A 56801-nucleotide genomic window follows, 5' to 3' on the forward strand; every position below is an offset into this window, starting at 1 on the left:
AGGTTGTATAGGCCGGTTGCAAGCTGCTCGTTTGGCTCCAGACTCAGGTAGATTGTACCGTCAGGCTGGGCCGTAACCTTCTGTTGCAGCACGGTTCTGCCAGTGATGTCTACCAACGTAAGAGTTGTCTCCTCCACCGGCTCAAGTCCAACTACCACAATGTTTAGCTGGAGGCCAACGTTCGGGTTCGGGTAAACATCAAATTTGCCGGCAAAGGTCTGGTTATCGGTGATGCCTAGTGGCGCTTGGCCACAAAGTGTGCCGCTGCCTCCGTTATAGCTGTCTTTTACCTCATCGCTGCTGACTGCACGGCTATAGACCTTCACTTCATCCAGGGCGCCGGTATAATGGAAGCCTCCTGAGCGGTTTAGGTAACCAATGTTAACAGCTGCCTCATCTGCAAAGTCATTGTCATAGTGCACTTGGGCCTCTTCAATCATCACACCGTCAACAAAGAGCCTGTTCATGTTCGTCTCGCTATCGCGCACAGCCATGATATAGTGCCAATTGCCGTCGTTCAGCTCCGGGCCGGTGCCGCCAATCTCAACACCTGCGTGGGTGGCATCTTTTAAGGCAAACCTGGCATGCCCTTCCGGGTTTACGCCAATCCACCAATGCACCCCTGAGTCTGTGGAAGTGGCATCGCGTCCGATCAGCACCATATTACCGCTAATGTCTGCATCTGTTTTCATCCAAAGGCCTATGCTGAAGCTGGCGTCTGAAGCCCAGTTGAAAGTGGACACATTCGCATAATCCATGCCTGTATCTGTTCCGTTGAACTGCTGCGCTCCTCCAAACAGCCCCTCCGCCAGTGTCTGCGGGCAGGTAGTGCACGCGGCCTTGGCAGAAGTAGCAATGTCCATAAATCCGCCGTCCTCCGGCTCATCCATGTCGAAGTAGTGCGCCAGCCCTGGCAAGCAGTCTGACAGGTCTGCAGCAGGTCCGCTGCCTGTGCCGCCATCGCCTACCACGACCTTCACCGCCTCCGACTCCGCGCTATGTCCGTCTACGTCCGTAGCCTTGGCTTTGATGTTGTAGGTGCCTGCAGGTGCGTTTTCCCAAGTATAACTGAACGGGCTCTCCTCCACGGTAGCGATCAGGCTGGAGCCGTTATAGTAATCCACCGATGCCCAGTTACGGGTTTCATCCGCGAAAGAGACAGTGAGTTCAATGGGCTCTCCCTCTTCAAAAGTAGCGTTGTTGGCTGGTGAGGCCACAGACACAGCCGCCACAATGCCATCGCTGCAGTCAGGATAAACATCCACGTAATCAGTGGCAGAAAGTCCTCCCGGGTCTGTTACGGTTAAGGTAAAGCGATAGAAATAGGTATCGCCGTCGCAACCCACCGCGGCAATGGTCGCCGATGCTTCATGGTCTGTAATAGCCGGCTCAGGGTGCGAGTGCGTGTTGTGGTGCAGTGCCACGACCCATTCATACGATAGGTTTTCGTCTGCATCTTCCTTGTCGGTCACTTCGGCTTTCAAGTTATAGGTGCTCTGCTGGTTCATCGGGTATTGCGCTCCTTCTTCGGGGCTTACAATGTTTACCACTGGCGGAGTGTTGTTCAGGTTGATCTCCAGCTTTGCCTTTGAGCTCAGCCCCTCAGGATCAGTTACGGTCAGCACCACCTCAAAGGTCTGCAGTCCTTCAGCGGTATACGTATGGCTAGGGTTAGCTTCAGTGGACTTCTCAGAGCCATCGCCGAAATCCCAAGAGTAGGTAAGCTTGGCTTCTTCCGGATCGGTGGAGCCACTGCCCGTGAAGTTGACAATCAGCGGGCTAGTGCCATACTCTTTGTCAGCTTCAGCCACTGCCTTGGGCGGCATGTTACCCTCGTAGTAATTCACCTTCATGATCTGAGAGCCGTAGTTGATGTAATACAGCTCCCCGGTGGATGGATCCTGGGCAAAAGCCGTTACGGTGGCTCCCTCGTCTATAAAGTTTCGGATGGCAGTGGGTTTGTTGTTCTCATCGAACTCCAGTACTTTAATCCAGCCGGCGCCATAGTCACCAAAGAAGTATACATTTTGATATTCTGCCGGCAGGTTGCCTCCGGAGTACCAGATACCACCCGTAGAGGAGCTGCCGTAAAATGGCTCTCCCGTTACCGGTGAGCCTGGCTCTCCTACTTTTACAACGGCCGCCTCTTCACCGTTAAAGGTCCCGGTTCTGGTTAACGGCATTGGTGGCGTAGGGTCGGTTACGGCAGCATTGGCCCAATCAATGGCTGGCCTGGAGTGCACAAAAGTATGTACATCATCAGGTATAGGCACGTTCCAGTTGCAGAAATTACCAAAGTATGGCGCCTCAGTTGCTTTCGGCTGCTGTATCAGTTCGTTAAAGTAAAATGTCTTGCGGTCGCAGTTGCCTTCGCCGTAAAGCGGGTTCGGGATATCCGGAGTCGGTACGCTGGTGCCATCATAGTACCAGGACTGTTTCTCAAAACCTTCGTAAAGAGGCCAGCCAAAGTTCATACCTCCCTGGGTAGCCACGTTGATCTCCTCCCAGTCCTGCCAGCCTACATCACCAATATATAAATCACCGGGATGGTCGCCGCCACCCGTACCGGGACGAATTGTGAAGCGGAAAGGATTACGAAGACCCAATTCCCATACCCTGGACTCAGCGGCGCGTGGATCGGCGCTATTATAGAACGGGTTAGACGGTAGGCCATCTCCCGTATTCGGGTCGATGCGCAGGATCTTGCCGTTTAGCGAGTTGACCTGCTGTGCCCGGAAAGCGCCTACATTGTTCACCTCCGCCAGTATGCCATCCTGCAGGGCCTGCTCTACAAAGTTGTCTGTTTTTTGGTTGGGCACCCAGCCCGTGTCCTGCCCGTTGGCTGTCGCACCGTCGCCTATTGAAACCAGCAGCGACCCGTCTTCCCCGAACATCAGGGTACCGATGCCGTGCGACACGTAAAGAATGGGGATACCCGTCGACACAGATTCCCCGATCAGCACTTTGCGGCTCGACATATCGGTACTCAACCCATCTTCACGCACTTTATAACGCGCTACACGGGCAATGGTGGCCTCGTTATACTCGTTTTTAGCAGCGCTGTAGCCTCCTTTGCCAAAGTTCATCAGGTGGTGGCGGTCCACCACGTACAGAAGGTAGATGTACCGGTTGCTCTCGAAGTTCGGGTCCAGCGTGAAGCCCAGTAAGCCATGGTCGCCCCAGTTGCCTACTTCTTCGCTGATATCCAGAAGCGGTTCCGACAGCTTTTCGCCATCCTCCACAATCCATACTTTACCGCCTTTTTCCCAGACGTACATGCGGTCGCCGTCTTTAGAGAACGTAAGGCCAACGGCAGCGTCCCATTCACCGCCTACGGGCTCTTCCACAAAGCCATCTGGCTGCGCCTGCAACTGCTGCGGCAGCATTAAAACCGCAGTCATCAGCAACAGCACGAGCATGCCGCGGCACGACCGGGTATGCTCACGCCAATACATCAAGAGTGAAGCGTTACTTCTCCACGCTTTGTAAAGTTCTTTCATAAGAAATAAAAGTTTTAAACATGGTTCGATAGATGGAGATACTCCCACAGGGAGCAATCCTACCATTCAGGAAAAGAAAAAATACGTGCAGCTGCCCCCTGCTTAGGGCTACTGCGGTGGTAGACCTAGATACGTGGTTATAGTGCTATAGTTCTATATTTTGCACTAAAAAATAAGCGAGGGCGTGAGCTCTCTCAGAAGACTTAGCGGTTTACCACCAACTTCCGGCTGACAATGCGCTTACTCGATACAATCGTCAGGACGTAAATGCCTGGCCTATACGCTGTGGTTATTGGAAGCTGCAACTGCAGTTGCCCAAACTCATCCACCTTTTCCTGCCGATCCACAAGCCTGAGCCCGCGCAAATCAGCCACATAAAATTGCACCTCCTCCCCCGGGGGCAGGCCACGCAGTTCCGCAGTCACGTCACCGGTGTTGATAGGGTTTGGATAAACCCTGAAGTAGGTGGATGTAAGGCTTTTGTTTTCTACTTTGATGATGTTGGAGTAGGTATACTTGCCGTCTTCCTTCACTATCTTCAAACGGTAGTACCCGGCTTCCGGCAGGGGATCTATATCGGTAAAGTTATAGACCAGCGGCGTGTTGCTGTTACCCGCTGCCGCCACATCGCCCAGCTTTTCGAACTGCTCTGTATCAGGAGCGCGCTCCACCTCAAAGTGCGAGAGCCCGGCTTCGGCCATGGTTTCCCAGGTGAGCAAAACCCCGCCGTTTGCAAATTCTCCCTCAAAACGCACCAACTCTGTGATGGCCTCATACACATTTTCGTACCGCTCCTTTATTTCTTCCGCAGAAAGCACTCTTCCAAACAGCTTCACCTCATCCAGGATGCCCTGGTAGTGATAACCTTCGCCATCGTTCAGGTAGCCTATGTTAACCGCAGACCTGCTGGCAAAGCCATACGTGTACGTATGATTTCCAGAGGCTACCTTTTGCCCATCCACATACAGTTCGGTAAGCCCGGACCCGCCATTTCTGACAGCCACCACCTGGTGCCACTGATCATCATTCAGACGGGCGCCGCTGCCGCCAACGTAAATGCCATCCCATTCAATATCTAACAGCTGAAAACCGGCACGCCCTTCGGCATCCAGGCCCACCCACCAGTGCGCCTCCGAGTCTTTGGCGTCGCGGCCAATGAGCACACGGTTACCGGCTGTGCCGGCCCCGCTGCGCAGCCATAGCTCTATGCTAAAACTCTCGTCAGCGTTCCAGTCAAAGTTATAGCTCTCTTCTACATTCAGGCCGTCGTCCTCGCCGTCAAACTGCTGCCCCCCCGACACTACGCCGGTAGTGGCCATGGGCAAGGTGTTATCGCTGCCGGTGGCATGGTAGGGCGTATAATAATCGTGGTATACAGGCCCCCGGATCTCGTGCAGCATCCAGTGGTGCAGCATACCGGCGGGCTCGCCTATTTCCTGCTTCACAACTATTGTAAATTCCTGCTGATCAGACCCTGCGCTGTTGGTGACGGTAACGGTTACAGGGTAGCTTCCGGTGGCCGTGGGCGTCCAGGTGATATTGCCCGAAGAAGCATCAATTGACATGCCCGCAGGCGCCTCGGTGAGTGCGAAGGTGGGCGCCGGCTGCCCCACGGCCTGCACCTCATACCTATACTGCTGGCCTACCACGCCGTGGGTAACCGCTTCCGACATTATCTGGGGCAGCACCGTTTGCGGGCCGCAGTAGCTACCGGAGCCGTTGTTATACCTTGCCCGCACTTCTGTCTCGCTCAAGTCGCGGTTGTATACCATCAGTTCGTCCAACAGGCCGTTGTAGGCATAGCCTTTGTTCAGGTCCATGAAGCCGATGTTCACCGGCGATGTGCTCTCGAAGTTATCCTGGTAGTTAAACTCAAAGCGGGCCACGGCATAGCCATCCACGTACAGTTTGTTCAGGCGCAGGCGGCCGTCGCGCACTATTGCGATGTGGTGCCAGTTGCCGTCGTCTATCTTCACGCCCTCTCCCACGGTGCTAAAGCCGGTACGGGTCCTGTCGTAGAGGTCGAACACAGCATGCCCATCGTCGTTCATGCCAAGCCACCACATCATATTTGAGTCTTTCGCATCGCGGCCAATAAACACCTGGTTGCCAGAGGCGGAGCCGGAGGATTTCATCCACAGCTCAATGGTGAAGCTACTGTTGGGGCCCCACTCGAAGTTTTCTATGCTTGATAAGGAGATTGCGGGGTTTTTACCTTTGAAGGCCTGCGCTCCGGCAAAGAGGCCTTCAGCGGGGGATGGGCATGTGGCACAGGTGGCCGTAGCCGCAGAGGCGTAATCAGCATAGGTGCCGCCGGTCGTTTCGTCCAGGCCGAAGTAATGCACCAGGCCGCTGGGGCAGCTGGCCGTTGCACCTGCCTGGGCAAAAGCACTTCCTGCTCCGATGAAGAGCCATAGCGAAAGGATCAGAAGCCAAAAGTATAACCGCCTCCAGCACAGGAGCCGGCTTGTATTTGGGTATATAGGATATGCCATGTAAGTAACGCTAATTGGGCGCCTGCCACCAGGAAAACGGCTCAGGCAAGTACAAATTTGCCGCAGCACCCACAAGTATAACCAATTCAACTATAAGCTTTTACACACACTTGCACCTATACTGCCACATCATCTTATAAGTATAGTACGCCAATTATATAGCTTGGTTTAAGCAATAAATGCCATACTGCTCCGGGTACTTATTTGGCGGCGAGAGCGGCACAATTCTTTTAGCCAAGCTCTTTGGCAACAGCGTAGATCCCGATGCTTTACCAGATGAGTACCCTTTGCCTGCCTCTTTTACTGTTGCTGCTTGCAAAAGGCATAAGGCGGTAGCTAAGCGTGATTTCGTTGGTTGATTTGTCGATGGCTTTAGCATCCTGCGTGGGTGATTCATAAGTATAGCCAACAGAAAGCTGCTTCAGGCGCACGCCTGCCCCTAAAGTATAGGCCAGGTTGTTGCGGTAGCCACCTGCCACCCAGAACGCATTGTTGTACACGGCTTTCAGCTGACCCTCTACTGTGGATTTGTTGTAGCTGTCGTACTGGTAAATGCCGTTCAGGATGATGCCGGCCATATCCGTTACGCCCACGCGGTAACCTGCCTGCCCCACATGGCGGCGCGCGTAGAAGTCGCTCAAGTAATCGCTGCCGGTGGCGAGGAGGCTGCCCTCGGTTACATCTATCAGGGCATAGCCTACATAAAGGTTCTGCGATGTAAGCGAGATACCCAGGTTAAGATCACCTCTGCCGCTGTTGTTTTTTTGCCCCAGCAAGCCGCTGTACCGCGGGTCGCTCTCCTGGTCCACCGTCAGGCTGTTCCCGTCCAGGCGGTGCGAAGTATAGGTCAGGGCAGCGCCCCAGCGAAGGCTCACCCGCTCCGACAGCCTTACCGCCGAGCCGTACCCCAGGTTCACCTGCATCTCGCGGGCTGGCCCGAACTGGTCATGGAAAAGCGTCAGTCCCAGGCCGTGGCGTGCGCTTATATCTTCGGTCCGGTCACGGCTATCCTGGCCATTGGCAAAAGGCCTGTTGCTATCCCTGCCTACCCGCTGCAAGTCCAGCTCAGCAGAGAGCAGCACCGTTTTAGGCGCGTCTTCAAAGCCGGTCCATTGGTTGCGGTAGGCGCTGCGAAGCAGCGGCCCCTCATACCCGGTAAGGGATGGGTTGTAATAATGTTTGAACTGCGAAAAGTTGGCCAGCTGTTTTCTGTTCTGCGCCTGTACGGCGCCCGCTAACAGGGTCATGCAGAAGCCAAGTATAAAAATTCTCATCTGTTGCTATTTAAGTACGGTTATCACCCCTTTCTCCACCAGTTTTATATCTTTAATCTGGATGATGTAGAAGTATGAGCCTGCCTGCACGCGGCCATCTTTTCCACGTCCGTCCCACCCTTCTTCCGGGTTTGTTGTCTGGAACAGCAGTTTGCCGGCCCGGTCAAAGACCTGCACCGTAGTATTGTTATAGTAGCGCAGTTCCGGCACTACCCAGGTGTCGTTGATGCCGTCGCCGTCAGGCGAGAAGGCGTTCACCAGCTTTATTCCCCCGTCCGGCTCGTACAGCGACTTTGTGAGGCGGAAGCTTCTGGAAAAGGAATTGTTATAGGGGTCGGTGGTGCGTACGCGCACCGTAAACACCGATTTGCCGGAGAGTCCTTTGTTCGAGATCAGGTGCAGTTCATTGCCGTACAGCTCAAACAACTGGTTGTCCTGGTCCCCTTCGCCCTGCTCAAACTCATAGGTAAAGGTATCGTCATCCGGATCGGTGGTGGCAAAGGTGCCGATCACCTCCTCAGGCTCAATATCAGGTTGGAACTTATCGTCGCTTAGGGTGAGGGCTGACGGCGGCTGGTTTGGCTCTACCGTTACCGTTACGCTGGCTCGCATGTTCTGGGTGTTGCTGGTGTTTTCCTTCAGCTCCAGTTGCCCGATAACCAGGTAGTCGCCCGGCACTTCCCCCTTATAGTCGCCTGGCTGCCACACCACGTTTATCGTCTCCTTTTCTCCGTTAGAGTAACTCACTTCTACCTGGTCTGGCAGCTCCAGCGCATCAAAAGTAGTTCTGAACTTCACGCTGAAATCAGAAGGGTTTGCCACGGCCACGATATCTTTGGTGATCTTCTCCACCTGCGCCGTCACTTCCTCTCCTTTGTTGCCCGCTTCGTCTACCAAGTATAGCCTTACCGTCAGCAGACCGTCCGACAAGCCAGTCAGGTCTAAATCCTGCACGGCAAAGGTTTTTGCGGGCACCGTTGCCGACCCCTCTACAGCCTCTCCCCCATTGCTACTGCTGATGCTGTAGAAGTAAGTGGCACCTACTTCTGCCTCACGCACGCCCAGATCCACTTCGTGCTGGTTGTTCACGTCTACGCGCTCCGTGTCGAAGGCAACCATGTAGCCCGCAGGCGCTGTGGCATCGTAGGTCAGCTGGAGCAGGTTAGACGCCTCGTTCGGGTTGCCCGCCAGGTCGGTTACCTTTCCTTTGGCCAGGCTGATGCGCACCTCCCCGTCAGCACTTGGTACCACGTTGGCAGTATAGGTGGCCTTGTCTGTTGCCGAGAAATTCTCCAGACTGGCGTTTTGCAGGCTCAGGTCATTCTCCACTAACGTATACACATCCTCTGAGAAGGTGATCGTGATCGGGAAACTGCCGTTGGCGGTGGCGCCGGCAGTGGTGGCGATTTCCGCTTCCGGGGCCGTCAGTTCTACCGTTACGGTAAAGGCTTTGCTCGCTGCACTCTCGTTTCCGGCAGCATCTGTGGCTGTGGCCGTAAAAGTATAGGTTCCTGCGGCCAAGGCTGTCTGCTCGTGGCTATAGGCCCAGTTGCCGCTAGCGTTGGCTTGTACTTCCCCCAGCGGCTCTCCCTGCAGCAAGACGGCTACCATAGTCCCGGCTTCGGCCTGCCCGCTTAGCTTGATGGTGTTGTCTGCTGTAATCTGGTCATCGCTTGCAGGGCCCCGGTCTTCGGAAACGCTGGCCACCACAGGAGCCTCCGGCGCCTTGGTATCAAGCGTCCAGGTAAAGGCGGCAGGGCTTGCGTCAGTGTTTCCGCCGGCGTCCGTGGCGCGGACTTCCAGGGTATGCTCTCCGTCCGACAAGCTATTTGCGGTATACTTGTTCCCAGCAATTGCTGCGTATGCTCCTCCGTCCAGGCTCACCTCATAGCTGACGTTATCTTCGTTGCTGCTAAAGGTAAATTCCGGCTCCGCTGTGTTGCTGATAGCGTCAGGCCCCGCGGCAATGGTGGTTTCCGGTGCTTTGGTGTCAACTGTGAAGGTTCTGACGGCGCTGGCAGCGCTCACGTTTCCTACTTCATCGGCGGCTTTTGCCGTTATTCGCTGTTCCCCCTCGGCCAGGGCGCTTGCGGGTGTAAGGCGCCAGGTGCCATCGCTGCCGGCGGTGGCGGTGCCGATGCGGGTGTTTCCAGCAAAAACGCTCACCGTAGTGGCTGCTTCTGCCGTGCCGGAAATAGCTGGTTTATTTTCGTTAAGTATGGCTCCGCCTGCAGGTGCTTGCACGACAGGTGCGCCGGGAGCTTTGGTGTCTTGCACCCAAGTATAGCTGGCAGGCGTTGCATCCATGTTGCCGGCCTGGTCAATGGCACGCACCTGCAAGGTATGCTCCCCATCGTTGAGCCCGTTTATACTATAGGGGTTAGCCGCGGTGGCAAAAGCGCCGCCGTCCATACTTACCTGGTATGTTACGCCAGCCTCATTGCTGCTAAAGCTAAACTTAGCCGGCACCTCGTTAGACAGCTTGTCAGGTTGGCTGGCAATAGTGGTTTCGGGAGCCTGCGTGTCTATTGGCGTCAGTTGCCTGTTTAAGTACCTGTTCAGCACTTTAAACCAAACAGGCGCCATCTTGCCATAGCCTTCGTGGGTTGGGTGTAAGCGATCTGCCATGTCGCCTCCGTTGGAGGCAAACTCATAAATGATGTTGGCGTCCGCCATGTCCACCAGTTCCAGCGCATCGCCCTGGCTGATTCTATTCTTCACCAGCGCCTCTACCTGGGCATTATACTTGTCGATGATGTCGTTTTTGGTGTAAACCGGCCCACGGTAGCAATCGGTTGCCGTACACACAGTTTTGATGATCTTGGCTACAATGACCAGTACTTCTTTCCCGGAGCGCTGCTCATACTTTTCGATTTCATCCAGGATCTCCTCCATCTCATCGGTTGTGCTCTGGGAATTGTCCACGCCATCGTTGCTGATCTCGTTGGTACCGGTGTGTAGGAGGATGATATCGGGCTTAAAGTAGTCAAGATAGTTCACCTGTTGGTCCAGGCCAAAGCGCTCGTTGTCGTACCAGCGGTAATAGTAGCCGTTTTGAAGGATTTCCACGAGGTCTCGGTTTCGGGCACCGCCAAAGCCGGCATGGTTTACATCCTGCACATAGTTACTGCCTGAGGACTCGCTTCCGATATAATCAAACTCAATGTTGCTTGCCTGCAGCTCCTGCTCCAGTTTGTCGCGGTAAGCGGCTTTATCATTTATTGGAATGTCTGAGGAGCCACCTTCAGTGTTGGAGTCGCCCAGGGGCATTATCCTGAACACGTGGTTTTCGGGATAGGTGGTGGCGCTGGCCACATTGCTGTAGGGCGTGTCGCCGCTGCCGGTGGCTTTTACCCGGTAGTAGGCTTTTTGATTATAGTATAGCTCTGTGTCGCGGTAAGTGGTTGTGCCGGCGCCGAGGCTCTTCAGCACCACAAAAGTGCCGGCAGTACCTGTCACAGATTTTTCTACAACATAACCGGTGGCACCGCTCACGGCCGTCCATTTAAGGGAGATGGCACCTACCAGAGAAGTTTTCGCTGAAAGTGAGGGAGCCGCAAGGGCGGCTGTCGCCGGGGGAGCTGCCGCAGAGGCTGTCGGGCTGGTGCAAACGCCAGTAACACAGAGCCATATCAACACAAAAACTGTAAAGCGCCGTGCGTAAATGTATAAGGGCATATATAGTAAGAATAGTAATGTCTGCAAAAACAACTCCCTATATAACGGTAAACCTATGCCTGGGTTACCAATATGCGTTACCTCCTATTCCGGCCCGGCAAAATATAGGATCCTTTTCACCAAAACATCCCTATCACCACACCGTAAAACTGTGTCGGGCAAACTCCCCTAAAGCTGCTCTAATATGAAGGTATCTGAGTATTTAAAAAAATATATGCTGTTGGGCACAACCTTTTAGTGCAACTTCTATATAATGTTATAAAGGTCGATCCTCTAATGCACAACCCTTCCACCCAAGACACCGCTGTTATGACTGCATAATCTGACTGATGCTGCCTGACAACCTTTTACACCCTTACACCTGAAGATCGTATGCTTTTTAATTCTATCGAATTCTTCATTTTTTTCCCGGTAGTCGTTACCCTCTACTTTCTGCTCCCCCCAAACCGGCGCTGGATTCTGCTGCTTGTAGCCAGCTATTACTTTTACATGTCCTGGAAGGCGGCCTACGCCATCATACTTGTTATCTCCACGCTGATAGACTACAGTTGCAGCCGCATGATGGGCCGCTACGAAGACAAGGCAAAGCGCAAGCCCTGGCTGTGGCTTAGCCTTGTTTCCAACCTGGGCATTTTGCTGCTGTTCAAATATTACAACTTCTTTAACGACAGCGCCCGTGGCGTGGCAGAGGCTTTAAATGTGCCCTACGCCATGCCGGCTTTCGAGCTGCTGCTGCCCATGGGCATCTCCTTCTATACTTTCCAGACGATGAGCTATAGTATAGATGTGTACAACGGGCGCATCAAGCCCGAGCGGCACCTGGGTATTTTTGCGCTGTTTGTCACGTTTTTTCCGCAGCTGGTGGCCGGGCCAATAGAGCGGGCAGGCAACCTGCTGGGCCAGTTGCGCCAGCACCATGACTTTAACTATGCCCGCGTGGTAGCCGGTTTGCGCCGCATGGCCTGGGGCTTTTTCAAAAAGATTGTGATAGCCGACAACCTGGCCCTGATGGTGAACCAGGTATACAACAACCCCACCGACTTCGAAGGCTTCTCGCACATTTTGGCCTCCGTCTTTTTCGCTTTCCAGATCTACTGCGACTTCTCGGGCTACTCCGACATTGCCATCGGGGCAGCGCAGGTGCTGGGCATCAGGCTGATGGAAAACTTCCGGAGCCCTTACTTTGCCAAGTCCATCCCGGAGTTCTGGAGCCGCTGGCACATTTCGCTCTCCACCTGGTTCCGCGACTACCTCTACATACCGTTGGGCGGCAACCGCGTGGTGAAGTGGCGCTGGTACTACAACCTGTTCATTGTGTTTATGGTGAGCGGCCTATGGCACGGCGCCAGCTGGACCTTCGTGATTTGGGGGGCACTGCACGGCATCTACCAGGTGTTCGGCATCCTTACAAAAGCCCAGCGCAATGCCTTTGTGCGGCAAATCGGACTCACCGCTCACCCCCAACTATACAAGTGGGTGCAGGTGCTGACGGTATTCTTCCTGGTATGCTTTTCTTGGATATTTTTTAGAGCCAACACCATCACGGATGCCTTCTACATTGTGGGCCAGAGTGCGGCCGCAGTAGCCAACCCGGCCCAGCTTTTCGCTTTAGACTGGAGCCACGATATATTCATGGATCAGGGTTTCAAAATATTTGCGGTTTCTATTTTAGCCATTATGGTTATGGAAACCGTACACCTTATACAGCGAAGCGGCAGTGTATCACAGCTGATTATGCAGCGCCCAGCCTGGCAACGTTGGGGTTTATACTATGCCGCCATTGTTTCAATTCTGCTTTTTGGGCAGTTTGGACACCAGGAGTTCATTTATTTTCAGTTTTAGGAAAGTATGACAAAAGATATACAGGACAAAGGTGCAAAACGACTGTTGCGCAAGCTATTTCTGCTGGCGTTGCCCTTTATACTGTGGCCGCTGGTGGAGGTATTCGTCTTGCCGATGAACTACTTCACTTTCCGCATCTGGGAAACCATATCGGTAAACTCCATGCGCGTGATGTCCGGCCCTTTTTACCCGAACGTGCACATGCAGATGGAGGAAGAAGGTGAGCTGGCTCCGCGTACGCCCTATGCCCAAAAGCGGCAGGTAGAGTGGTATACCGATGCGTACGGCTACCGCAACCGCGACACCAAAAACGACGTGCTGCTGATCGGTGACTCCAACATCACCGGCGCCAAGCTATCGCAGGAGGAGACGCTGGCAGAGGTGCTGGAGCGGAAGCTTGGCCTGGATGTATACTCTTTTGCGCCGGCAACCATGAACCGCTTTCTGGCTACCGACCGCTTTCAGGAAACTCCGCCCCAACTCGTGATCGTGTCCAGCATCGAGCGCCGCATTCCAGATCTGCCCGCCGTGGGCCAGAACGGCATCAACTCCAAAGTCAGAAACTTTACCGGAAACCTGATCAACTCCTCCCGCGCCCTCACCTGGCTGGCTGTTACCGCTGACCGCATCTCCAAGCTGGGGCTGTACCACCGCACACTGGCCGACATCAACCGGGCCTTCGGGAACCGGGAGTACATCAACTATAACAACGAGTTTTTTATTGAAGGCGAGTATGCCAACCGCGAATTCTCGGAGAATGACCTGAACCATATTGCCGATGTCCTGACAGGCTACCGCGACGCGTTGGACGAGCGGGGCATCCGGTTCATCTTCCTGCCCATCCCTAACAAAGAAAATATTTATTACCAGCTGCTTCCAAACCAGAAAAAGGCAACTTTTCTGCCCCGCCTGCTCCAGAAGCTGGATAAGCGCGGCGTGGAATACGTGGACCTGCAACCTGCGTTCCGCAAGCTTTACCAGCAGCAGAAGGTTCAGTTATACCCCACGGATGACGCGCATTGGAACGAGGTGGCTGTGCAAGTGGCGGCAAAGCTACTCACCAACCACGCTACCGTGGCACAACTGCAGGCAACACCTAATCAAGCAAAAGAAAAGAACATGCTGGTAGAGTATAAGGAAGAATAACCGGCATCTAGTTAAATCGAAAAGTACACCCATACATATTCATGAAAATGAAAGCTTACTATAACAAAGGCACAAAAAAATTAAAGAAGATATTCGGGAGGATCATTCCCTTTAACACACAATACCGCCCTGGCGACGTTTGCCGCATCAACCTGGAGCAACTTACCGAGAATAACTCACGAGAAATAAGAGTACACCCGATTTACCTGGGGCTGACGACAGACCTGAACATCTCGGAGCACCTGTACGAAGCATGCTCGGAGTACTGGAAGCCAAAGCGCAAGGTACAGACCGACTACATGGTGGTGGAAGCGCCAAACGGCCGCATTTACACCGACAACGAAAGCAGCGTGGCAGTGGTATCGCAGTATAACCGGTTGATTGAAAATGTGTCGCTGAGCTTGTCGGGAGGCAAGGTATCGGAGCCAAACCTGAACAACATTTTTGAGCAGCGCTACTTTATGCCGCCCGTGAAGTATAACGGCACCGTTTTCTCGCTGCTGACCGGCGGTGCTGGCCTTAACAACATCGGGCACTGGTTTTTGGATGTGCTGCCGCGCCTGCACCTGCTGCGCGAAAGCGGCCTCTACGATAAGGTAGACTGGTTTTATGTGCCGAGCATGCGCTATAGCTACCAAACAGAGACGCTGGAGCTGCTAGGCATTCCGAAAGAGAAAATCATTGAAGGCGACAAGTTCCCGCACATCGCCGCTGACTGCATTATTGCCTCTACTGCCCCGCGTGGCAACCACACGCTGGTGCCTAAGTGGCTTTGCGATTTTATTCAGGAGTCGTTTATGCCGTATGCCGAGGAGGACTCTGACGTGATCACACCGGAAACGCCATACTTATACATCAGCCGCTCCGACTCCAAAATCCGCAACGTGCTGAACGAGCAAGAGCTGCTGCAGGCGCTGGAGCCTTACGGCTTTAAAACGGTGGTGTCGAGCCAGTTAAGTATAAAAGAGAAGATAAAGCTGTTTAGCAAGGCAAAAGTAGTGCTGGGCGCTACAGGTGCCGGGCTCATCAGCATGTTCTTCTGCAAGCCGGGCACCAAAATGATTGAGATCTTTAACGAAGGCTTCGTGATAGAGCCCTTCTACGACATCGCCACTAAAATCGACCTGGACTATGAGTATATTATTTGCCAGGGCAACAAGCGCGTGCGCAACGCTGACCAGGGCCAGCGCGAGCACTTAGTGGTAGAAACCGACAGAGTGCTCGAAATATTGGACAAAATGAAAAAAGACAGATCTAAAAGCGTAGAGGTCGCTTAAAGACACGGAACTTTAGAAGAGGCCTGCCTCTGCAGCTACCGCTGCGGAAGCAGGCTTTTCTTTTAGCGTTACGGCCTGTTGGTAAATATTCACCAGCTGCTTATAGTTTGTTTCCGAAGTATAGTTCTCCAGGTAGTCCTGTCGGGCCTGCTTGCCCATACTTGCCGCTAAGCCAGCATGACGCTCTAACTCCTGCACCTTTTCGCAAAGATCCTGCGCGTTGCCCGGCTCAAAGTGCAGGCCGTTGTGCTGGTGCTGCACCAGGTACTCCCCGCCTCCGATTTTAGAGGCAACGACAGGCGTACCCGTAGAAAAGGCCTCAATAATGGACATGCCGAACATTTCCGGCCACTCTGAAGGAAAGATCAACCCTCTGGCCGATTTTAGCTCCTCTACCACTTTATCCCGCTTCTGGTATCCTAAATACTCCAGGGAGGAATATTTTGCCGCATGCGCCTCTACCATACTTCTAAGAGGCCCGTCTCCAACTACTTTGAGTTTAAACGGATGCAGCGCATGGGCTTTTAGCAAGGTATCCAGCCCTTTTTCCGGAGAGAGCCTACCCACAAACAGAAAATAATCTTCCCGCTCAGGATTGCCAAGGCCCAGGTCTGCGGTAAAGTTCGGCTTCACCACCAGCTGCTCCGGGCGGGGGTTTAGGGAGGAGTCCTGGAAAAGCCTGGCCGCGCCGGGCGTTAAGGTGATCAACAGATCTACCTTATTCCTAAAAGTGCCTAGCAACTTGTGCAGCCCGGTTGTAAGCACCACAGAGGCTGTCTGGAAGCGCGAGTCACGGTAGGCCCGATCACGGATGGCTGCCGCGGGAAAAATTTTGTGCACGTTCTCCATGTGCAGTTTGCCGTGGTAATGGATGTAGGAACTGGGGCAAATGAGGCGGTAGTTGTGCAAGGTCATCACCACCGGCACGTTCAGCTTCTGGCACACATAAAAAACCGCCGGAGACACCAGCGGAAAGAAGTTGTGCACATGCACCACATCCGGCCTGAGCTCCTTAATTTTTTCTTCCACGGCACGGGCACCCTTAGGGTTATACACTATCCCCAAAGCAGCCTGTAGTTTTTCTGAGATGCTGTTCACGTCGTTGTTCGTGAATGTCAGTTTTTCCACGGTATGGCCGTGCTCCTCCAGCAAGGCGGCTTCTGCAAAAAAGACGGTGTCTTCGCCACCTGTCTGCTTGTAGTGGTTATGAACTAAAAGTATGCGCATGAAGTATGATTGATGGTCAGGATAAAGTATGAATGGCCTTTTGAAGGTCTTGCGGAGTGCCCACATCCAGGCAGCTGCCTTTGTCGAAGTATACGCTTTGCACCTTTAGCCCGTTAAGTATGGCCGCCTGCACCACCTCCCCCACGCTCAGTTCTTTGCCGGAAGTATGGAGTTGCCCCTCTACCTGCTGCAGGTGCTGGTGCATGAACTCAGTGAAGCGCGGCCCCCAGCTGGCAATGGCCCAGCCATAAGTCAGGTTTGAAGCGGCGGGCTTGTGAAGTATAGTTTTCACATCTCCACCTTCTCCTGTTTCCACCATGTCCCATTTGTGCGGATGCGTCACTTGAAAGCATCCCAGCACCACGTCGGCATTGGTTTGCTCCTGCCGCTGCAGCAGCTGCTCAAAGGCATCTTGCGGCTCAAACAGGATATCCGGGAAACCAAATACCACCCGCTGCCGCCGCACAAAAGTATAAGCCTGGTCCAGAGTGTAAGGACACCCGTAGGGCCGCTGCATGATGAGGTACGCCAGGGGCAGGTTCAGTTGGCTGCCGTCGCCGTAGTAGTTGGGAATGTCCCACTTGCCTTTACGGAGAATAAGGTATGCCTGCCCGGCCCCGGCCCGCTGCATGTGCTCCAGCAGGTACTGCGACACCGGCTTGGGGCGTGGCTCGCCGTGCTGCGGGTGCGGCTCAAACCCTACCGGAAACAGCTCCTTACTAAAAGGTATAGGCGCAAGCCGTGAACCAAGGCCCGCAGCGGGTACAAGTCCAACTACATCAGTTGCCATGATAAAAAAGCCGCGCACCGCTGGTAGGCGATGCGCGGCATATGGTTTAGTTTGATAGTGATACGCTTAAACGGAAGCCTCCGCTTTTCTATTCAAATGTTTCAGGGCTTTAGCACGAGCTGCCTCATCTGTGGCGGCAAAGTAAGCGGCCTGCTCCTGGCGCAGCTGGTCTACCAGGCGTCCTTCCGGCATCACCACGTCATCATACGTAATTACCTGGTCTTTCGGGATGTCGCGCTTCAGCACGCAGCCTTCAGCCACACCAATCGGCAGCAGTCTTTCCTCGGCTGTGGTGTCGGCGTTCTCGCAGAGGCCATAGGTCATGTAGTGGCCAATGCCATCAATCACTTCGCCTGCCTTCAGGTCTATCTTGGCGGCGGCCACCACTTCTACTTGTGGCGCTCCCATCGGCGTGAGGGCAGCATCATTAAACAACACGGCACGCGCCACGGTGTTCGGCACCTCGAAGTGGCATAGGTGGTATGGGGTGTAGAACAGGTATAGCGGCCCCTCGCCCAACTTGTACAGGTTCAGGTAGTGCTGCTGTATCGGGTTGTCGTGCGTGCCCAGTACGAAAACGCCCGGCCCTGGCTCAGCGCCCACCACGTAATCCACAATGCCCGGGCCTTCGGTCAGGTCCTCGAGCGGGTACAGGTTATGCACGCAGTCTTTCAGCGATGTGCCGCTCGCCACGGTTGGCCCGTGCATGCCGCGCTTGGCCACACGCATACCGGTTCCATTGGCGATAATAGCTTGCTCAAAAGAGATCTTGCTGCCATCAGCAAAGGAAGTCACCATCGACGGCTGCTGGCCCCACTTCTTAGCAAAGCCCTCCTGCGTGGTCGGGTTACGGTACGGGTCGTGCAGGCCTTTGATGTTGCCGCACAGCACCGGCTTCACGCCCAGGCCTTTCACAAATCTGTAAAGGTTCATGGTCACGCCTGGCTGGTCGCCGTCGGCATTGGTGAACACCACACCGGCTTTGTCAGCGTATACTTTCAGGATCGGCCCAATGGTACCGTCCACCTCGGCATTCATCATGATGATGTGCTTGCCGTTGTTGATGGCCGTTATAGCTACGTTTGTACCGAACTCCACGGCGCCCGTAACTTCAATTACGGCATCAATCCCTTCGGCCTGGCACAACAGCATGGCATCCTCGGTAACGCTATACTTGCCCTGGCGGATATTCTCCTCCAGTTCGGTCAACGAAGTCACTTCCTGCACATCCTCGATTTCGGCCTGGCTATAGGCCAGCCTTGCTTTGTCCAGGGTGCGGTTCGAGATGGCTACCAGTTCCATCCCTTGGGTATATTTACAGATCTGGAGGGCAATGCCACGGCCCATGAAGCCGGCTCCTACCATGGCCACACGCACCGGATTGCCTTCTGCCTGGCGTTTGGCCAGGGCTGTATCTACTATTATCATCTTTGAAGTATAAAATTAAGGGTTAACGAAGCAAAAGCTGCCGGTATTACACCAGCAGCTTTCCTTTAGATTCTTCCTGCCCCTCCACAAAATCCGGGTGGGCCTGGTCTTTTTCTGAAATGATGATTGGCTCGATCGGCCACTCGATATTGAAGGCCGGGTCGTTCCAGCGAAGGCCGCGTTCGGCGCCCGGGGTATAGAACTCGGTTACCTGATAGGTTACGTCGGTGTTATCCTCCAGCGTGATGAAGCCGTGGGCAAATCCTTCCGGCACGAACAGCATGCGGTAGTTATCGGCAGTCAGTTCCACACCGATCCACTGCTTATAGGTCTCCGAATCCGGGCGCATATCGATGATCACATCGTAGATGGCGCCACGGGTGCAGCGCACCAGCTTGGTTTCCTCGTTCGGGGCCAGCTGCATGTGCATGCCGCGCAGGGTGCCTTTTTTCTTGTTATAGGACACGTTGGTCTGGCGGATGTCGTTAGTCAGGCCATACTCCTCGAACTCTTTCTGGCAGAAGGAACGGCCGAAAAAGCCGCGTTCGTCCTCAATCCGCTTTACGTCTAGAATGTATGCTCCCTTGAGCTTGGTTTCTGTAAAAATCATTGGCTTGGGTTTAGGCGGTTTCCAGTTCAGACTCGGCTACTTTGGAGCTGTTGCGCTGCCACTGCAGCTGCTCGTTCAGCTTTTGGACATCCTGCAGGCTGTTCAGCACCATCAGGCGCATCAGCAGCGAGTTGCGGAAATCACCGTCCTTGAACTCCATCGCCTTCAGCCCTGTATGCAGTTCCTCAATGGCCTGGTGCAAAGTATACTGTGGCTGATGGTTTGGCGCCAGCTGCTTAAACAGATCGAAGTTTACGCGGTAAGAGCGCTTGTCAGGGGCGGCGTCTGTGTTCACTGTCACATCCACACCCGGAATCAGCTCTGCCACGGCGTTTGCCAATTCGTACACCTGGTAATTCCACTCGTTAGTGCCTGTGTTCACGGCCAGGTACTCGCCGCCGTTGGATGGCTGGCGGGTTACGGCCCACTCAATGGCACGCGCCATATCGCGCACGTGGATGAGCGGACGCCAAGGCGTACCGTCACTCAGGATGTTGATCTTACCGGTGGCCACGGCGCCGGCCACAAAGTCGTTCAGCACCAGGTCCAGGCGCAGGCGGTCGCTCATGCCGCAGGCGGTGGCGAAGCGCAGGCAGGTCACGGTAAAGCCTTCTCCGGCCAATGGCTTCAGTTCTTTCTCAGTAGCAACTTTGGAGCGGGCATAGGCAGTGAGCGGGTTCAGCTCAGAGTCCTCTGTCTTGGCATGCTCGGAGGCGGCGCCATACATGCTGCAGCTGGAGGCAAACACGTAGTTCTTCACGCCGGCAGCCTTGGCCATCTCGGCAATGCGCACGCTCGACTTATAGTTGACATCCATGGTGATGTCCTCATACTTCTTGCCCATCGGGTCGTTGGAGATGGCGGCCAGGTGCACCACGGCGTCCACACCGTTCAGCACTTCGGCTGGCATCGTGCGCACATCGCCGTACAGCTGCATGTCCAGGCGGCTTTCAGGAAGTATAGGAGCGTTGGTAAGGCAGGAGGCGAAGTAGGCCATGTCGTAGCCCACAAGCGTAGCTTCGGGGTATGCGGCACGCAGGCGCTCTACCACGCCCGGTCCAACATAGCCCATGTTTCCGGTTATCAGTATTTTCATTTGGATGAAATGTATATAGTAAGAAAAGGGGTTGGGTTCTTGTTTACAGGAGTCGGAGGCTTAGTTCACGACGCCGGAAAGCATTTTATGCCACACATTCCAGGGCGCCTTGCCGCTCTGCCACAGATCCTCCAGCACGTGCTTGTCGCGCAGGGTATCCATCGGCTGCCAGAAGCCGCGGTGGCGGTAAGCGGAGAGTTCTCCCTCCTCTGCCAGCGACTCCAGCGGGCCGCGCTCCCAAATGGTGCTGTCGTTCTCGATATAGTCGAACACGCTTGGCTCCAGCACAAAGAAGCCGCCGTTGATCCACGGCATATCGCCGCCGGTTGGTTTTTCCTTAAACTGAGGGACTTTGGTGGCTTCTGAGGAAAGTGTGAATGCTCCGAAACGACCTGGCTGCTGCACAGCCGTCAGGGTAGCCTTCGTGCCCTGCGCCCTGTGGTACTCAATGGCTTCGGCGATGTTCACGTCGCTCACGCCGTCGCCGTAGGTCAGGCAGAAGGTTTCGTCGCCCACATACTCTTTCACGCGCTTCAGGCGGCCGCCGGTCATGGTACCCTCACCGGTATCCACCAGCGTCACTTTCCACGACTCGGTGTTATTCTTGTGCACCTCCATGCCGTTCTTGCGCATATCGAAGGTGACATCAGAATTGTACAGGCAGTAATTGGCAAAATATTCTTTAATGATATGGCCTTTGTAGCCACAGCAGATCACGAACTCGTTGATATTGTAGTGGGAGTAGATCTTCATGATGTGCCAAAGGATCGGCTTGCCGCCAACCTCGACCATTGGCTTCGGACGAACACCACTTTCTTCGCTTATTCTTGTACCGTAACCGCCGGCAAGTATAACTGCTTTCATTTTTATGTAAAGGGTTTAAGGGTAAAACAAAAAGGGTAATCCAGCCACCGCTCAATTGTACTTACTGGGTAGCTTATTGCTTTTCAGTAGATACGGAGATTTCTATATTTTGATGTACCTAATAAGTTTTTTTAGTACAAAAAATTTCCGGCTGCCGATACAAATGCTGAAACATGAAGCAGAATAGCTTTTAGAGCTAATTTGAAGCAAAACCCAAGAACAGGGTTTGTATAGAAATGAAGTGAGAGCACCGCTAGATTCGGTAGGCGGGCCAAGTATAAAATTGTACTTGGCCCGCCTGCCTTCCAATAAATTCGGTGACTGTTTTAGTGCTACCCTCTCTCCTTCTACTCAACTCTCCTTAGCACCTGCTATTTATACTTTACTTGTTAACGGGTTAGTTCTAACTTGCGGCCTCGCTTTAAAAGCATCAGTTTAACCACCTCATACACAAATTTTGTATTGGTAACGAGGTAGCGTTTCCAAAGCCGTTTAGGCTCCTGCCACAAGCGGTAGGTCCACTCCAGGCTCAGGTCACGCGCCCATTTCGGCAAACGCTTCTCCAGGCCGGCATAGGTCATATACGCCTGCCCAACCCCCAGCATGCAGGCTTTCACCTGCCCTTTATGATCGGCCATCCAGCGCTCCTGCTTTGGGCATCCCAGCGCCACGAACACCAGGTCAGCGCCAGCATCGTTGATCATGTTCACGATGGCTGTGTCCTCGATGTGGGTTAGCTTGCGGAACGGCGGCGAGTAACTTCCGGCCACGCGCAGGTTCGGCAAATCGGTTTTGGTGCGGGCCACCACTGCCTCCAGCACCTGATCTGTAGAGCCGTAGAAGAAAACAGACTTGCCTCGCTTCTCTGCTTCCTGCAGCAGGCGTGGCATTAGGTCCATCCCCGGCACACGGTCCTGGTGCTTTCCGTAGAGCAATTTCATCAGCTTAGACAAAGGCCCTCCGTCCGGGGAGGCTATGTCTGCGTTGTTCAGCAGGTTTTGGAACTCCTTGTCCTGCTTCGCCTCCATCAGCATGTGCACGTTGGCAAAGCACACATAAGAGGAGTCTTTATGGTCTGTGAGCCAGAAAACATGGTTCACAAAGTCATTAAATGATCCTGCCGAGATAAGGGAGCCGAGAAGTTGGCGCTTCTCTTTAATGGGCGGCGCGGCAGTTAGTGGTTTTTCTTGTAACGTCGTATCAGTAAGCATTTTTTTCGCCTTTAATCATGTTCCATACTGTCAGGAAGATAATTTTCATGTCCATCATCAGGCTCCAGTTGGCCATATACATCACATCATACTCCACGCGCTTCTCCATCAGGTGCACTTCCTTGGTTTCGCCGCGGTAGCCGCTTACCTGTGCATAGCCTGTAATACCGGGCGTAACAAAGTGGCGCATTTTATACTTGGAGATAACCTTGGAGTAGTGGTCCAGCTGCGACACCAGGTTCGGGCGCGGCCCTACCACCGACATGTCACCCAGCAATACGTTGAAAAACTGCGGGAGTTCGTCGAGGCTCGTTTTGCGCATAAAGGCGCCGAAGCGGGTAATGCGAGGGTCGTTTTTAGTTGCCTGTAATTCAGTATTGTTATTCACGCGCATGGTGCGGAACTTGTAGCAAACAAACAGCCTGTTCTTCTTGCCCGGGCGCAGCTGCTTAAAGAAAATCGGCCCTTTAGACTCCAGCTTAATCAGCAGGGCAATGATCGGAACCAGGATCGGGAAGATGAGCAGGATAACCGCCAACGAGAACACCACGTCGAAGATGCGCTTCACTACGCGGTTAGAGGCAAGCTCCAGCGGCTCGTTGCGCACGCTCAGCATCGGGATGTTGTGGTAGAAGTATACATTCACGTCCTTCTTCACGATGGCACTGAAATCCGGCACAAGGCGCAGGTAGATAAAGTTATCGTTGGCAAACTCTGTCAGTTCATCAATCTGGCCTTCGTCTGTTAAAGGCTTGGTATAGTAAATCTCATCAATGCTATGCTGTAGGCAGTAGTCCTTCAATTCTTCCATACCGCCGCGCACCTGGCTGGCATAAGGGCTGCTCATATCGGCCTCATCATCAAAGAAACCCATGAATTTAGTACCGATCTCGTCGTTGTTGCTCAGGGTTTGCTGCAGGGTAGCGGCGGCCTGGCCAGAACCAACTATAACGTAGCGTGTGTGGGCCATGTCTGAGTTGGTGAAGTAGCGGTTTACCTGAAACATGATCAGGCGGCTGAAACCAATGAGCAGCGCCGTGGACAGGTACGTATACAACAGCAACAGGCGCGACAGCTGCTCCAGGTTAAACACTACGATACAGCTGGCCAGAATAAGCGCGTGCATCACAAAAACGTTCAGCAGGTTGCTCAAGCGCCTGTCTATCGGCAGGAACCCATCAATACGCACCACAAAGTTCGAGAAGCCCGAAACAATCCACCACACGAGGGCAAACAGCACAAAGAAGATGTTGTACTGGTGGTCCAACTCAAAGTTGCCGTAACGGATCAGGTTAGAAAGCTTAAACGCAAAAGCTATTAGTGTTACGTCCAGAATCAACAGAAGAACCCTGTTAAAGCTGTAATAGTGTCTATATTTGTTCATTTGATTGAGTACATTATTTAGTCATACTGTAAACTGAAATTAATTTTGCCTCTGTCTTCGCTACAACACACTCCTTCTTCAGGCGAAACCAATGACAGGAAAGCTCCTACACCGGTTGTTAATTTCCTCGCCCTTTATGGGGAGGCGAGTGACACTCTTTTCAATTACCTCACTAATTTTTGTCTAACTATGCTTAGCACCAGACTGTGCTACGAGTGCCGGGTATTTAGACTGAATTACGCACCCTCCTTGCCTAAGGTTTATAATTTTATTAAGTTCTATTCAAAAAAATTGATTTGTTAATATAGATTAAAAGAAATATTTATATATATAAACATGGCTTATAACCCTCATTTTAAGGCACATTCAAATTTTACACGTATGCAAAGCCACGGCTATCTTTCTCACAACAACATATAACTAATCATATATTACAAACTCATTTACAAGCTATATTTATAGACTTTTATACAGCGCCTATAAACAAGCTTTTATCTAGGATAAATATAATTATTTTTATAAATAATATACTCTGATTGGTAATCAATCCGCTGGGCATAAATAAAATATTGCTCTAAACGCAGCAGTAAACTGCCAGACCAGCATCAAAAAGGAGTACAATAAAGCAGCATGAGGCGCTTTGAAAAGGCTGCCGGGCATGTTAGCATACGGGCGTGAAGAGGCCAAAAGTGTGCAAGGGATATTTTAACTTCATCAGCGCAAACTGAATAAATACAAAAAAATCAGCTTTATACGAAATATACTTTATGCAGGTTTAACTCTTCCCTAAATAATCAAGAAAATCATATCACAAATTGAACTTTAGTACCTTAAATTGCACTTACTACATCGTGCGTGCGCCAGAACAGTATTTGCACTAATCCTGACAAGTATAAAACAGGCTAAAATATACCAAAAGCGCTTTTAAGGCTTTCTATCTGGCAAACACCACATACGCGGCAGCTTCCAGGTTTTACCGGTTAACTGCTCATGTACCACTAAAACAAGACTATATACAAGATATTTACAGTCACCGTATATGCGAACCTATGCCAAAGGCATTCTATGTCTGCTCGTGTTGCAGCTTTGGAGCGCCCTTACCTACTACTCGTACGCTCAGACAAACAGCGCTTGTGATGTTGATGCCAGCATTGCAAACACAAACTTCAATAAAAGCTTTACTTATTGCAGCTATAACTATAGCGGCAAAACCATCTCGGTAAAGTTTGACTTTGAGAACACCTCCACCACCAAGGCAACAAATAAAAGCTACCGCATTGATTGGGGCGACGGCTCGTCAGATACCTATGGCCCTGACTTTGACAAGACCAGCCACACTTATGTGACCTCCGAAGCCAGATCGTACAACATGGTGCTGACAGCAGTGGGCGAGAATGGCTGCGAGAAAACCGAGACAAAGAAAGTATACATCGGAAGCAACCCCAATGTACTGGTAGACTTGGGCGGAAACTCCTTTTCCTGCGCTCCTGCTACTTATAATATCAAGGTAAGCCGCTTTGAGGATAACCCTGCCAATACCCTTTATACCTTCACCATCAACGATGGTACCCCTTCTTTTACGCGTACCCATGCGGAGCTGCTGAAAGACCCGGTTATACCCCATCAGTTTACCGAAGCCTCTCCGGCGGGCGGTTTTTCTGTTACCTGCCGCGCCTCCAACGACTGTAGCTACTCCGAAAGTACCTGGACGGGCATACGCGTAACCAAAGGGCCGGTAGCAGAGATCGGCGTGAAGAAAAACAGCTCTTGCGTAAACCAGGAAATCGTGCTGCAAGACCGCTCCACGGACGGCTATGACGGCTTTGGGTCCGAGATGCCGCACATTGCCGATTGGCAGATCAGCCCGTCTACCGGCTGGGAGATGCGCATCGGCAAAGGCGAAGTGCGCCTGGTGTTTACAGAAACCGGCGACTATACCGTTAAGCTAATTGTTTCGCCAGAAGACCCCAATACCACCTGCGTGGACAGCTTTAAGGAGATGCAGTTCCATATCGTGGATCCGCCCATCGCCGCCTTTACACCAACCCTTTCCCCTGAAAACGGCTGTACCACCAACACGGTAAGTATAAGCAATACAACACAGGGCGAAAGCGTGCGCTATAACTGGGCTGTAACCGACACGGAAGGCAAGCCTGTGAAGAACTGGGGCACCATAGAAGGTGGCGCAACAGCCAAAGAACCTGCTTTTAGCTTTACAAAGCCAGGCGAATACCGCATTACATTGACAGCTGACAATGGCTGCTCGCCCAGCACCGTCACGCAAAATGTTACCATAAAAGGACAGCCAACTGTGGCGCTTCCTGCCGCCCAGACATACTGCGGCCCGCAGACGCTGGAGTTTAGCGATGCGAACGCCAGTCATGCGCCTGCGTACGATGCACAGTTCGGTGCCATCACCGGTTATAAGTGGGAAGTGCAGGCAATTACTGGCGACGGCGCTTACACTTTTGAAAACGGCACCGGAAGGGATTCCAAGAACCCGGCAATCCGTTTTACCAACCCCGGCACCTACGAAGTTACGGCCTACGCCCTAAGCGAGTGCGGCGAAAGCTCTGCCCCAGCCCGCCAGACGATCACGATCAACCCGCTGCCGGAACTAAGGGCCACTTCGCCAAGCGCAGCGATTTGTATTGGCGGCAGCACCACCATCAGCATGGAGGGCGCGGATCATTATACCTGGGCACCGGCCACCGGCCTTAGCGCCACCACCGGCAGCACCGTCACCGCCAACCCGAGCGAGACCACCACTTATACTATAACAGGCACCAACGAAGCGACAGGCTGTAGCAGCACCACCACTTTTACGGTGGTAGTAAACCCGCTTCCGCAGATACAGGTAATCTCCGGAAAGGGCGAAATATGCCTTGGGCAGGAAGAAACCCGTCTTTCTGCTTCCGGTGCGGATACTTATACCTGGGCTCCGGCCACCGGCCTTAGCGCTACTACCGGTGCTGACGTGACAGCCAACCCGAGCGAGACTACCACTTATACGGTAACGGGCTATAACAGCGCCACCGGCTGCAGCAGCACAGCGGAGGTTACCGTTACCGTATTACCGCTGCCAGAGGTGAATGCCGGCCCAGACCTTACTGTTTGCGATGACCCTACGCCACTGCAATTGCAGGCAAGCCCGGCAGGCGGTGTGTGGAGCGGCGCGCACGTGAGCGCCTCAGGAGAGTTTATACCGGACGGCAAAGGCACCTTTGAGCTGACTTATACTTATACAAACGAGAAAGGCTGTACCAACTCAGATAATGTAACCGTGGAGGTGACAGACGTGGCACAGGCGGAAGTGGAGCAGAAGGAGATGGAAGTGTGCCTGAACGGGGGCCAGTTTATACTAGGCGCCAGCCCGGCAGGCGGCAGTTGGAGCGGCTCCAAGTATGTCTCTGAAGACGGCACGTTTACGCCTTCTGCCGTGGGCACCTATACCTTAACCTATACCGTATACACCGGCTCCTGCTTCACCACTGACCAGATGCAGGTTACTGTAAAGCCATTGCCGGCCGCTCCAGTTATCACAGGGGTGCAGGATATATGCTACAACACAGCCACCACATTGCAGACAGACGCACAAACAGGAGCAGTGAACTGGTACGACCAGCCAAACGGTGGCAAACTGCTAGGCACTACGCCGGCGGGCACAGGTTTTGAGACCGGTCAGCTGACTAAAACCACTAACTTTTTTGCAGAGTATGTGGGCGACAACCAATGCGCCAGCACCCGCACTAAAGTAACGGTGATCGTGCGGCCAGAGATTGTGGCCCCAGAGGTTGCACCTGTCACTATTTGCGGAGCGGGCACAGCGACTCTTGTGGCCAAAGGCACCGCCAGCAGGTATAATTGGTATGATGCCAGCGGCAAGCTAGTGGTGAGCCAGGGCAATAAAGTATTCGAGCCGACGGTTGAGCAAAGCACTTCTTTCTTTGTAGAGGCAGTTATAGGCAATTGCGCCGGCCCGCGAACGCAGGTACAGGTTACGGTAAACCCAATCTTGGATAACAACACCGTCACTGCCCCGGAGATAGTATGCGCCAACGCGCCGCTTAGCATCTCTGGCTCAGAGCCAGTTGGCGGCGGAGGAGCCGGCACTTATACATTCCAGTGGATGATCAGCCCAGACGGCAGCACCTTTGAGGAAATCGAGGGTGCCACAGGCAAAGTATACCAGGCGCAGGCGGGGCTGAAAGAACCGGCCTGGTTCAAGCGCGTCGTTTACTCTAGTGGCTGTGAGCTTGCGTCTGAGGCTGTGAAAGTGGAGGTCATCCCGGCAATCACTAAAAATGAGCTGCGCGAGGTGCCAACCATTTGCCATGGCCAGGTACCAGAAGCGATCCAGGGAGTTGTGGCAGGCGGCGCCGCGCCCTATACCTATACCTGGTTTGTAAGCACAGACAACATCAACTTTAAGGAGATAAAAAACAGCAACTCGGACAGCTACCAGCCTACTGCGCCGCTTACCGATAACACCTGGTATAAGCGCGTCGTGAAATCCGGCTCCTGCCAGGAAGTTACCAGCAATACCGTGATGGTGCGGGTGATGCCCCCCATCAGCAAAAACCTGATCAGCGGCACGCAAACGATTTGCGAGGGCGACGCAGCCACACTTACAGGTCAGGTACCGGAGGGCGGCTATGGACCAGGCAGCTATACTTTCTACTGGGAGTCTAAAACCGCTGACGGCGAGTACCGGGAAGTACCGAACAGCCGCGGCACCAGCAAAAAAGACTGGACCGCCCAAAGCATGACCGAAACCACTACGTTCCGAAGAGTGGTCGTATCCGGCTCCTGCACCGTAAGCACCAGCGACCCGGTAGTAGTTACCGTCAACCCGAAGATCCTGAACTTAATCTCCGGCGACCAGGAAGTATGCCAAGGCGGTGTTCCAGCGCTGCTCACCAGCCTCACCCCTACCACGGGCGGCGAAGAAGGCAAGTATAGCTATAGCTGGGAGTATAAATCCGAAGGCGACCCTAACTTTATGCCGGCACCAGGCAACAGCACCCGCGCCGACGGCAGCTACCAGCCTGGCAGCGTGAGCAAGACCACGCAGTTCCGTCGCAAAGTTACCTCCGGCGGCTGCACCAGCTTCTCGGAGCCCGTGACGGTTCTGGTTAACCCGGCCGTTGAGAATTACAACATCAAGGCTTCGCAAAGCATTTACGCTGGCACCAAGCCCGCGCCGCTTACGGGCCTTAACACGGCTCCGGTAAAAGGAGGCAACGGCAAGTATAGCTACCGCTGGGAGTTTAGCCTGGACGGCACCAGCTTTGAGCCGGCTGACGGCAACAACCAAACCGCCGACTATACCTTCCCGAGAGGGCTGTACAAAGACACCTGGTATCGTCGCGTGGTGATGTCGGGCGGCTGCGAGGTCGTGTCGAATGAGGTGAAGATCACGGTCATCGCAGAGATTGCGAACAACATCATCCGATCTGACCAGACGATCTGCACAGGCAACGTGCCGGAGCGACTGGAGGGCGGTGTGCCACAGGGCGGCGAAGGACACTTTAACTACCGCTGGGAAATGAGCACGAAAGGCGACAAAACAGGTTTCGTGACGGCGCAAGGCTATAATAATGCTCCTAACAACGAGCAAAGCTTCCAGCCCGGCCCTGTCAGCCAGGATACCTGGTTCCGCCGCGTGACGACCTCCGGCGCCTATACTGACATCAGCAACGCCATCCTTATTTCGGTGAGGCCGGAGCTGAGCAACAATGTGGTGCTGTCGGGTACCCAGACGGTGTGCTATGGCTCAGAGCCTGCCGCCCTAGCCGGCTCAGTGCCAGCGGGCGGAAGCGGGCAGCCGGCTTACCTGTGGGAGCAAAGCAACGCGCAGCACGGCATTTATACCCCTGCCCCAGGCCAGAACGACCGGAAAGACTATACGCCAAGCCCGCTTACGGAGAACACGTGGTTCCGCCGGGTGGTAACCTCGGCCTCCTGCGGCACGCTTACCAGCAACGCGGTAGAGGTAAAAGTTACCCCGCTGCCAGACATGCCGGTGGCGCAGGGAGCGAACCTTTGCGCCGGCCTCAGCACCACGCTCACGGCCAAAGGCAAAGGCGGAAGGCTGGAATGGTATGCCAGTGCGGCCGGCGGTGAGCCAGTCGCAACCGGAAGCACCTTCAGAACGCCCGCGCTGTATCATACCACGACCTACTTTGTGCAGGAAGTGCAGAGCTGCGCCAGCAAACGCTTACCGGTTACAGTAACGGTAACAGAGCCTACCCTGAGCGCTGGGCCCGACATTACCGTGGTTAAAGGCAGAGGTGTGCAACTGCAGGCGGAGGGCGGCTTGTCTTACTCGTGGGCACCTGCCGAGGGCATGGACAACCCGAACATCGCCAACCCAACCGTTACCCCGGAGCAGACCACTGTTTACACGGTAACGGCCTCCACAGAGGGCGGCTGTACCTTTACCGACGAGGTGGTGGTGGTCGTGCTGCCGTTCGTGGACATCCCGAACACCTTTACGCCTAACCATGACGGCATAAACGATACCTGGCAGATCGAGAACATAGAGAAGTATAGCAACTGTAAAGTGCAGGTGTTTAACCAGTGGGGCAACATGGTGTTCAGCTCCGAAGGGTACGGGCAGCCTTGGGATGGCCGCCAGAATGGCAACCCGCTTCCGATGGCAACCTATTATTACATCATAAAATTAGATCAGAACGAAAAGCCCTTAACCGGCAGTGTGACCATTGTTAAATAAGCCATCAGATGAACAAACTTTTAGCCCTGGGAGTGATGATTCTGCTAGTTGCCGGCAACGCCCTTGCACAGCAGCGCCCGCAGTACACGCAGTATACGTTAAATAACTACCTGGCCAACCCTGCCATTACGGGTATAGAGGATTATGCCGACCTGAAACTGGGCACGCGCCAGCAGTGGTCGGGCCTGGAGGGTGCGCCGCAATCATACTATGCCACGTTGCACATGCCGATAAACAACCCCGGCAGCGCTTACAGCCGCGGGCGCAGGAGCGGTGGCCTGCCAAAGGAATCCAGCATGAAGGGCTCCAGCATTTACCGCAAGGCGCGGGCGCACCATGGTTTCGGGTTAATGGCCATGTCTACCAGAACAGGCCCGCTGAAGCGCGGGAGCGTATCGGCCAGCTATGCTTACCATCAGCCGCTCACACGCTCCATACAGGTGTCGGCTGGGGTGCAGCCGGGTATCATCCAGTACAGCCTGGACCCTGCCCGTGTAAAACTGGCCGGCAACAGTGCCAACGACCCCGCCATCTATGACGGGCGGGTAAATGAGGTGAAGTTTGACCTGAGCGCGGGCCTGTGGCTTTATTCCCGCAACTTTTATGTGGGGGTGGCAGGCGCCCAGTTGGTGCCCAGCAAACGCCAGTACCTCCCCGACAACACCCCATCCGACAACGATGGCTCGCTGCAGCAGCACTACTATGTAACCGGCGGCTACCGCATAGACGTGGCTCCCTACATTGCACTGGTGCCCTCAGTGATGGTCAAGATGGCGCAGCCGAGCCCGCTTTCAATAGACGGCACCATGAAGGTGATCTATGGCGACAGGCTTTGGGCAGGCCTGACTTACAGACACAAAGAATCTGTAGCGGCAATGGCAGGCATTAACATCAATTACCTGCTCGACCTGGCCTACTCTTACGACGCCAGCACATCCCCTTTGGGTAACGCCAACGCCGGCAGCCATGAGGTGGTGTTAGGTTTTAAGCTGCGCAATGCACGCAAGGTCTTTTGCCCCGAGTGGGCATGGTAATAATATTAAATAATGGTTTAGTTTGAGAGTACAGAAACGGGGCAGCTATTTTAGCTGTCCTTTTCTTTTATGGCCTGGCGGCAGGTTGTAACTTTGGAGCGCCCGGTGCAGTATGGCAAAGTATAAACCCCACTCCTATGCTACTCAAGAAAATCTCCGCTAATGCTTTCGGGCTTGTCTTCCTTTCTTTTGTTGTAGTGCAGTATAACGACCCGGACCCGCTGGTTTGGATACTGATTTACAGTTTTGCCGCTGTGCTTTGCTTGCTGACGGCCGCCGGCAAGGTGGCACCTAACATGCTGTGGTCGGCGGCGATGCTCTATGCGGTAGGCGGCATCTACATGTGGCCGGAGCATTTTGAAGGGGTAAGCATTGGCGGCGGCGACATTAAAAACATAGAGGAAGCCCGTGAGTCGCTGGGGCTGTTTTTATGCGCGCTTGTGTTTGCCGGCTTTGCACTTTACGAGCGATTTGCCCTATACCGTACAATGCGGGAGCAGGCACTGCAAAGAGCAAAATGGGCCAGCGGGTTAAAGTCCCACTAGCCCCATAAAATTATTTACAAATAGCTTTACAGCTGCTCGGCCTCGAAACCTGCTTTTTTCACAGTTTCTCTGATCGTTTCAGCATCAGCTGCGTCAGCTTTTACCTCCAGCACCTTTTCCGGGTTATCGGTATCCACCTTCCACTCCTGCACGCCTTCCAGCTTGTTTAGGTGAGGTGTTACGGCTCTTACACAGTTTCCGCAATTAATGTTGGTCTTGAATTTATAGGTTTTCATACTTCTCAATTTACTTATTTAACATATTAATTACACTTTACAATTTCTTAGAGCGCAGTCGCAGGCTGTTTGTTACGACAGACACTGAGCTCAGGGCCATGGCGCCACCGGCAATCATCGGGTTTAAGAGAAAGCCTGTGAACGGGAACAGCACTCCCGCCGCCAACGGTATACAGATCACGTTGTAGAAAAAGGCCCAGAACAGGTTCTGATGGATGGTGCTTACCGTGGCCCGCGACAGCTTCACAGCTTTGGCCACCTGCGTCAGGTCGGAGCGCATGAGCGTAATCCCCGCCACTTCCATGGCTATATCAGTGCCCTGGCCCATGGCTATACTTACGTCGGCGGTGGCAAGCGCCTGCGCGTCGTTTATGCCGTCGCCCACCATGGCTACTACTTTGCCTTCGGCCTGCAGTCTCTTTACAAAATCAGCCTTGTCGGTCGGCATCAACTCTGCCTGATAATGCTCCACGCCTACTTGCCGGGCTACGGCAGCGGCCGTCTGTGCGTTGTCCCCGGTAAGCATGTATACGTCCAGACCGGCCTCGTGCAGGGCTTTTATGCCTTCGGCGGCAGCTGGTTTAATGGGGTCGCTTACGGCAAACACGGCCAGCGCCTGCTCCGGGTTGGCGAAGAAGATGGCTGTTTTGGCGTCTTCCTGCAGCTGCCGCGCCGCCTGCAGCAAATGCTCCGGCAGCTCCACCCCTTGCTGGCGCAACAGCTTCTCGTTGCCGGCCAGGTACCGTGTGCCATCAAACGCAGCCTCAATGCCTAAGCCTGTTAAGCTGTTAAAAGTATCGGGTTGCAGGGCCTGCTGACCCTGCTCTTTGTAGAAAGTATAAACGGCCTGCGCAATTGGGTGCTCCGACTGCGCCTCCATGGAAAAGAACAGCGTTTCCAGCTTTGCCTGGTCTGCCGCATCCTGCGCCCACACCACATCGGTAACAGAAGGTTTGCCTAAGGTGATGGTGCCTGTTTTATCCAGTATAACGGCATTTACCTTGTGCGCATGCTCCAGGCTCTCGGCGTCTTTTATCAGAATACCGTTCTCAGCGCCACGGCCCACGCCCACCATAATGGCCGTTGGCGTGGCCAGGCCAAGGGCGCAAGGGCAGGCAATCACCAGCACCGATATGGTGGAGAGCAGCGCCTCCGTCAGGTAAGCCTGCCCGCCAAACACCAGCCAGGCGGCAAAAGTCAGCACAGCGATCACCAGCACCACCGGCACAAAGATGCCCGCAATCTTATCCACTAGCTTCTGCACAGGTGCTTTGCTGCCCTGCGCCTCCTGCACCATTTTAATGATGTGCGCCAGCATGGTTTCGCCACCGGTTTTCTGCGCGATGATCTGCACGCTGCCCTTTTGGTTGATTGTACCGGCAAACACCGTATCGCCCTGCTGCTTCTGCACCGGTAGCGGCTCCCCGCTTAGCATACTTTCATCTACATAGGTGGTACCGGCAGCCACCTGCCCGTCTATCGGCACGCGCTCGCCGGGCAGCAGCACAACCCTGTCGCCTAGCTGCACTTCCTCTATCTTCAGCTCCATTTCAGTGCCGCTGCGCAGCACCCGAACGGTTTTCGGCTGCAGGCCCATCAGCTTTTTAATGGCCGAGGAACTGCGGTCTTTGGCGCCTTCCTCCAAGTACTTGCCCAAAAGTATAAACGCAATGATGACCGCCACCGCTTCAAAGTACACGTGCGGCATCAGCCCTCTCTGCAGGAAAAACTCCGGGTAAACCGTGTTGAACACGCTGAAGACAAAGGCGATGCCCGTGCTGAGCGCTACCAGGGTATCCATGTTGGCGCGGCCGTGCCTGGCCTGCGCCCAGGCACCCACAAAGAAGCGCTGGCCCGCCCATAGTAGTATAGGGGCCGTAAGTATGAGCATGGCCCAGTTGCCCCAGGCAAAGGTATCGTGGAAGAACATGCCCAGCACAAATACCGGCAAGGCCAGCGCACCTGCAAAAATAGTTTTTCGCCTTAGCTGCGCCAGTGCATTTGCCTGCCGCTCCTCCAGTTCCTCCTGCGTGGTCTCCTCAATCAATATATCAAAGCCGATCTCCTGCACCGTCTCACGCAGTTGGGCTGGTGTCACTTCCTTCTCGTTAAAAGCCACCTGCAGGGTTTTGCCGGCAAAGTTAACGTTGGCCTCAGCCACCCCCTCGCGCGTGTTAAGCATACTTTGGATGCTGTTGGCGCAGGAGGCGCAGGTCATCCCCTCAACCGGGTAGGACGCCTTTGTCAGTTTTATGTCTTTTACAGTTGCCATTTTTCATCGTTTTATCTTTTACAAAGATACGCCCTCACCCCTGGCTGGGTATTACAAAATTCCGGATAAGGATTACATGTTTTACAGGCGGTAACACGGCACTTTGCCAAAACTTGCACTTAAACCAGCAACTGCTCTCGGATTATAGTATAGAATATGATACTTCCTGTGGAAAAACCTTAAATAATAAATGAATTTAACGCTTCCTCTTGTTGTTATGGTGTGTTTCTATATTTTTATGTGCTGAAAGAAGATAACACAATATTGTAATAAAATAATAGTGCATCCTCTTAACGCTACGGTGTAGCATTGCCCTTTGCAGTTGCTGCCCTACTACTTATGCTATGAACACAAAGGAGACTGAGAACGGGTATGAGCGTATCATCAAGTACATAGGCATGTCCTTTGTAAGCATGCTGCTTGCTATACTTCTCGTTGTTTCTTTCTTTTTTGTTCAGACGCAGGAGATGCAGCAAGCGTATGGTACCAACGCGCGGGGCACTTACAAGCGCCTGGAGTTAGTAAACAACCTGCTCGAAAACAAGGAGCTTACCCGGAACCTGCTGCGGGAGCACATCCTGACCGAAGATGAGCATCACAAAGACAGTGTGCGGCAGGAGCTGGCAAAACTGCACCGGGAGAGCGAGGCCAACATCAAAGACCTGCACCAACTACTAAAGGAGCCTGAGCTGCTGCAAAGCCTGCACGTGATAAATGCGGACCTGGAAAGCTACCGCCAGCACATCGAGCACCTGCTGCAATTGTCCAACAACCAGCGGCAAGCCGACGCCATTGCTTATACTACTTCGCGCCTGGCGCCATTTTACATACAGAACCAAACCAACCTCATCAGCCTGAACAACAAGCTGATCGTCTCTGCCCGTCAGTTTAACAGTAGCTTTTTCCCGTTGTTTAGCAGCTTGGTAGATGATTACCTCCTGCTTCTGCTGCTTATTGTGCCTTTTATTTTTCTAGCCTCTTTTTCCTTCCACCGCATCACCAGGCGCCTGCAGCAGGAAAACCAGCGGCTAAATAAGGAGATGCAGGAGCGGGAGGCACTGCAAGAGGCTTTAGAGCTTACCGAGCAGCACTTTAAGCGGCTGTTCAACTTCAACCCCATACCTATGTATGAGTATGAGCAGCGCTCCCTGAAGATATTGGAAGTAAATCTGGCTGCCCTGAAGGAGTATGGCTATACCCGCGAAGAGTTTCTAAACTTGACGGTGCTTGACTTAAGGCCGCCCCAGGAGCACCAGCGCCTCAAAGACATGCTGCAGCACCCATCCTACATGCCCGATATCTCGAGAACCCTGTCGGCACTGCACATGCGCAAGGACGGCTCTACTTTTAAGGCGATGATTCGGTCTCAGGACTTGCCGGAGCGTAACGGCCAACTCCCGCGGCTGGTGATCGCTGAAAATGTGCAGGAGCGCGAAGGGTTTGTGGAGCGCCTGGAGAAAAGCGAGAAACAGCTGCGCGAGGTTAGCTCCAGCATTCCGGGTGCCGTGTACAGGTTTCAGGTGGAGGGTCTCGACAGGTTTACTTTCCCGTTTATAAGCGACGGTGTGGTAGAATTGTTCGGCGTAACTCCGGAGGAAGTATACCAAAACGCAGAAGTGCTGTTTAAAGCCGTCCACCCGCAGGACCAGGAAAACGTGAAGAATAGCATTAAAGCTGCGACAGCCCGTTTCTTGCCTTGGGAGCAGGATTTGCGCATCTGGAACAAGGCGCTGCAGAACTGGGGTTGGATCAGGGGCCATGCCCTCCCCTCTTCCCGGCAGAACGGCATATTTGTTTACAGCGGCACGTTTATCGACATCACGGACCAAAAAGAGGCACAGGCCAAGCTGATAGCCAGCGAGGCAAACCTGCGCGCCCTCCTGGACAGCTCCCCGCAAGCCATATACCTGCTGGATAAGGACCTGAACATTGCCATGTTTAATGCTGTAGCGGCCGATGAGGTAAAGAAACAAACGCTACACAACCTGGAGGTTGGGCAAAGCATCCTGCGCTATACTGCCGAAGACCATAGAAGTATAGTTCTGGAGAGCCATGCCCGTGCCTTAGAGGGAGAGACCACGCTGTTTGAGACCGGCTGCGGAGCGCTCTGGTTTGAGGTGTCTTTTCGCCCTGTGCTCACTTCAGACCAGGAAACCATTGCGGTTGCCCTCAACATACATGATATTTCGGAGCAACGGCGTACCGTAGCGGCCATTAAAGACAGTGAGCTGAAGCTTAGCCGCGCCCAGAACCTGGCGAAGATGGGCAGTTGGGAGTATGACCTCGTGAAGGACGAGTTGACTATCTCGGATAACATGTATAGTATTTACGGCCTGTCTCCACAAACCTTTATACCTACCTTCAATAGCATCGCTGCCTTTTTTCACCCTGATGATAAAGACAGGATACTGGCGGATTTTGGGCGTGCTATCGAAACAAAGAACAATGTTTCGGCCGGGCACCGCATTTGCCTGCCGAATGGGGAGGAGAAATACCTGCACCATGTTATGGAGCCTTTAGTAAATGATGAAGGCCGGGTGACACGCGTAATGGCTACGACGCAGGATGTTACGGAGCAGAAGCAAAGGGAAATTCTGATCACCGAAGCTCGCGACCGTTACCAATCCACGCTGGAGAACATCCCGGAAGTGATCTTCTCTTCAGACCCCAAGTTCCAGATCAACTACGTAAGCAAGCAGTGCCTGGAGATTACCGGTTATTCTGAGAAAGAGTTTACCACGACTAACTTTTGGCCTTCTATCATACACCCAGACGACCTGCCTACTTTAAATGAGCGGCTGCAGCAGGAGGTGCTGGCCGGCGAGCGTATTCAGCATGAGCTACGCATTATCTCCCGTGATAACCAGCTCAAATGGCTTACCCTGCGCATGTCCCCGAAGCTGGACGAGTACGGGAAAGTAGTGCGGATAGACAGCTCGGCAGCCGATATAACAGAACGTAAACGTACAGAGGCAAAGCGCTTTGTACTGACAGAGCAGCTACAGGTACAGAACAAAAACCTGCAACAGTTTGCCTACATCGTGTCGCACAACCTGCGCGCGCCAATCGCCAACATTATCGGCCTTACCTCGGTGTATAACCAAGAGCAGCCGGAGGTAGCCACCAATAGGCACATCATCAACAACCTCACCAAGTCGGCGCAGCACCTGGACCGCGTCATCCGCGACCTCAACGACATCCTGACGGTGCGGGGGCAAATATTGGACACCTTTGAGCGTGTGGTATTCAATGACTTGTTCTCAGAGATCCTACGGGCTGTCTCCATTAGGGTGGAGCAGGAGCGCGCTGTGATAGAGTATGATTTCAGTGAGGCGCCGGTTATAGTATCGCTGAGGAGCTATATTCACAGTATTTTGTTAAACCTTCTCACAAATGCTCTTAAATATCGCTCGCCCGAACGGAAGCCGCACATTTTTGTAAAGACTTCTACACAAAAGGATTATATTTGCATCAAAATTTCTGATAATGGCTTAGGCATCAATCTTGCAAAAGATAAAGACAAATTATTTGGGCTTTACAAACGCTTCCATCATCATATAGACGGCCGGGGACTTGGGTTACACCTGGTAAAGACCCAGGTAGAGCTGTTAGGGGGAAGAATAGATGTAGAAAGTGAGGTAGATGTAGGCACTACATTCAATATCTGCCTCAAATCTAAAGAGAGTTAGCAAAATGCACACATTACGAAAAGTAGTTCTGATTGACGACGATCAGATTAATAACTTTGTTTGTGAAACGATAATCAAAAGCGAGAATTTTGCTGAGACGGTTGTGTGTTATGAGTGGGCAGAGCAAGCGCTCCAAAACCTGAAAGCAACAGCCCAGGAAGCCCCTGCAGAATTTCCTGATCTCATTTTTCTTGACATCAACATGCCGGGCATGGATGGCTGGAGATTCCTGGAGGAGTACCGGGAACTGCCGGAGGAGGTGACAAGAAAGTGCTGCCTGTTTATGCTCTCTTCAGCCGTGGACAGAGAAGACATTATCTGCGCCAAGCAGCACAGCGAAGTAAAGGACTTTTTCTCAAAGCCGCTCTCGCCCGAAATCCTGCATTATATCCGGGAAGATTACGTGCTTTAAGCATAACATACTTACCTGCTTCAGCCACTCAGTAATGGGTGGCTTTTTTAATTTTTGCCTAATCTTATTGCCTGTCGCACTCGTATGGCAGATTATAGATTTAAAAAATCAAATATATTGAGATATAAATATTCTTATTTTAAATTTACACTAAATATAAACTAAAACTATTTATAAACAGAATATTTACAACCTATCCTTGAGAGGTGCGTAATGCTAAAACAAAGGGGCACTATATAGCTATATAGAAGCTTCACTTTATCAGATATTTGTTTTACCCACAGCATTTAAACCTCATGAAAAATCTTTTACTATTCGTTAGCATCCTGTTTATAAGCACATCAGCGTTTGCCCAGTCCGGCCACATGCTTAGCCGCGAATCCGAGCAGAAATGCACCCAGATCACCCGTAACATGGCGCAGGAGCTTCGCCTCAATGAGCTCGGCTATATCAAGTTAAAAGAGATCAACAAAGAGCGCATGCGCCTGACGGAAGAGGCGGTAAACAGCTACGCTGACAACCACGATATGCTGAACCAGAAGCTAGAGGAGATTGCCCGCAACTACGATGAAAAGATTACGGCCTTCCTGAACCCGAACCAACTGCAGGCTTACGCGAACTACAAAAAAGCGCAGCCAGCGGGCGTACGGTTTGCCTCTCTTGGGGCAGAATAATAGCACTTACACTTTAGGAAACACCGGGATGATGAAGGCCAACACACCTGTCGGCCTTCATCGAAAGGATCCTTCCATAAAAAGAGCGGGGAGCCCATTTGGGCTCCCCGCTCTTTTTATGGAACTCAGCCGCCTTTACCTGCGGCCATAGTCGGCATCGTCTGGCTTCTTTTTGTCCTTGCCCAGCGGCTGGTCTCCCCTCCGGATACCCGCCACGTCATCGTCCATGCCTGTGTCGCTGCCCTCAAACTCAAAACCGGGGCCCTGCGCTGTGGCCTCCTTGCTCTTCGGGTCATTGGCTCCGTAACCGGTAGTTTCGTCTCCCCCTATGTGCAGGTTTTTTAGCTTGTCTTTCTGCCCGGGTCTTTCGGTATAGCCTTCGGGCCCTATGTTTCGCTTAGCAGTCGGGTCTGGGTGGTTACCCATTCCTACACGCTCGTTATACTCGCTGTTTATGTTATTTTCCTTGTCAGGCGCTTCTTTTTTCTTATCTTCTTCTCTGTTATTCATCTCGATGGTATGTTTGGTTACCCTGAGGTATACGCTGTAGGGAGGCTGTAGTTTAAGCCCTGTCCATACTTAACATAAAAATTCAACTCGACAAGTTTTATAACAGACCGCCTGTTGAACAAGTATAAAACAGGAACAGGTAGCTCTGTTTGAGTGGCAGCAAGTATGGGCTGTTGTCTTATCTTTGCCAAAAGCAGGGCAGATGGCACCTCTCCTGCATTTAAAGTGTTAGCCAATAAACCTAACCAAAGCCCTGCATGAAGCTATCTAAAATATATGACCCGCGGGAGATGAACTCCTACCAGTTTGTGGCTACCACCGGCCTGGTAATGACGCTGGTGGCAAACCTGATCCTGATCTTTCTTGGCAAAACGGTGGAGAACTTCAACGCCCTCTACGTCTGCTGGCTGGTTTTCTTCACGCTCGGCACCATCGCCAACTTCAACAGCAAGCCAGACGAGCACGACCATCACCATTAATCTTGCTCCTTTTTCAGGAACTGGAGCAGCTCCTTGTGGAAGCGCTCTGTCGCCTCCAGATGTGGTATGTGCCCCACCTTTTGCAACTCTACCAGCTTAGCGCCGGGTATAGCACGGGCCGTGCGTTTGCCTAGCTGCGGGTACTGGCCATACTGCTGCAGCATCTGCTTGTCTTCTATGAACCCTTTGCCAACAATCGTACGGTCCTCCTGCCCTATAACAAGCAAGGTAGGCACTCGCACATCTGTAAACTCATACACCACAGGTTGCTGGTAGATCATACTATAGGTTAGGGCTGAAATTTTGGCCACCTTTGGGTATTCCGGGTGGTTTATCTGGGCGGCAGGCACCTGCACCCACTCATCATAAGGAGGTGCCCAGGAGGTGTAGTAGGTCTGGTGATACCTTTTAATTGCTGCCGCTGTTTGCTTCAGCTCCGCCTCGTACAGCTCCTGCATACTTTTAAAAGGCACGATCCGGCGGTAGTCCTCCAACCCGATCGGGTTTTCCAATACGAGCTTTGACGTGATATCCGGATACATAAGGGCAAAGCGTGTGGCCAGCATGCCGCCCATAGAGTGGCCCACCACCGCGACTTTCTCCACCCCCAGGCGCTTCAACAGCTCCCGGGTGTTCTGCGCCAGCTGATGGAAAGTATAATTGATCTCAGGCTTGTCTGATTTTCCGAACCCGATCTGGTCTGGCACCACAACACGATAGCCATTCTCAGCCAGATAGGCAATGGTTTGGCGCCAGTAGGCCCCAAAAAAGTTTTTGCCGTGTAACAGCAGCACCGTCGGAGCTTGCGGCACTTCTTTTGCCGGGGGCACGTCCATGTATGCCATTTTATATTGCCGCCCCTCCAGCTCCACATTAAAGTACAGTACCTCAAAAGGATATTCGTACCCCTCCAAAGTAGCACTCAGTGTGTCAGGCACCTGCTGTGCCTGCACTTGCCATACCAACAGGAAAAGGCTGACCAGCAGCAAACAATTCTTTTTCATAGTCTTACATTTAAAGCCTCACTTTACTTACTTCATAAGCTTAGGCAGGGTTTGTTCAAGAGAGGTCGGGAGCTTTCTACTTACTTTAACATTGTAGAAACTATGGTAGCTTCTGCTATAAGTCGCACAATACAACATTTTTTAAGCTGTGTCACAACAACATTCGCTATGTATATAGCTACTTTTCTATATTTAACCTTTCTTTCACAACATTTAGTTATCAACTTATTTTAAACAAACTTTTAGCCATGAGAAAATTTTACCTTTTAGTGTTCCTTTGCCTTAGCCTTGCCCTGCACAGCTGTGGCCCTCAGATTTACCAGGCTGCCTCCTTTGATCAGGTAAAGCAAAACCACAAAGTACTGGCCATTCTGCCTTTTGACGTAATCATCGAGGCCAGAAGGTTTCCAAAGGGCGTTACGGCAGAGATGATGGTCGAGCAGCAGCGTGACTATGGGTATGGGATGCAAGAAGACGTATACGGCTATTTCCTGCGCCAGATGAGCAAGGACAAGTACACTGTTAAGTTTCAGGATGTGAACAAGACCAATGCACTCTTGAATGAGGCTGGCCTGACGTATGAGGACCTTCGCACCACCTCCAAAGAGAAGCTATGCCAGGTACTGGGCGTAGACGCGATTGTTTCCGGTAATGCCACAATGTCCAAACCTATGTCTGATGGTGCTGCCGTGGCGGTGGGCCTACTGGTGGGCGCCTGGGGGCCCACCAACTCTGTGACTACCACTATCACCGTGCACGAGGCAGAAGCCGGCGACCTAATGTGGAAGTATGACTATGAGGCCTCAGGCAGTGTGTTCAGCAGCCGTCAGGCGCTATCCAACGCGCTGATGAGAAATTCCTCTAAGAAATTCCCTTACAAGAAGTCTTAAGCAGAGCATAAGTTAACTTATAAAAAAGTCCCGCCGCTATACGTAGCGGCGGGACTTTTTTATAAGTCTTTTAGAAGACTGCATAAAGCTAGCTGTAAAACAAAAGCCCATCGCAGTTGCGGTGGGCCTTGAGTAAATCACCAAACACTAAACTTTAGAATGTAAGGCCCACTGAGGCCTTTATAACGCGGTTGTAAGTCTCAAAATTGCCTTTGCTGTCGATGGGGTTGAGGCCATAGTCGTAGCCGGCGCTGATGTTGAAGCCGTTGGCAAACTTGTAGCCCACACCTCCTGTCACGGCTGCGTCAAACTCGCTGAAGCCGCTTTTCATGTCCCACTCCTGGTTAAGGGCCTTAAAGCCCAGCGCTCCTGCCTCGGCCGACACCTTGTTAGACAACAGGTAAGACACCTGCGGCCCTGCAAAGAAATGGAAGCCTTCGCCTACGTATACTTTGGCCAGCACAGGCAAGTCCAGGTACTCTGATTTATTCGTGAGGGTAACGTTGGCATTCAGGAAGTCTACCTCTTCTACCGGGAGTTTGCCACGCAGCACCATGCCTTTCTGAGAGTACTGCAGGCCCGGCTCAATCTCAAAACCTGGCGTCACCGGTATGGTTACATAGCCCCCCGCATGGAAGCCGGTGCGCATTTCCTGGGTGGCATAGCCATCCGCCATGTCCACCAGGTCCTGCACGCTCTGCATCGTTTCGCCGTCCCAGTCAGAGAAGTTGACGCCGGCCCTGATGCCGAAACGCAGCTGACCAGGGGTATTGTTGTTGTAATTATACGGTTGCTTGTTATATCGAACAGGTTGCTGCTGGGCCTCAGCGCTCGCGGCGGCCAGCCCTATAGCTACAGCTATAAGTAAAAAAATCCTTTTCATGGTAGTAGTAGTTAAGTTTCTTCATTCTTTTCCGTTAAGCTGGCCTGCTCAATCCGGTTGAATGAAAGAACCGTGCCAAAAGGGGAACTTTTTTACAGCAAACTGCATCACATCTTTCATAACTAATTATTAATCAAAAAAATAAAATTTTAATATCTCTGCACTTTGTGCATCAACAAGTATAAAAAGAAAGGCGCGGGAGCAGGTAAAAGCCTGTAATTGCTTAGCTTTGCCCCTTTAACTGAAGCCGAGAAAGAGATGAAAGACAGATCGCAGGTGCGCCTGAAGCAACTGGCCGTGCACCGGGTAGGTAATAAAGCAAAGGAAGAGGGTGTGATGGCCAGCAAGGAACTGGTGGACCTGCACGACGAGCAGCTGTACGACCTGCTGGTAAACTATTTCCTGTCGCCGTTTAAGCAGGAGGAGTTCTTCCGCTTTACCCATACTTCGGACCTGGCCCTGAACGAGATGTTCGCCTACTCGGCCCTGATCTTCTCCGAACCCCAAAACCTGCTGGAATACTCGGTGCACATTCTCAACCACCTCTACGAGCAGTCGGACCACCCCAAGGTGAAGAGCGGCGAGCTGTACGTGGCGCACTTTGAGGGCTGCCTGATGGAAGATGAAATAGTGGAGGCCATCGGCATCTTTAAGTCGGAAAACAAGGATACCTTCCTGACCTTTCAGGATGAGGCCGATGACCTGAACGTAGACTACCACTTCGGCGTGAACCTGAAAGGCGTGGACAAAGGCTGCATGATCTTTAACTCACAGGCCGAGGATGGCTTCCGGGTAAAGTTAGTGGATGCCAACAGCTACGACGCTGTTTTCTGGAAAGAGAACTTCCTGAACGTGACCGAGCTGAAGGACACGAACTACAACACAAAAACCGTTATGAACCTGTGCAAGGACTTCTCGGAGGAAGTGTACGCCCGCACCGAGAGCAAAAAGGCGCAGGTGGACTTTATCAGCCGCTCCGTGGACTACTTCTCTAAGAGCGAGACATTTGACCTGGAGGAGTTTACCAGCAGCGTGATAGACGAGCCGGAGACTAAGGAGCGATTTAAAGAGTATAGCCATACCTTTGCCGAGGAGCGCGACATAGAGGGCTTCACCGATTTTGCCATTAACAAGAACACGGTGCGCAACATGAAACGCAAGTTCCGCAACTTTATTAAGCTGGACACGCAGATCGAGATTAAGTTCAGCGGCTATAACCCCGAGCAGAGCGAGCAGTACGTGGAGCGTGGCTTTGACAAGGAGCGCGGCATGCACTTTTACAAAGTATACTTCTACAACGAGAGCTGACCGAAACTATAGGCAGCCCAAAACTGTTTTGCTTACCTTGTTAAAACCGGAATGAAAATTGCCTTCTATTGCCGAAGGATTTTAATTACTGACTATATGAAGAAGATTGTTTTTGCCGTCGCACTTGCTCTGGCCGCCCCGGCTGCGTTTGCACAAGCCCCACAGCCGCAAGCCAAGGCAGCTCAGGCTCAGCCAAGCCTGGAGCAGCGTGCCGAGGCCATTACCGCTGGCTTTGCCAAAAACCTGCGCCTATCGCCTCAGCAAACGCAGAAAGTATACGCCATTAACCTAGCTGGCCTACAACAAGCCGAAGAGGCCAAGACAAAGTATAAAAACAACCCCAAAAAGCTGGTGCACCAGATGGACGTGATCAGCCAGACACGGCTCTCACAACTCAAGGACGTGCTCACGCCGCTGCAGTTTCAGCAGTACCAGCAGCGGCGGGAAGAGAAAATGGGCGTGCCGAGCCAGATGCAAAGTAACCCAGCAGCCAGGCAACAGAACGCAGCCTACCAAAACAGTTATTAAAGGCATCATAAAATGAAAGCATGGTCATAGTACCATGCTTTCTTGTTTATAGGCCATCCTTCACCCGCTTTTCTCTTCCGTTCATCACCTTTTCAAATACGTTCGAAATCCTACACCGTATTTCGCCAACTTTTCTATCTCACTTTAATATAAGCCACTATATAACTGGCATTTACACAATTATGCTTGTAGTATAAATTTGAGGCATGACAAAGGTACAGACAGAGGAAAAGGTTATTTTAGTGAAAGACGATGAGCTCTGCACCATGAAGATCAACGTGACGAGGTCGCTGTTTTCGTTTTACTGCAAAAAGCATTTGGAGAGCGAGCAAATCCGGCAGAACTTCATGCTCATGCTCAACCTGGTTCATACCTATAAGATTAAATATGTGATGGGGCAGGCGCGGGCTCTTCACCATCTTAATGCGCAGGACAATCATTGGCTATGCACCAACATCATTCCGAAAGTAGAAGCATCTACAGTCCTGAAGTGGGCACGCATAGAGCACCCCAACTCTATGTTAGAGTTTAACTCCAATCAAATAAAGCAAAAGCTGAACAAAACAGGCAAGGTTCAATTTCAGTCGTTTATGGACGAGGAAAGCGCCTTGCTGTGGCTTTTTGACGAAGTATAACATTTCCTCTTTACTTATCCTGCTGCATCCGTCAGCACACCCTTCACCTGCCGGGCAGGCTCCTTTAGCTCCTGCCGCTGCTGCTCCGTTACAACGGCTCCCGGCGGCTTGTAAAGTATAAGAAAGCGCTCCCTCCACGATTTAGCGTGCTTCATGTCCTGCCAAATATCCATCCACTCATGGAAAACCAAGTATACCGGATTAAAGGAGGTGACAGGCTTGGTGAGGCCATACTTTACCTGCTCCCGCTCCGGCTCAAAGGTGCCAAACATCCTGTCCCAGATAATGAACGTGGAGCCATAGTTTTTATCGATATAGCCGGGGTTGGAGCCGTGGTGCACGCGGTGGTGCGAGGGCGTCACGAAAATATACTCAATGGGCTTAGGCAGCTTGCGCACCAGCTCTGTGTGCACAAAAAACTGGTACAGCACCGCCACCTGATGGCAGATAAAAAAGGTAAACGGGTCGATGCCCAGAAATGGGACCGGCGTGAAAAAGATGAACTTGATGTGCTGTGTCCAGCCGGTGCGGAACGAAACCGAGAAGTTCATGCGCTCCGAGGAATGATGCGTCACGTGGGTGGCCCACCAAAACCGCTGCTCATGCGCCACCCGGTGTGCCCAGTAGCGGCAAAAGTCAATGGCCACAAAACAGATCACAAAGGTCCACCACCCGCGCGGAATAGCCCAGGGCACAGCGTTGTAGATTACCAGAGCCAGGCCGAAAAGCCATACTTTAAGCGCGCCGCCGATAAGCGTGTTGACTGCGCCGATGGACAGCGCCGAGACAAATTCTGTTTTATGATAGGTTTCGCGCCTTTTGTAGATACCATACAGCCACTCCCCCACCACCGACAGCACGATAACCGGGATGGCGTAGTGCATAATAGTCAGTTCATCTAGGCGCTTCAGCTCATCAAATGCGTAAATCTCTTTCTCCATATCAGAACAATCCGGTATAGCCTACTTCAACGGCCTAGGGCGTAAAGGGTTCATGCGCCTGGCGGCAAAAAATGCAGCTGCAGGCAGGAATTGGCGCAGGATTCGTACCTTTGGCTAAAAACCATACTATGCGCATCCGAAAGAAAGTGAAAGTTGCCATTCCGCAGCAGGGCTCCCGCTTTGCCGCCCTGGAGGTGTTTGTGAAAGCCGCCGAAAAAGATAACTGGACGGAGCAGGAAATCCAGTTCGTGATAAACGAGGTGGTAGAAGCCTGCGATGACAAAGAGGGCTTCGAGATTCTGCAGGATTATACTTTGTAGCCGGTAAAAGCATCAGAAATTTACTTACCGCTGCTTTTTTAGCTGATAATTTTTGACTGTCCTGTAGCCCCTAAAGCAAAGCGGCAGCCACGTTGCCAGTAGCTGCCACTCTAACAAATGGGTTTATACTTGCTTCTTAAGCCTGTGCTTCCACCGGCTGCAGTTGCAATTCCTCCTGGTGCTGCTGCAGCACAGTAATAATAAAGCTGATGTGCTCTTTCAGGTCTACGCCAAACTTTTCTGCTCCCAGTTTTACTTCTTCCCTGTCCACGGAGGCTGCAAAGCTCTTTTGCCCCAGCTTCTTCAGCACCGACTTAGCCTCCAGCCCCTGCAGCCTTGTTGGCCGCACCTGCGCACAGGCAACTACAAAGCCAGTCACTTCATCGCAGGCTAGCAGGGCCTTGTCCAGCAAGCTGTTATAGGGTACGCCCCATTTTGTGTAGTGTGCCGATATGGCGTGCGCGATCTCCTCCTCGCCCCGCTCGCGCAGCATGTTCACGATCACGTTTGGGTGCTGGTCCGGGTGCGCCTCGTAGTCGGCATCGTGCAGCAGTCCGGTTATCCCCCACTGCGCTTCATCTTCGCCTAATTTGGCGGCATAGACACGCATTACCAACTCTACGGTGCGGGCATGGCGCAGCAGGCTTTCGCTTTTGGTCATGCTGCGCAGTGTGTCTTGGGCCTCCTGGTATGTTATCATCTCTTGAGCAATTGGTTTAGATGCCTAAAATAACGATAATCCTGCAGTCGCCAAAGCGTGGTTTATACTTGTAGGATGCTATTCCTCGGGTTTGCGTTGCTGCTGCACCAGGGTCTGCAGCTCGGCTCGCAGCATTTTCAGTTCGTGCTGCAGCTGCTCTATTTGCCTTGCTCCCGCCACTTCGGTTTTGCCGCTGCCGGCGTCGGTATCTATAAAGAAGCTGGCTACTGTAGCGGTAAAGTACCCAAACACCGCAAAGCCGTAAATGGCCAGCAAAAGGCACAGGATGCGCCCTTCGGGCGTTACCGGAAAGTAGTCGCTGCCGATGGAGGTTAGCAGCATCACCGTCCACCAAAGGGCATCGCCATAGGTGTTCAGGCCGTTATCGCTTTCCAGGGCATACATGCCGCCTGCTCCTCCCACTATCACCATCAGGGTAAGGGCCAGCACATAGCCAAAAGCGCGGCGCTGCATGGTTTTGCCCAGGCTGCGCATGCCCCTGTTAATGGAGGCCACCACCTTTACCAGCCGCAGCCCACGCGCCGCCCGCACCGTACCGATCAGCCGGAAAGCCCTCGTGATGCGGAACAGCCGCAAGGCCGGCACCGCCAGGGATATAGTCGTGAGCACGTTGCGCCGAAGGTAAGTTGTTTTGTGTGGCGCAAGTATAAACTTAATCAGAAAGTCTAAGACAAACAGCCCCCAGATGATGTTGCTGATGATCTGCAGCACCGAGTTCAGCGACCAAATTAGCTCTACCAGCAGCAGCACAAGCCAGAAAAAGCCTAGGATAACCATCGGCAGTTCCAAGGCATCCTGCAGCCTGTTCAGCAATTCATAGCGTTCTCTAACCAGTAAGCGCTTTTCGGCGCCTGCACGTACGTTTTTCTTACCCATTTTTTATCAGGTTTGGGCGCTGCACAAACTGCAGCGCCTCCTGCATAGGGTACGGGCAAGGCCTTGGTTCGTTTGCCGGGCCTAATCTAACTTGGCAATCTGCACATTATCCCAGCGGCCCATGATCGGGTCTCTTTTCCCTACGAGAATGTCGATTTGCCTGTGCATGCGCTTGTTCATAATGTCCCGCACCACATACACGCCATCCAATTCATCGGAGATGCCGGTGATCCATAGCGAGTCGCCAAATTCCATCTCGCCGCCCCACCTGCTGTGCAGGTCGCGCGATACGGCAATCCATCGGTGTATTTTGGGGTCTCTTTTGTTGATGCGGGAGCCGTCGGCAGTGATGAAGGGGGTGCTGTCGGTCTGGCCTGGCTCTGGATGGTAAATGGAGGCAGAAACAGTCAGGGTTTGTGGGAGTTCTGCCGCCGGCAGTGGTTCGGTTTCTTCTTCTGGAGGCCAACTAAGTGGCGCTTCTTCGACTTTCGGCGCGGGGGATTCAGCTGTAAAAAAGGATATCTCCTCTGCCAGTGCTATGACTACATAGAACACTGCTGCGAGTACTTTAATCCTAAACATAAGCAGTCCATTTCGTGAAACATCGATTTTCTAAACAATAACCCGCTTAAACGACAGTTTCTCCGATTGGTTATGCTATGTTGTGCCAGCGCTAGTAAAAAAGCAAATTTTCAGGACTGATTTATACTTATAATTTTTCAACAATTTATTATATCATATCAATAATGTTTAAACTTTTGCTAGGCTATCAAAAGCTCTCTTCTACCCATGTAACAGCCTTACCATCAACATCTTACTTTGCACGTACATACTTTTTATAGATGATGTAGCCGATGAACAAGGCTAAGCTAATGGCAGACACCCAGATAAGGCCGTTTTTGAGCCGCTCGTTGTTCTCGCCCAGCCAGGCAAGCAACACTGTAAGCGGCACAATACCGGCCAGCGTGGCACCAATGAACCTTATAAAGCCCATCCCGGCCAGCCCTGCCACAAAACTTACCGCATCGTTGGAGAGAAACGGAGACAGGCGCGCGATAATGATGGCCCAGATGCCGTAATCGTCCATAAAGCCGGACACTTTTTGCTCCGATTTCTTGCCTATCAGCTTCCGGACCCCGGCCTGCCCTACGCTACGCCCGATCCAGTAGCCAAGGGTAGAGGCCACCAAAACGGCTCCTACCGCAATCACCGAGCCCCACACAGGGCCGTAAGCAATAATCGCCACCAGCATCAGGGCCACCACATTAATGACCAGCAGGAACATCTGGGCGATCATGGCCAGCACGATAAAGAACGGTCCCCAAAAACCAAACTGGCTCACCCACTCCGAGATGCGCTTTTCCTCCCCGCTCGTGAGCACGTCCCAACCTTTATCCACTCCTTGCTGAAACCCGGGAAATAAAAAGTAGGAACCTATCAGGCAGCCTATAAGTATAGCGGTGATCAGCAGCGGCCACTTGCTTTGCTTGTCGTCAGTGTCGGCCTCTTGGGTGTGATGCTGCTCTTTTGACGGCTCAGGTTCCTGGTGCCGCTGGCCGGCCTTTACACGTTCATGGTGTTTTTTTACGTCTTTCTGTTTCTCGCTCATACGTGGTGCTTGCCTTTCGTTTGTCTTTAGACGTGGCGCCATTGCCTTTGGTTGGCGTTATAACAGAAATCGCATTGGCATTAAACGTATAAGTATAAAGTTGCCCCTGCGGCTCTGGCCCAACTGTATAAGAAACAAACATGTGCTGATAGTGCGGCCCAATGGTGCTGCTCATGTGCCGCTGCACCACATCCGGCGCCAGCGGCTGGGTTCCTGTTGGCTCCGGTTTGCCTTCGCCGTAGGCAATGGCAGCCACCAGGCCGCTTACCAGGCCCGCCACATGCCCCTCCCACGACACCCGTTCCTCTCCCGGAAAAAGACCGTAGAACAGCCCGCTGTACAGAAAAAGTATCGCCAGCGACACTGCCATAGCCCCGCGGTGCTGCCGCAGAAACCCATTAAACAGCAGAAAGCCTGCCAGCCCGTAGACCACCCCGCTAGCGCCAATATGGTACGCCTGCCGCCCTACAACCCAGGTAAGCAGGCCACTGAGCAGGTATACCAGCACGATTACTTTGGAAGCCACGCGCCGGTGCATGTAAAGTATAAATCCTGATAAAAGCAGCAGCGGGAACGTATTGGAAAGCAGGTGCAGCAAATCGCCATGAATAAGCGGCCCCAGAAACACCCCGATCAAGCCCAGGAAGGTACGTGGCCTGATTCCCAGAAAAGCCAGGTCGGCACCGGTAAGGTAGCTCAGCAGGCTCACCAGCCACATCAGGGCCACAAATAGCAGCCCAGGTAAAAAGCTGTAGCCAAAATGCGGCGCGTTTTCTGGCAAGGCGGCAGTATAGTCTCTTCTCCGGGTAGTTGGCATAAATTGGTAGCGTTTATCTTAAAGATAAGGCAAATGAACAGAATCCGGCGCAGAAGCCTTTACCTAATCTGTGCTTTTAAACGTAAAGTACCGCTACAGGTCCTGCTCCGGACGGCACCTGCCAGGGCAAGAAAGTTTAAAAAGGTGCGTTAACAAGATATCATGCTGAAGTGCCAACATACGCGTAAATTCCTGTCCCATACTTGGATATGGCTTCTCCCTTTGCTGTCTGCGCTGCTACTTTCCTGCGAAGGATCCGATGCGCAGCGGCAGAGCTATGCAGACCAGCAGAACCTGTTCTTTCCCGTGGAGCATGAGCCTTATAACCGGCCATCGTCCTTGCTGGCGGCCCTGGAGGACACTTCCTCTTATTGGGTAGACTCGGTTTTTAACACCCTTACGCCTGAGGAGCGCATCGCGCAGCTTATCGTAATTGAGGCATTCTCGAACAAAGGCCCCAAGTATGAGGCAGACGTGATGCGGCTGATAAAAGAATATAAAGTAGGGGGAATCATCTTCTTTCAGGGAGGGCCGGTGCGCCAGGCAAAGCTCACCAACAGGTACCAGGCTGCCTCTAAGGTGCCGCTCTGGATTTCTATGGACGCCGAAAACGGCGTGGGCATGCGCCTGGACTCTGCCGTGGAGTACCCTTCGCAGCAAATGCTGGGCGCCCTGGCCGAGGACACCCTCATTTACCGCCTGGGCGAGGAAGTGGCGCAGGAGTTTAAGCGGCTGGGCATGCACATTAACTTCGCGCCGGTGGCCGACGTGAACAACAACCCCGACAACCCCGTGATCAGTTACCGCTCGTTTGGCGAGAACAAGTATGATGTGGCCACTAAAAGTATGGCTTATATGCGGGGCATGCAGGATGGGGGCATTATGGCCGTGGCCAAGCACTTTCCGGGCCATGGCGATACTGATGTGGACTCGCACTACGACCTGCCCGTTATCCCGTTTAGCCGCCAGCGCCTCGACTCGCTGGAGCTGTACCCTTTCCGGGAGCTGGTCCGGCACGGGCTGGGCGGCATGATGGTGGCCCACATGCACGTTCCGCAGCTCGACTCCACCACCAACCTGCCCTCCACCCTCTCTAAGCCCATCGTAACCGGCCTTTTGAAAAAGCAGCTCAATTACAACGGGCTTATCTTTACGGATGCCATGGTGATGAAGGGCGTAACGAAATATTTCGAACCCGGAGAAGCTGAGGCGCGCGCGCTGATGGCTGGCAATGATGTGCTGGAGCGCCTCAACAGCGTTCCCAAAGCCATCGCCGCTGTTAAAAAGGCCATCGACAAGGGGCAGATGACGCAGGAGGAGATAGACCGCCGCTGCAAGCGCGTGTTGGCAGCCAAGCAGTGGCTGGGGCTGGACAAGTATAAACCCGTGGCGCTGGAGAACCTGTACGAAGACCTTAACCCGCCTATCGCCGACCTGATCAACAAGCGTATTGCGGAGGGCGCCATTACTTTGCTAAACAACAAGAAAAAGATGCTGCCCCTGCGCCTTACCCCGCGGATGCGCGTGGCCACGTTGGCCATCGGGGCAAACCGGGTAACGGCCTTTCAGCGGCAGGTGAACCAGTTAACGGACAAGACAGACGACTACTATATTTCGCGCAAAGCAGACGCCAAGGAAACCAAGAAGCTCTGGAAAAAGCTGAAAAAGTATGATGTGGTGCTCGTGGCACTGTACGGCCCCTCCATTCGCCCATCAAACCACCTTGGTTACTCCAAAGACGCCGCTAAACTGGTGCAGCAGCTGGCCCGGTCTAATAAGTCTGTCATCACCCTGTTTAACAATGCCTATACTTTAAACCAGCTCCCGGATATTGAAGAGAGCCGCGCCCTGCTGTTGGCCTACCAAGGGTACTTTCATGCACAGGCGGCGGCTGCCGAGGCTATCTTTGGCAAAGTACCCACCCGTGGCCGGCTGGCGGTTACTGTGAACAAGCACTTTGGCTACGGCGACGGCATCCGGCTGAACAAATCCTTTATTGCAGAGCGCTAAAGCATCCTGATTGGCTGTGTTGCGTATGAGGTAGCAAAACATGAACGCACACCGATGAAAAAGCCCCTACGCCATTACAAGCTGGTTTTTATACTTTGCCTGGCCTCTGCCCTCTATAGCTGCGACGGACGCCGTGAGGTAGAAGACACCACAGTGATAACCTCTGACGAAGACACAGCCAGCGTGGTGCAATCGGGGCAAACGGCGGAGGAGGAACTGGAGGAGTTCAGGGGATGGCTGAACAAGCAGGCTGAAAAAGGCGACACCGCCATCCGGCGGGAGTGGCCCGAGGTAAAAGAAGAGCTTCGGCGGCGCAACGCGCAGCTGGAAAGTAAGTTCGACAGCCTTTCGGCGCAATCCAAGGAAGAGTATAGGCAACTGCAGGAGCGGTACCGCAATTGGGAAGACCGCCAGGAGCGCCGCATGCAAGAGCCGCTTAGCGCAGATAAAGTAACGCAATGGCAAGAGCAGCTGCTGCGGGAGTATGCCGACATTGAAGAGCTTCAGGCCAACCAGCTGCGCGAGGCATACTTAACTTTTATGGGCACGGTGCGCACCAAGCGCAAAAGCTGGTCGCAGAACGACTGGGATTATGTGGACCATGTATACGGGCAGCTAAACCAGCGCCGCCGCCAGGTGGAAGGGCAGGTAAGCACCGCCGACAACCTCAAAATCCGTACTTTGCAGGCAGAATACTTAACCTTGGAAGGTGCTGCCGATACCCAGGATATGTTCCGGGATGTGGAGGAGTAGCGAAGTATAACAGTATACAATCCGGCAGCAAGTATGTAGGCCTCAATTGGCTGGGCTTTAAGGAATTTTATACTTTAGACAGGTAGCAAGGCAACTAGTTTACAGGAGCAAAGAAGTCGAGGGCTGCCCGGTTAAACGCTGCCGGTACTTCTTGCGGCGCGTAATGAGAAGCACCTTTGAAAATCTTCAGCGTTGCCCCTTGGATATGCTCGGCTATAGCCTTAGTATGCATTTCCAGCACCACGTCCTGTTCGCCTGCCATCACCAGCGCTGGAACTTTAAGGGCTCTTAGCTCAGCAAAGGTCATGTTAGGCTCGTGCAGCAGCAACCGCAGGCGCCTCGCTTGGTTCAGCGACTGCTCATCCTCCTTCCCCTCCAAGGCCTCAAGCTGCCTGTTAAACAGCGCCAGAAGCCCACTTTCTACAGCGGTCTCGTCGGGGAAAAGATTGGCCCCCATTACAGCGATCCTTTTCACATAGGCAGGATAGTGGAGAGCCATTATCAAAGCTGTGTTACCGCCGTCACTCCATCCAAGTATGTTTACCTCTTTCAGGTGCAAAGAGTCCAGCAGTTGCTTCATGTCCAAAGCAAACAAATCATAGGTCAGTTCCTGCGTCACATCGTCGCGGCTCTTCCCGTGGGCGCGCGTATCAATGGCAATCACGCTGAACTTTTTTGAAAGCGCTTCGATCTGCCGGGAAAAAGCGGAAATAGACTGCCCGTTGCCGTGGAGCAGCAGGAGAGGCTCCCCCTGGCCGTAGGTTTCGTAGTATAGCCTTGCGCCATTGACCTGCACAAAATGCCCAACCTGCAGGCTGTCCCCAAAACTATACTTGTCCGTCAGGGTTACAGGCGCCTCCATAGACAGGAAGCTCAGGTATTTCAGGCTGTCAGGTAGCGCGTATACTTCTTCAGGGTTTGTCTCTGTTGCTATACTCTTATTTCTGCCCCTGTAGGAGTCGGCTGTAAGGTAAAAGCTAAGGTAGCCGGGGCTAACTTCTTTCCATTTGTCCTGGCTCTTGTTGCGGAAAAGTATGGCATGCGTAGGAACCGGCACGGCAGAAACTCCAAAAGATGTGCTATTGCCATCTACCGCCTCACTTTTCAGCCATTGAATGGTAACGGCCACCTTATCCTGCCCTTCCAGGAAAATATGGTACTTGCTCAGGTCCACCTTCACCCATCCTTTGGGCTCCGTCACGTCGAACACAATATCTTCTTTCAGAAGGGACCGGTCAGGCAGCCCGTCGCTTACACTGTATATATTTAGGCGGAACCTGACATACTTGAACCTGTTGAACGCCACATGCATGTTAAAATTCCTCAGGAGCACCTCCTCGTCCAGCTGTATAAGCGTACCCTGTTCTTTTGCGAGTTCGTCAGATATAAGATTGCTTTCGGTAAACATGTTGGCCGCCATCAACGTCGAGCTTCCCCTCCTGCCAAAGGTTTTCGTCTTGATTTTGCGGGCCTTTATCGTTACCTCCTTCAGGCTAACCTGGGCCGGAGCCAGGCGCACCCGCTGGCGCCCCTGCTGCAAGGCTGCGACGGAAATCTCTGTACTATTATAGCCAACGCAGGATATGATCACCTGCTCCTCATCAGAAACAGCAGTAGCGGGAACAGCAAAGCGGAAGCGTCCGTTTTCATCGGCAACCGTGCCCAGGCTTTTACCTTTGATGCCAACCGTGGCGTATGGTACCGGCTGGTTCTGATTTATGTCCACAACCTCGCCTTCCAAAAACAGGCTCTGAGAGGCAGCGGAAGTATACAGGAGCAACAGGAACAGGTGCAGGAGCAGACGTAACGCTTTCATAGGTGGTTGGGTGGTTATTTGGGAGAGTATGATTCTTTGATTGGCCGATGTTGAAAGATGACACCGCTAGCCAAAGTATACATCAACTTATGGCGCGGTAAAATCACAGCTTATTCATTGAGCGAACTAATGCCTTGCTCTTTAAGCCGTAGAAGGTGCTCTTTCATTGTCTTAACTTGCTCTGTTGGGTGGCCTTGCCAAAGCGTCACTTCTCCTACAACCCGAAACGGGTGGGTAGAACGGTATGACATGGACGGGTTACCTGGAAATTTTTTATCTGTCAAGTCAGGGTCATCTTCAATGGGGCCCGTTGGCTCCACTAAATAAATTCTTTCACGTCCTTCTCCAAATGCCAGCTCGGCGCCCCAAATGGCAGCATCCAACGTAGCGCTCAAAAAAATGTACTTCGCGTTTTTCCTTTGGCCATAGTTCGAGTTGAAGCCAACCCCAATTAGGTCGCCAACTTTTAAATCAGCCTTTGTTCCGTGGAAATAGGTTTGAGCGAAAGGTGTCGCCCCATGTGTCTTTGATGTTGGTTTGCCTTTGCCCTGTTCCATTGCCGAAGTCTATACTTAAATATGCCCGCTAACCCTTAAGATAAACGTAAACATACATTTATTTGCACGATCAGGTAAAAGGCACAAGTGCTTTTTTTAGTAAAAGCACTCGCTTTTGCTCGCGAGAGACAAACAGATGGCGCCGTAAATGGCCCCCGCTGGCTAAACAACCGAAGGTATTTGTCTTGGCCTATAGATTTCCCAACAGTACCTGGCAAGCTTTCTTTCACATCTCCCAATTTATAGGTAAGAAGCATCTCCCTGGCTGCATGTACATGATTTTCTGGTTTCATACCTGCCTTGTCTTTCCAGCAATGGAGCTACAGGATATAGGCTTTTAACAGTGCCCAATAAAATTAAGTACGTGCTGCGGGCCATGCTAGTATATAGGGGGTGCTGCACCTGCCTAGGCTGTAGGAAGTAAGTCTGCAAAAGCCGCTTAGCGGCTCGTTTCGGTTGATTTGGCAGGGAGGAAGCATTTTAAGCCTTGAGGTACACCCGGAACTCCGTGCCCTCGCCTTCTTTGGAGCACACCTCTACGCGGCCTGCGGCATTATCTACGATTTTTTTGATGATGTAAAGGCCGATGCCCGAACCATCAACATGGTCGTGGAAGCGCTTGAACATCGTAAAAAGCTGCTCCTGGCAACGCTCGCTCATGCCCAGGCCGTTGTCCCTGACCTCCAGCACAAACCACTCCCCCTCTTTGCTTGTCTTCACGCTG

Annotated in this window: 44 protein-coding genes (1 of these 44 cut by a window edge); 17 read left to right on the plus strand and 27 right to left on the minus strand. The window is 52.8% G+C overall.

The features are described from left to right. The 4 genes from FJM65_RS15590 to FJM65_RS15605 all read right to left on the minus strand — a co-directional run. Positions 1-3500, minus strand: partial view of a PQQ-dependent sugar dehydrogenase gene (locus tag FJM65_RS15590; protein ID WP_181163745.1) — the 5' portion only. The gene continues 55 nt to the left of window position 1, outside the view; 3500 of the gene's 3555 nt are visible here — the first part of the coding sequence; its start codon is at positions 3498-3500; its stop codon lies off the left edge, out of view. A gap of 203 nt (positions 3501-3703) precedes the next feature. After that, positions 3704-5995, minus strand: coding sequence for a LamG-like jellyroll fold domain-containing protein (locus FJM65_RS15595; RefSeq protein WP_140622477.1), 2292 nt, complete (start codon positions 5993-5995; stop codon positions 3704-3706). 269 nt (positions 5996-6264) lie between these two features. Next, positions 6265-7269 (minus strand): PorP/SprF family type IX secretion system membrane protein, encoded by a 1005-nt coding sequence (locus tag FJM65_RS15600; protein WP_140622478.1) that lies wholly within the window; start codon positions 7267-7269, stop codon positions 6265-6267. A gap of 6 nt (positions 7270-7275) precedes the next feature. Then, complete coding sequence (locus tag FJM65_RS15605; RefSeq protein WP_140622479.1) at positions 7276-10947, minus strand: Ig-like domain-containing protein; 3672 nt, start codon at positions 10945-10947, stop codon at positions 7276-7278. A gap of 372 nt (positions 10948-11319) precedes the next feature. Here FJM65_RS15605 and FJM65_RS15610 point away from each other — a divergent pair, with 372 nt between their 5' ends. The 3 genes from FJM65_RS15610 to FJM65_RS15620 are packed head-to-tail and all read left to right on the plus strand — an operon-like array spanning position 11320 to position 15212. Then, positions 11320-12789, plus strand: a complete 1470-nt coding sequence (locus FJM65_RS15610) for an MBOAT family O-acyltransferase (RefSeq protein WP_140622480.1) — start codon at positions 11320-11322, stop codon at positions 12787-12789. A 6-nt stretch (positions 12790-12795) separates the two neighbouring features. Next, a complete protein-coding gene (locus FJM65_RS15615; RefSeq protein WP_140622481.1) occupies positions 12796-13935 on the plus strand; it encodes an alginate O-acetyltransferase AlgX-related protein in 1140 nt (379 codons plus the stop codon). 41 nt (positions 13936-13976) lie between these two features. After that, positions 13977-15212, plus strand: coding sequence for a glycosyltransferase family 61 protein (locus FJM65_RS15620; protein WP_140622482.1), 1236 nt, complete (start codon positions 13977-13979; stop codon positions 15210-15212). Positions 15213-15224: 12 nt separating this feature from the next. On the opposite strand, the gene FJM65_RS15625 is transcribed toward FJM65_RS15620, so the two are convergent. From FJM65_RS15625 to FJM65_RS15660, 8 genes are all read right to left on the minus strand, one after another. Then, the gene (locus FJM65_RS15625) at positions 15225-16439 is read right to left on the minus strand and encodes a glycosyltransferase family 4 protein (RefSeq protein ID WP_140622483.1); all 1215 of its coding nucleotides are present in this window, start codon (positions 16437-16439) and stop codon (positions 15225-15227) included. Between the two features lie 16 nt (positions 16440-16455). Then, a complete protein-coding gene (locus FJM65_RS15630) occupies positions 16456-17229 on the minus strand; it encodes a nucleotidyltransferase family protein (protein WP_140622484.1) in 774 nt (257 codons plus the stop codon). Between the two features lie 66 nt (positions 17230-17295). Further along, the gene (locus FJM65_RS15635; protein ID WP_140622485.1) at positions 17296-18657 is read right to left on the minus strand and encodes an NAD(P)H-dependent oxidoreductase; all 1362 of its coding nucleotides are present in this window, start codon (positions 18655-18657) and stop codon (positions 17296-17298) included. Positions 18658-18703: 46 nt separating this feature from the next. Next, the gene (rfbC, locus tag FJM65_RS15640) at positions 18704-19267 is read right to left on the minus strand and encodes a dTDP-4-dehydrorhamnose 3,5-epimerase (RefSeq protein WP_140622486.1); all 564 of its coding nucleotides are present in this window, start codon (positions 19265-19267) and stop codon (positions 18704-18706) included. A 10-nt stretch (positions 19268-19277) separates the two neighbouring features. Beyond that, the gene (locus FJM65_RS15645; RefSeq protein WP_140622487.1) at positions 19278-20363 is read right to left on the minus strand and encodes an NAD-dependent epimerase/dehydratase family protein; all 1086 of its coding nucleotides are present in this window, start codon (positions 20361-20363) and stop codon (positions 19278-19280) included. Positions 20364-20423: 60 nt separating this feature from the next. Continuing rightward, on the minus strand, positions 20424-21227 hold the full coding sequence (gene rfbF, locus FJM65_RS15650; RefSeq protein WP_140622488.1) for a glucose-1-phosphate cytidylyltransferase: 804 nt from the start codon (positions 21225-21227) through the stop codon (positions 20424-20426). Between the two features lie 389 nt (positions 21228-21616). Continuing rightward, on the minus strand, positions 21617-22438 hold the full coding sequence (locus FJM65_RS15655; protein WP_181163746.1) for a WecB/TagA/CpsF family glycosyltransferase: 822 nt from the start codon (positions 22436-22438) through the stop codon (positions 21617-21619). Beyond that, complete coding sequence (locus tag FJM65_RS15660; RefSeq protein ID WP_140622489.1) at positions 22428-23822, minus strand: undecaprenyl-phosphate glucose phosphotransferase; 1395 nt, start codon at positions 23820-23822, stop codon at positions 22428-22430. The genes FJM65_RS15655 and FJM65_RS15660 overlap by 11 nt, the downstream gene beginning before the upstream one ends. 1039 nt (positions 23823-24861) lie before the next feature. Here FJM65_RS15660 and FJM65_RS15665 point away from each other — a divergent pair. The 3 genes from FJM65_RS15665 to FJM65_RS15675 all read left to right on the plus strand — a co-directional run bounded on the left by FJM65_RS15665 (position 24862) and on the right by FJM65_RS15675 (position 32137). Next, the gene (locus FJM65_RS15665; RefSeq protein WP_140622490.1) at positions 24862-30558 is read left to right on the plus strand and encodes a gliding motility-associated C-terminal domain-containing protein; all 5697 of its coding nucleotides are present in this window, start codon (positions 24862-24864) and stop codon (positions 30556-30558) included. Between the two features lie 8 nt (positions 30559-30566). Beyond that, positions 30567-31592, plus strand: coding sequence for a PorP/SprF family type IX secretion system membrane protein (locus tag FJM65_RS15670; RefSeq protein WP_140622491.1), 1026 nt, complete (start codon positions 30567-30569; stop codon positions 31590-31592). 137 nt (positions 31593-31729) lie between these two features. Continuing rightward, positions 31730-32137 carry a transmembrane 220 family protein gene (locus FJM65_RS15675; RefSeq protein WP_140622492.1) on the plus strand — a complete coding sequence of 136 codons (408 nt, stop codon included), beginning with the start codon at positions 31730-31732 and terminating at the stop codon, positions 32135-32137. 26 nt (positions 32138-32163) lie between these two features. On the opposite strand, the gene FJM65_RS15680 is transcribed toward FJM65_RS15675, so the two are convergent. Together FJM65_RS15680 and FJM65_RS15685 are read right to left on the minus strand one after the other, a co-directional pair. Beyond that, positions 32164-32373 carry a heavy-metal-associated domain-containing protein gene (locus FJM65_RS15680; protein WP_140622493.1) on the minus strand — a complete coding sequence of 70 codons (210 nt, stop codon included), beginning with the start codon at positions 32371-32373 and terminating at the stop codon, positions 32164-32166. A gap of 37 nt (positions 32374-32410) precedes the next feature. Beyond that, on the minus strand, positions 32411-34645 hold the full coding sequence (locus FJM65_RS15685; RefSeq protein WP_239022982.1) for a heavy metal translocating P-type ATPase: 2235 nt from the start codon (positions 34643-34645) through the stop codon (positions 32411-32413). 344 nt (positions 34646-34989) lie between these two features. On the opposite strand from FJM65_RS15685, the gene FJM65_RS15690 reads away from it, so the two are divergent. The 3 genes from FJM65_RS15690 to FJM65_RS15700 all read left to right on the plus strand — a co-directional run bounded on the left by FJM65_RS15690 (position 34990) and on the right by FJM65_RS15700 (position 39420). Next, positions 34990-38334: a PAS domain S-box protein gene (locus FJM65_RS15690; protein ID WP_140622494.1), complete on the plus strand. Its 3345-nt coding sequence runs from the start codon at positions 34990-34992 to the stop codon at positions 38332-38334. A 4-nt stretch (positions 38335-38338) separates the two neighbouring features. Further along, positions 38339-38746 carry a response regulator gene (locus tag FJM65_RS15695; protein WP_140622495.1) on the plus strand — a complete coding sequence of 136 codons (408 nt, stop codon included), beginning with the start codon at positions 38339-38341 and terminating at the stop codon, positions 38744-38746. Between the two features lie 296 nt (positions 38747-39042). Beyond that, positions 39043-39420 (plus strand): hypothetical protein, encoded by a 378-nt coding sequence (locus FJM65_RS15700; RefSeq protein ID WP_140622496.1) that lies wholly within the window; start codon positions 39043-39045, stop codon positions 39418-39420. A gap of 135 nt (positions 39421-39555) precedes the next feature. On the opposite strand, the gene FJM65_RS15705 is transcribed toward FJM65_RS15700, so the two are convergent. Then, positions 39556-39930: a hypothetical protein gene (locus tag FJM65_RS15705; protein ID WP_140622497.1), complete on the minus strand. Its 375-nt coding sequence runs from the start codon at positions 39928-39930 to the stop codon at positions 39556-39558. Positions 39931-40187: 257 nt separating this feature from the next. On the opposite strand from FJM65_RS15705, the gene FJM65_RS15710 reads away from it, so the two are divergent. Continuing rightward, a complete protein-coding gene (locus FJM65_RS15710; protein ID WP_140622498.1) occupies positions 40188-40409 on the plus strand; it encodes a hypothetical protein in 222 nt (73 codons plus the stop codon). Here the strand turns inward: FJM65_RS15710 and FJM65_RS15715 are convergent. After that, entirely contained in the window at positions 40406-41413 is a 1008-nt protein-coding gene (locus FJM65_RS15715) for an alpha/beta fold hydrolase (RefSeq protein ID WP_140622499.1), read from the minus strand. The genes FJM65_RS15710 and FJM65_RS15715 overlap by 4 nt on opposite strands. A gap of 248 nt (positions 41414-41661) precedes the next feature. On the opposite strand from FJM65_RS15715, the gene FJM65_RS15720 reads away from it, so the two are divergent. After that, positions 41662-42303 (plus strand): hypothetical protein, encoded by a 642-nt coding sequence (locus FJM65_RS15720; protein WP_140622500.1) that lies wholly within the window; start codon positions 41662-41664, stop codon positions 42301-42303. A 154-nt stretch (positions 42304-42457) separates the two neighbouring features. On the opposite strand, the gene FJM65_RS15725 is transcribed toward FJM65_RS15720, so the two are convergent. Then, positions 42458-43186 carry a porin family protein gene (locus tag FJM65_RS15725; protein ID WP_140622501.1) on the minus strand — a complete coding sequence of 243 codons (729 nt, stop codon included), beginning with the start codon at positions 43184-43186 and terminating at the stop codon, positions 42458-42460. A 258-nt stretch (positions 43187-43444) separates the two neighbouring features. On the opposite strand from FJM65_RS15725, the gene FJM65_RS15730 reads away from it, so the two are divergent. The 3 genes from FJM65_RS15730 to FJM65_RS15740 all read left to right on the plus strand — a co-directional run bounded on the left by FJM65_RS15730 (position 43445) and on the right by FJM65_RS15740 (position 45657). Beyond that, the gene (locus tag FJM65_RS15730) at positions 43445-44494 is read left to right on the plus strand and encodes a nucleoid-associated protein (RefSeq protein ID WP_140622502.1); all 1050 of its coding nucleotides are present in this window, start codon (positions 43445-43447) and stop codon (positions 44492-44494) included. A 96-nt stretch (positions 44495-44590) separates the two neighbouring features. After that, positions 44591-45022 carry a hypothetical protein gene (locus tag FJM65_RS15735; protein ID WP_140622503.1) on the plus strand — a complete coding sequence of 144 codons (432 nt, stop codon included), beginning with the start codon at positions 44591-44593 and terminating at the stop codon, positions 45020-45022. Between the two features lie 206 nt (positions 45023-45228). After that, positions 45229-45657 (plus strand): hypothetical protein, encoded by a 429-nt coding sequence (locus FJM65_RS15740; RefSeq protein WP_140622504.1) that lies wholly within the window; start codon positions 45229-45231, stop codon positions 45655-45657. A gap of 14 nt (positions 45658-45671) precedes the next feature. On the opposite strand, the gene FJM65_RS15745 is transcribed toward FJM65_RS15740, so the two are convergent. Then, entirely contained in the window at positions 45672-46598 is a 927-nt protein-coding gene (locus FJM65_RS15745) for a sterol desaturase family protein (protein ID WP_140622505.1), read from the minus strand. A gap of 128 nt (positions 46599-46726) precedes the next feature. On the opposite strand from FJM65_RS15745, the gene FJM65_RS15750 reads away from it, so the two are divergent. Further along, positions 46727-46918, plus strand: a complete 192-nt coding sequence (locus FJM65_RS15750) for a hypothetical protein (RefSeq protein WP_140622506.1) — start codon at positions 46727-46729, stop codon at positions 46916-46918. 136 nt (positions 46919-47054) lie between these two features. Here FJM65_RS15750 and FJM65_RS15755 read toward each other — a convergent pair whose 3' ends face one another. The 5 genes from FJM65_RS15755 to FJM65_RS15775 all read right to left on the minus strand — a co-directional run bounded on the left by FJM65_RS15755 (position 47055) and on the right by FJM65_RS15775 (position 50941). Further along, on the minus strand, positions 47055-47618 hold the full coding sequence (locus tag FJM65_RS15755) for an HD domain-containing protein (protein ID WP_140622507.1): 564 nt from the start codon (positions 47616-47618) through the stop codon (positions 47055-47057). A gap of 78 nt (positions 47619-47696) precedes the next feature. Continuing rightward, positions 47697-48515 carry a potassium channel family protein gene (locus FJM65_RS15760; RefSeq protein ID WP_140622508.1) on the minus strand — a complete coding sequence of 273 codons (819 nt, stop codon included), beginning with the start codon at positions 48513-48515 and terminating at the stop codon, positions 47697-47699. 81 nt (positions 48516-48596) lie between these two features. Next, positions 48597-49070: an RlpA-like double-psi beta-barrel domain-containing protein gene (locus tag FJM65_RS15765; protein ID WP_239022983.1), complete on the minus strand. Its 474-nt coding sequence runs from the start codon at positions 49068-49070 to the stop codon at positions 48597-48599. A 259-nt stretch (positions 49071-49329) separates the two neighbouring features. Continuing rightward, positions 49330-50124, minus strand: a complete 795-nt coding sequence (locus tag FJM65_RS15770; protein ID WP_140622509.1) for a TVP38/TMEM64 family protein — start codon at positions 50122-50124, stop codon at positions 49330-49332. After that, complete coding sequence (locus tag FJM65_RS15775) at positions 50087-50941, minus strand: rhomboid family intramembrane serine protease (protein WP_140622510.1); 855 nt, start codon at positions 50939-50941, stop codon at positions 50087-50089. Before FJM65_RS15775 ends, FJM65_RS15770 begins: the two co-directional genes overlap by 38 nt. Before the next feature lie 162 nt (positions 50942-51103). Between FJM65_RS15775 and FJM65_RS15780 the strand changes: the two genes are divergently transcribed. After that, complete coding sequence (locus FJM65_RS15780; protein ID WP_140622511.1) at positions 51104-52951, plus strand: glycoside hydrolase family 3 protein; 1848 nt, start codon at positions 51104-51106, stop codon at positions 52949-52951. 54 nt (positions 52952-53005) lie between these two features. Further along, positions 53006-53704 (plus strand): hypothetical protein, encoded by a 699-nt coding sequence (locus tag FJM65_RS15785; RefSeq protein WP_140622512.1) that lies wholly within the window; start codon positions 53006-53008, stop codon positions 53702-53704. A gap of 94 nt (positions 53705-53798) precedes the next feature. Here FJM65_RS15785 and FJM65_RS15790 read toward each other — a convergent pair whose 3' ends face one another. The 4 genes from FJM65_RS15790 to FJM65_RS15805 form a co-directional block, all read right to left on the minus strand. After that, a complete protein-coding gene (locus FJM65_RS15790) occupies positions 53799-55520 on the minus strand; it encodes an alpha/beta fold hydrolase (protein ID WP_140622513.1) in 1722 nt (573 codons plus the stop codon). Positions 55521-55630: 110 nt separating this feature from the next. After that, positions 55631-56077, minus strand: a complete 447-nt coding sequence (gene arr / locus FJM65_RS15795; protein WP_140622514.1) for an NAD(+)--rifampin ADP-ribosyltransferase — start codon at positions 56075-56077, stop codon at positions 55631-55633. A 35-nt stretch (positions 56078-56112) separates the two neighbouring features. Further along, positions 56113-56370: a hypothetical protein gene (locus FJM65_RS15800; protein WP_140622515.1), complete on the minus strand. Its 258-nt coding sequence runs from the start codon at positions 56368-56370 to the stop codon at positions 56113-56115. A 187-nt stretch (positions 56371-56557) separates the two neighbouring features. Next, positions 56558-56801 (minus strand): ATP-binding protein (locus FJM65_RS15805; RefSeq protein ID WP_140622516.1); only part of this gene is annotated, 244 nt, incomplete at its 5' end.

The organism is Pontibacter mangrovi, assembly GCF_006385705.1.
In the GTDB taxonomy this organism is placed as follows: domain Bacteria; phylum Bacteroidota; class Bacteroidia; order Cytophagales; family Hymenobacteraceae; genus Pontibacter; species Pontibacter mangrovi.

Coding starts and splice junctions, on each gene's coding strand:
- FJM65_RS15595 (WP_140622477.1), bottom strand. CDS start 5,995: ATGGCATATCCTATATACCCAAATACAAGCCGGCTCCTGTGCTGGAGG.
- FJM65_RS15600 (WP_140622478.1), bottom strand. CDS start 7,269: ATGAGAATTTTTATACTTGGCTTCTGCATGACCCTGTTAGCGGGCGCC.
- FJM65_RS15605 (WP_140622479.1), bottom strand. CDS start 10,947: ATGCCCTTATACATTTACGCACGGCGCTTTACAGTTTTTGTGTTGATA.
- FJM65_RS15610 (WP_140622480.1), top strand. CDS start 11,320: ATGCTTTTTAATTCTATCGAATTCTTCATTTTTTTCCCGGTAGTCGTT.
- FJM65_RS15615 (WP_140622481.1), top strand. CDS start 12,796: ATGACAAAAGATATACAGGACAAAGGTGCAAAACGACTGTTGCGCAAG.
- FJM65_RS15620 (WP_140622482.1), top strand. CDS start 13,977: ATGAAAATGAAAGCTTACTATAACAAAGGCACAAAAAAATTAAAGAAG.
- FJM65_RS15625 (WP_140622483.1), bottom strand. CDS start 16,439: ATGCGCATACTTTTAGTTCATAACCACTACAAGCAGACAGGTGGCGAA.
- FJM65_RS15630 (WP_140622484.1), bottom strand. CDS start 17,229: ATGGCAACTGATGTAGTTGGACTTGTACCCGCTGCGGGCCTTGGTTCA.
- FJM65_RS15635 (WP_140622485.1), bottom strand. CDS start 18,657: ATGATAATAGTAGATACAGCCCTGGCCAAACGCCAGGCAGAAGGCAAT.
- rfbC (WP_140622486.1), bottom strand. CDS start 19,267: ATGATTTTTACAGAAACCAAGCTCAAGGGAGCATACATTCTAGACGTA.
- FJM65_RS15645 (WP_140622487.1), bottom strand. CDS start 20,363: ATGAAAATACTGATAACCGGAAACATGGGCTATGTTGGACCGGGCGTG.
- rfbF (WP_140622488.1), bottom strand. CDS start 21,227: ATGAAAGCAGTTATACTTGCCGGCGGTTACGGTACAAGAATAAGCGAA.
- FJM65_RS15655 (WP_181163746.1), bottom strand. CDS start 22,438: ATGCTTACTGATACGACGTTACAAGAAAAACCACTAACTGCCGCGCCG.
- FJM65_RS15660 (WP_140622489.1), bottom strand. CDS start 23,822: ATGAACAAATATAGACACTATTACAGCTTTAACAGGGTTCTTCTGTTG.
- FJM65_RS15665 (WP_140622490.1), top strand. CDS start 24,862: ATGCGAACCTATGCCAAAGGCATTCTATGTCTGCTCGTGTTGCAGCTT.
- FJM65_RS15670 (WP_140622491.1), top strand. CDS start 30,567: ATGAACAAACTTTTAGCCCTGGGAGTGATGATTCTGCTAGTTGCCGGC.
- FJM65_RS15675 (WP_140622492.1), top strand. CDS start 31,730: ATGCTACTCAAGAAAATCTCCGCTAATGCTTTCGGGCTTGTCTTCCTT.
- FJM65_RS15680 (WP_140622493.1), bottom strand. CDS start 32,373: ATGAAAACCTATAAATTCAAGACCAACATTAATTGCGGAAACTGTGTA.
- FJM65_RS15685 (WP_239022982.1), bottom strand. CDS start 34,645: ATGGCAACTGTAAAAGACATAAAACTGACAAAGGCGTCCTACCCGGTT.
- FJM65_RS15690 (WP_140622494.1), top strand. CDS start 34,990: ATGAACACAAAGGAGACTGAGAACGGGTATGAGCGTATCATCAAGTAC.
- FJM65_RS15695 (WP_140622495.1), top strand. CDS start 38,339: ATGCACACATTACGAAAAGTAGTTCTGATTGACGACGATCAGATTAAT.
- FJM65_RS15700 (WP_140622496.1), top strand. CDS start 39,043: ATGAAAAATCTTTTACTATTCGTTAGCATCCTGTTTATAAGCACATCA.
- FJM65_RS15705 (WP_140622497.1), bottom strand. CDS start 39,930: ATGAATAACAGAGAAGAAGATAAGAAAAAAGAAGCGCCTGACAAGGAA.
- FJM65_RS15710 (WP_140622498.1), top strand. CDS start 40,188: ATGAAGCTATCTAAAATATATGACCCGCGGGAGATGAACTCCTACCAG.
- FJM65_RS15715 (WP_140622499.1), bottom strand. CDS start 41,413: ATGAAAAAGAATTGTTTGCTGCTGGTCAGCCTTTTCCTGTTGGTATGG.
- FJM65_RS15720 (WP_140622500.1), top strand. CDS start 41,662: ATGAGAAAATTTTACCTTTTAGTGTTCCTTTGCCTTAGCCTTGCCCTG.
- FJM65_RS15725 (WP_140622501.1), bottom strand. CDS start 43,186: ATGAAAAGGATTTTTTTACTTATAGCTGTAGCTATAGGGCTGGCCGCC.
- FJM65_RS15730 (WP_140622502.1), top strand. CDS start 43,445: ATGAAAGACAGATCGCAGGTGCGCCTGAAGCAACTGGCCGTGCACCGG.
- FJM65_RS15735 (WP_140622503.1), top strand. CDS start 44,591: ATGAAGAAGATTGTTTTTGCCGTCGCACTTGCTCTGGCCGCCCCGGCT.
- FJM65_RS15740 (WP_140622504.1), top strand. CDS start 45,229: ATGACAAAGGTACAGACAGAGGAAAAGGTTATTTTAGTGAAAGACGAT.
- FJM65_RS15745 (WP_140622505.1), bottom strand. CDS start 46,598: ATGGAGAAAGAGATTTACGCATTTGATGAGCTGAAGCGCCTAGATGAA.
- FJM65_RS15750 (WP_140622506.1), top strand. CDS start 46,727: ATGCGCATCCGAAAGAAAGTGAAAGTTGCCATTCCGCAGCAGGGCTCC.
- FJM65_RS15755 (WP_140622507.1), bottom strand. CDS start 47,618: ATGATAACATACCAGGAGGCCCAAGACACACTGCGCAGCATGACCAAA.
- FJM65_RS15760 (WP_140622508.1), bottom strand. CDS start 48,515: ATGGGTAAGAAAAACGTACGTGCAGGCGCCGAAAAGCGCTTACTGGTT.
- FJM65_RS15770 (WP_140622509.1), bottom strand. CDS start 50,124: ATGAGCGAGAAACAGAAAGACGTAAAAAAACACCATGAACGTGTAAAG.
- FJM65_RS15775 (WP_140622510.1), bottom strand. CDS start 50,941: ATGCCAACTACCCGGAGAAGAGACTATACTGCCGCCTTGCCAGAAAAC.
- FJM65_RS15780 (WP_140622511.1), top strand. CDS start 51,104: ATGCTGAAGTGCCAACATACGCGTAAATTCCTGTCCCATACTTGGATA.
- FJM65_RS15785 (WP_140622512.1), top strand. CDS start 53,006: ATGAAAAAGCCCCTACGCCATTACAAGCTGGTTTTTATACTTTGCCTG.
- FJM65_RS15790 (WP_140622513.1), bottom strand. CDS start 55,520: ATGAAAGCGTTACGTCTGCTCCTGCACCTGTTCCTGTTGCTCCTGTAT.
- arr (WP_140622514.1), bottom strand. CDS start 56,077: ATGGAACAGGGCAAAGGCAAACCAACATCAAAGACACATGGGGCGACA.
- FJM65_RS15800 (WP_140622515.1), bottom strand. CDS start 56,370: ATGAAACCAGAAAATCATGTACATGCAGCCAGGGAGATGCTTCTTACC.